Raw genomic sequence first — 57,671 nt, forward strand, 5'->3', positions numbered from 1 at the left:
ATGCTACACAAGGTGCTGGTGTGTACGGTCGGACGAGGGGTACTGTGTATGTGACTCCGCCGATTGGTGATGCTGGTGGTGAAAACGAAACCTTCCAAGACATTTATGTGCGTGTACGTGTGGATGACGCATACACACCCATGAAAATGACAGAACTCTCCAATTATCTGAAGGTCTCGACAGGGGATGGTTTCTCAACATATTCTGGTGGGTGGAAGCCTGGTGACATTAGGACTAAGTACCCTTCTGGTACTCCTGTGCCGCCACAAGCGTATGTGTATCCACCTGACTTTGATCTCGAGGGTGTGAAAGCAAAAGCACAACCAGGAACTAATGGACTAAGTGAATCTTTTGATTGGAATAGTAAAACAATCACTGAAGAAGACGCGAGGGTACTAGTTCGTTTATTCTATGAAGCTTCTGGATTGTGGCGGGAGTCGCATAAGCCTGAGGTGATTGGATCCAACACCGATCCGGCTAACGGCACCGTGTACGTGGACTACAAGATCCCTGGATTATATAAACCTGTGATCATGAAAAACGCCTGGGGAGAGCCTGTTGCATCATTGGAAATCTCTGAAAACTTTACCCCTGATGAGAATGGTAATGCTAGCGCTAATGATATAGCTGATGCACTTAGCAAATCCGCTTTATACGGCATCCAGTTTTTTGGTTTCGGTGTGTTTGCTCCGTATTCTGGTGCTGCGAAGTACAACACTATTCTGACGTATTCTACTGATCCAGAAAGCTATAAATCTGGTAAAGGTCATACTGGCGAGAGTGCGCATTATGGTTCCTGTGGTGAAGGTGAAGCTACTGCGTTTGCTGCGCAGGAGGGTGTTGCTGCTGGTGATCCGTTACCAGCAAAAACTGTGCCTGGTGTGGACTTACTGAAAACAGTAAGGACTCTTTCTTCTTCCGGGCTACTTCCTGGAGACTTGTCTCGGTTTATTCGTGGTACTGTGGTGGATGCGAATGAGGCTCCTGGTATTGCTGCTGCTGAGGGCAAAGAATTATCGTTTAGGTTTATGATCCGTAACTCGGGTAATACGGTGCTGAAAAACCTGAAACTTGCTGATGATAAGATCCCAGCTGATCAAATCACTTGTGGTAAAAACAGTCTTGATACTGTTGTGCTACAGCCTGCTGAAACAGTGGCATGTACTGCAACATTGCCTGCTCTGAAAGCGGGTGAGCAGCATACAAACATTGCGACAGTAACAGCAACACCAGTGGATAAGGATGGTAATCCTGTTGATGGTGGGGATGTGACAGGGCAGGATCCTGCGAATGCGCATGGTGCAGTCCCTGGTGTTGAACTTGTGAAGAAGATTAACGCTGTGGATGCTAACACCACACAGGATGCTGTTGTGGTTGATGCGGACTCAGATATGAGTGTCATGTTTGAGGTGACTAATACTGGTGATATGCCGTTGAAGGATATTGTGGTCAGTGATGATGTGATTACTGATCCAAGTAACATTACGTGTCCTGGTCGACCAGAGAAACTGAATCCTGGTGCGAAACTGATTTGTTATGCAACCCTGCCTGCACCTCAGGCTGGTGAGATGCATACGAATACGGGTACGGTGACTGCTACACCTGTGGATAAGGATGGTAATCCTGTGGGTGATACACCGTTAACGGATTCTGACCCAGCGAATGCTCGGGTACCGAAACCACGTGTTCCTGGTGTTCGGGTGGTGAAGTTGATTAATGGTGATGATGCGAATCGTGAGCCTGGTGTTGCTGTGAAACCTGGTGAGTCGTTGAACATTTCGTTTGAGGTGTCGAACACGGGTGAAACACCACTCAAAGACGTGACAGTGTCTGACGATCAGATTAAGAATGCTCAGGATATTGTGTGTGAGAATAAACCAGATGTTCTTGCACCGGGTGAGTCGTTTACGTGTACGGCCACGTTGCCGGCACCAAGCTCTGGTGTCACACATAAGGATACTGCGACAGTAACTGGTGTTCCGGTGGATGAGGAGGGTCATCCTGTGGGTGATACTCCTGTCACTGATGATGATTCGGCGTTTGCGTGGTTGGATGAGCCAGCGAAAGTAGCCAAAATCCCATCGATTAAAGTGATTAAGAAGATTGATGGTGATGATGCGAATGTGGCACCGGGTGTGAGGGTAGCCCCTGGTGCGGATATGAAGGTGTCGTTTGAGGTGACTAATGATGGTTCGGCAGCACTAGAGAACATTAATCTCACGGATAATGTGATCCCTGCGAAAGATATCACCTGTGCGAACAAACCGGAAACCCTCAATCCTGGCGAGTCGTTTACGTGTTCTGCGACATTGAAGGCTCCTGTGTCTGGTGATCATGTGAATATCGCAACAGTAGAGGGTACCCCGGTGTATGGTGATGGTGAGTTTGGTCCAACGAGCCCTGTGTTGGATGTTGATCCTGCGCGTGCGTGGGTGGATGAACCAGTAAAAGTAGCCAAGGTTCCTTCTGTGAAGGTGATGAAGAGTATTAATGGTGATGATGCGAATGCGTATCCTGGTGTGGGTGTAGCCCCTGGTAGTGATATGAGCATCTCGTTTGTGGTGACGAATGATGGTGATGTGGCACTGGAAAGCATTGATCTCACGGATAATGTGATCCCAGCAGACCACATCACCTGTGCGAATAAACCAGAGTCACTTAAGCCTGGTCAGTCGTTTACGTGTTCTGCTACGTTGAAGGCTCCTGTGTCTGGTAAGCATGTGAATATCGCGGCAGTAGAGGGCACACCTGTTTATGGTGAGGGTGAGTCTGGTCCCACAAGCCCTGTGTCGGATGTTGATCCTGCGCGTGCGTGGGTGGATGAGCCAGCTTCGGTGGTGAAGACTCCTGCTATTAGTGTGATCAAAAAGATTAATGGTGATGATGCGAATGTGTATCCTGGTGTGAAAGTTGGGCCAGGTAGTGACATGGACATTGTGTTTGAGGTGACCAATACTGGTTCGGCAACACTGGAAAAGATTGATCTCACGGATAATGTGATCCCAGCGAAAGACATCACCTGTGAGAATAAACCAGAGTCACTCAAGCCTGGCCAGTCGTTTACGTGTTCTGCGACATTGAAGGCTCCTGCTACGGGTGAGCATGTGAATATCGCAACCGCCCAGGCAACACCTGTGTATGGTGATGGTGAGTCTGGTCCCACAAGCCCTGTGTCTGATGATGATCCTGCGCGTGCGTGGGTGGATGAACCACAAAAAGAAGTGAAGAAGCCTTCTATTACTGTGGTGAAGAAGATTAATGACGAGGATGCGAACACGAAGCCTGGTGTGAAGGTTCAACCAGGTGAGGATATGGACATCGTGTTTGAGGTGACCAATACTGGTACCGCAACACTAGGCAATGTCACTGTGTCGGATAATGTGATTCCAGCAGACCACATCACCTGTGCGGATAAACCTGAAACACTCAAGCCTGGTGAGTCGTTCACCTGCCATGCGACATTGGCGGCACCAGCGTCTGGTGATCATGTGAATATCGCAACGGTTGAAGGCACACCAGTGTATGGTGAGGGTGAGACTGGCCCTGATTCTCCTGTGCGGGATTCTGATGAGGCGAATGCGTGGGTGGATGAACCACAGAAAGAAGTCAAGAAGCCTTCCATTACAGTGGTGAAGAAGATTAACGACGATGATGCGAATTCTAAGCCTGGTGTGAAGGTGTCACCTGGTGAGGATATGGACATTGTGTTTGAGGTGACCAATACTGGTACCGCAACACTCGGTGACATTACTGTGTCGGATAATGTGATTCCAGCGAAAGACATTGTGTGTGAGGATAAACCTGAAACACTCAACCCTGGCCAGTCGTTCACCTGCCATGCGACACTCAAGGCACCAAGTACGGGTGATCACGTGAATATCGCAACGGTTGAAGGCACACCGGTGTACGCCGATGGTGAGACTGGTTCTGATGGGCCGGTTAAGGATGTTGATGAGGCGAATGCGTGGGTGGATGTTCCTGATGCACCTGTGATGAATCCGTCTATTACAGTTGTGAAGAAGATTAACGACGAGGATGCCAATGCGAAGCCTGGTGTGAAGGTTCAACCTGGTGAGGATATGAGCATCGTGTTTGAGGTATCGAATGATGGTGATGTGGCGTTAGAGGACGTTGCATTGTCGGATAATGTGGTTGATGCGAAAGATATTATGTGTGAGGATAAGCCTGACACGTTGAATCCTGGTGAGAGTTTCACGTGTTCTGCGACACTCAAGGCACCATTGTCTGGTGATCATGTGAATATCGCAACGGTTGAAGGCACACCAGTCTACGGTGAGGGTGAGTCTGGTCCGACTGATCCTGTTATGGATTCTGATGTTGCTCGTGCGTGGGTGGATGAGCCTGAGAAGGTGGTGAAGGTTCCTTCCATTACAGTGGTGAAGAAGATTAATGGTGATGATGCCAATAGTAAGCCTGGTGTGAAAGTACAACCAGGTGAAGACATGAACATCGTGTTTGAGGTGACTAATACTGGTTCGGCAGTACTGGAAGACATTGATCTTGCGGATAATGTGATTCCATCGGATCAGATCACGTGTGAGGATAAACCAGAGTCACTCAAGCCTGGTGAGTCGTTCACCTGCCATGCGACACTCAAGGCACCATCGTCTGGTGATCATGTGAATATCGCAACCGCCCAGGCAACTCCTGTGTATGGTGATGGTGAGACTGGTTCTGATCAGCCTGTGTTGGATGTTGATGTGGCTCGTGCTGTGGTGGTGGAGCCTGACCAACCAGAACAACCAGAGCAGCCTGAGGAAGGCAAGCCTTCTAAACCTGCTAAGCCTGCTAAGCCTTCCAAGCCTGAGGCGGACAAGCCTGCTGGGTCGTGTGGTGAGTCTGTGGGTGTTAAGCCTGCGTGTGGCACACCAAGCGAACCTGAGTCCAGCAAACCTGGGTCTGAGCCTGGCCAGTCTGGTGGTGTGATTGCTGGTGAGGTTGTGAAGCATTGCCAGAAACCAACCAACCCTGGTGATAGTCCTGCCCAGTCTGGCACCAATCCTGCCGAGTCTGGCGAGCCTGTGAAGGCTGAGCCTGGTGCGGATAAGACCGCTAAGACGGTGAAGGCTGGTGCTAAGACTAATACTGGTGGCAAGACTCAGAAGTCTGGTGTGCGGGTAACTACGGGTGGTCATCTAGCAGCGTAGTTGGAGCCTGCTTCTTAGACGGGATGGTGTGTCCTGCACGCGTATAGCACGTATAGTGTGGGCGCAGATGTGGGGTGGTGTGACAAAGCACCACCCCACTTTTCACATTCAACAGGGGGAATGCGCTTCATTGTTTTGTGCAAAAAGGGCTGCGCGAGCAGAAGGAGCACTCTTTCGGCTGGACATTTTCATGGGGGGGGGGGGCTATTCTTTAGGTGCTTTATGTTTTCTTAAGGTTTTCTAAGGAGTAGGTCGTGGGGAATACGCATGGATTATCACGTCGTGTAGGCGCGGTCGTGATGGGTGTCGGTTTGCTTTTTGGTGGTGTGGTGTCGCCAGTTTTAGCTGCCGACGACACGGACACGAGTGCTGGTTCTGATGAGTTGCGTTTGCCTGATCCAGAGTTTACTGGTGAGGTTACGGAACTGAAGACGAACACCGAAGTATTAGAAAAAGCTGGGTACGTGGATATGACAGATGAGACAAACCAGCTTTTTGTGTGCCAGAATCGTACTTTTGATAGCACAAACGACACGTGGGCTGGTCTTGGTACCCAACGTGATCCAGCAACTAGTGCATTGACTGATATGACCTATCGTCAGGATGGTGTTGCTGGTGATAAGCGTGCTGGGTTCTATGGCACGGTGCATAACCGGTTATGGTTTAAGGAAGCACATCTTTTTCCTTCATACTATGCTTTTGAGCCTTTCTTCCAGGATTTGTATGTGCAGATTAAAACCACAGGTGAGAAGGACTTGGAGTTTCTTGATGGTGCTACTCCGGTGAATGAGCATGGGCTTGTAGCAAAGATTATGGAGGATCCAACACAGTATATTCGCCTGCAATCAGCTGAACCTTTAGAATCCTTTGGTCCTAGTGAAGCTAGGAATATACAGTGGTCTGATGTGCTCATTCCTCAGGCGATTCGTCGTATTGTCATGGATAAAGCTATAGCGCAGGGTGTGCCACGAGAATACTTCATGCAGGGGTCTGGATCGTCTGATCAGTTTTCTGCTGAGCAGATAGCTCAATATGATGAGATTATTGGTGCGTTGGTGTCTGGTTCTGGCGTGGACACCGCGTTTAGTGAATGGCTAAAAACACATTTGAGCGTGGAGAAAGTTTCTCCTGGTGAGATTGTCCTGAAGTTAGCCGACTTTGGTGAGGATATGGGTAGGCAAATGCCTATCACTCGAGGAGTGGAGTGGTCTGAGCAGGATAAAGAAGAGTATGGTGGTGATTTTCCATACGGAGCTGCATTTCCTGGTTCTGGAACCATAGATACAAATAGCGGAGGATCCGCGGTTGGAGCGCATATGGACTCGGTGGTTTCGTTTCAGGCTGAATCGCGTTTCGATTTTGGCTCTACTCCTGCTCGTCATAAGAAGGACATTATGGAAGTAACTGGTGCTGTTGATTATCAGCAACCTGGTTCTCCTACTCCTCCTATCGTGGTTTTGGACACCTATGTGTCTGCGTTTGCCCCTAATGAGAGTGGTACATATGAGGCGCAGGTGAATTACTACACGGATAAGGCTGATCTTGAGGCGGGCAAGACTGCTGAGGGCGAGACTGTGGGCAATTATGGTGCCTCCTGTGGCGGTGAATTTGTTGTGGAGGCTGAGGAGGTTGCTGATGTAAAACCGTCATCTACATCTGCTACATCTTCGTCTTCTGCGGTACCAACCTCTTCGTCTGCGGTGGAGCCGTCTGCGTCTTCGGTTGCGCCAACCACGTCTGAACCTGTGCCTTCTTCTGCGGTGTCGTCGTCCTCAGCGGCTCCTGCCACATCTATATCTGAACCATCTACATCAGAATCTGAGCCTTCCTCTTCTGCTAAGCCATCGTCTACCACATCGTCTGCGGAGCCAACACCAACCACTGTTGTGAAGGAACCTGAACCATCCTCTGCTGCTACATCTTCGTCTTTGGTGGTAACGCCTGTTCCTGTACCTACTGAGTCTGGTTCTGATGCGCCTGCTCAACCTGAACCGGTCAAGCCTGGTGTCATTGTCGCTGAGGTGTCAAAGCATTGTGATAACTCTAGTAAGAAAACCAGTGCTGAGAAGGCTACTGCGCATACTTCCGACGTAAGGGGAGTCAAGAAATCGGGTGCTCGTGTTACTACTGGTGGCATATTGCGCAATATGAGCTAGGTGTGATTCGTTGTTTGGCTGGTTTTCTAACTGTGGTGTTTGAGGAAATGTTATTTCCGAAACACCACTTTTATTTATGGGGTGAGATATGAGCCATTTTCAGGGGTAGGTGCTTGATTGTTTTTCTCTTTCGACTGGCGTTTTGATGGGGGGGGGGGGTCTATTCTTTAGGTGTTTTATGTTTTCTTAAGGTTTTCTAAGGAGTAGGTCGTGGGGAGAAAACGTAGCATACCGCGCAGTATAGGTGCGGTATTGATGAGCATAGGAATGCTCGCGGCAGGTGTAGTGTCACCTACATTGGCTGATGAGGGGGATACAGGAGCTGGGTCTGGCGAGTTGCGTTTGCCTAATCCTGAGTTCACGGGAAAGATTACGGAACTAACTGACTACGATTCATTAGAAAAAGCAGGATACACATATACTAATACTAATCAGCTTTTTGTGTGCCAGAACCGTACTTTTGATAGTAAAAACGACACGTGGGCTGGTCTTGGAGCACAACGTGACCCTGCAACCAGCGCACTAACGGATATGACCTATCATCAGGATGGTGTTTCTGGTGATAAGCGTGAAGGATTCTATGGCACCATTCATAATCGCTTATGGTTTGCTGAAACAAGTACCGGTGGGTCTGGTTATCTATTTGAGCCTTTCTTCCAGGATCTTTATGTGCAGATTAAAACTACTGGGGAGAAAGACCTAGAGTTTCTTGATGGTACTACTCCTGTGAATGAGCACGCTCTTGTGGCGAAGATCATGGAGGATCCCACAAAGTATATTCGCTTGCAGTCTGCGGAACTATTAAGTAGTTCTGGTTCAGGAGAACAACTTCATTGGTCTGATATTGCAGTTCCTGAGGCGATTCGTCGCATTATTATGGACAAAGCGATTGCGCAGGGTGTGCCACGAGAATACTTCATGCAGGAGTATGGATCGTCTGATCAGTTTTCTGCTGAACAGATAGCTCAATATGATGAGATCATCGGTACATTGGTGTCTGGTTCTGGTGTAGAAACCGCATTCAGTGAATGGTTAAAAACTCATTTGAGTGTGGAGAAAGTTTCTGCTGGTGAGATCGTCCTGAAGTTAGCCGACTTTGGTGAGGATATGGGCAAGCAGATGGCTATCACACAAGGTAGAGAGTGGACTGAGGAAGAAAAAGAGCAGTATGGTGTCGATTTCCCATATGGCGCCGCTATCACGGGATCACTGTCATATACTGATCCTGAAACAGGTGAAACAATAAACTCTGGTGGATATGACGTTCATGCTGATTCTATGCCTGTGTGGAATGGTTACTCTCGGTTTGATTTCGGTGCGACACCGTCGCGAAATAAGAAAAGCATTCTTATTTATGAAGATATGATCAGGGATGAATCCAAAGGCGAACCCGTCGGTCCTGTTGTCGCATTAGATACATATGTGTCTGCTTTTGCCCCTAACGAGAGTGGCTCATATGAAGCTCGCGTGAATTATTACACTGATAGAGCAGACCTTGAGTCAGGGAAAACTGCTGAGGGTGAAACCGTGGGTAACTATGGTGCCTCTTGTGGTGGCGTCGTTGAGCTATCTGCATCTGCTAAGCCTGCCGTTAAGGTTGTGAAGAAGATCAATGGCGAGGATGCGAATGAACTGCCTGGTGTGAAGGTTGCGCCTGGTCAGGATATGAACATTACGTTTGAGGTGTCGAACACGGGTGAAACACCACTCAAAGACGTGACTGTATCTGACGATAAGATCAAGAATGCTAGCGATATTAAGTGTGAGAATAAGCCTGAGACTTTGGAACCAGGTAAGAGTTTCACGTGTTCTGCGACGTTGAAGGCTCCGGAGTCTGGCACGCACACTGATACCGCGACAGTAACTGGTACTCCTGTGGATGAGGAGGGTAATCCTGTAGGTGATACGCCTGTTACGCATGAGGATCCTGCGAATGCCACTGTAGAAAAACCACTTGTTCCTGCTGTTAAGGTTGTGAAGAAGATTAACGGTGAGGATGCGAATAGTGAGCCTGGTGTAGTGGTTGCGCCTGGTCAGGATATGAACATTACGTTTGAGGTGTCGAACACGGGTGAAACACCACTCAAAGATGTGACTGTATCTGACGATAAGATCAAGAATGCTAGCGATATTAAGTGTGAGAACAAACCAGAGGTTCTTGCACCGGGTGAGTCGTTTACGTGTTCTGCTACGTTAAAGGCTCCTGCGACAGCGGGTGAGAAGCATAAGGATATTGCGACTGTTTCTGCTACTCCTGTGGATAAGGATGGTAATCCTGTGGGTGATACGCCTGTTACGCATGAGGATCCTGCGAATGCCACTGTGGTAGAGCCTGCGAAGGTGGTGAAGCATCCGTCTGTTAGGGTGGTGAAGAAGATTAACGGCGAGGATGCGAATGTGAAGCCGGGTGTGAAGGTTCAACCGGGTTCGGATATGAACATCACGTTCGAGGTCACTAATGATGGTGATGTTGCTGTTGGTTCTGTGAGTGTGTCGGATAATAAGATTCCAGCTGATCAGATTACCTGCGACGATAAACCAGAAACCCTCAACCCTGGTGAAAGTTTCACGTGCCAAGCGTCGTTGAAAGCTCCTGCCTCTGGTGAGCACACGAATATCGCTTCTGTCGAGGCAACCCCAATCTACGGCGAGGGTGAGACTGGTTCAGATTCTCCTGTGAAGGATTCTGATCCTGCTCACGCTAGCGTCGACGAGCCAACCAAGGTGGTGAAGCATCCGTCTGTGTCGGTGGTGAAGAAGATTAATGGTGAGGATGCGAATGTGAAGCCGGGTGTGTTGGTTCAACCTGGTGCGGATATGAACATCACCTTTGAGGTCACCAATGACGGTACTGCAACACTAGAAAATGTTGAGGTTACTGATAATGTGATTCCGGCTGACAAGATTACGTGTGCGAATAAACCAGACACCCTTGCACCGGGTGAGTCGTTTACCTGCCAGGCAACCGTGAAGGCTCCTGTTTCTGGTAAGCATGTGAATATCGCTTCTGTTCAGGCAACCCCAGTCTATGGTGAGGGTGAGACTGGTTCTGATGAGCCTGCGCGTGATTCTGATCCTGCTCACGCTAGCGTCGACGAGCCAACCAAAGTGGTGAAGGTTCCGTCTGTTCGGGTGGTGAAGAAGATTAATGGTGAGGATGCGAATGCTAATCCTGGTGTGAAGGTTCAACCGGGTGAGGATATGAAGGTCACGTTTGAGGTGACTAATGATGGTGATGTGGCTCTTGCTGGTGCTGTGGTGTCGGATAATGTGATTCCAGCTGATCAGATCACCTGCGACGATAAGCCGGAAACCCTTGCTCCTGGTAAGAGTTTCACGTGTTCTGCGTCGTTGAAGGCTCCTGAGTTTGGTAAGCATACGAATATCGCGACTGTCGAGGCAACCCCTGTTTATGCGGATGGTGAGTCTGGTCCTGAGGGTCCGGTTACTGATGTTGATTCTGCTAAGGCGTGGGTGGATGAGCCGCAGAATACTCAGCGTGTGCCTTCTGTTCGGGTTGTGAAGAAGATTAATGGCCAGGATGCGAATGTGGCACCTGGTGTGAAGGTTGCTCCAGGTAGCGATATGAACATCACGTTTGAGGTGACCAATGATGGTACTGCAACACTTGGTGATGTTACTGTCACGGATAATGTGATTCCTGCTGACCAGATCACCTGCGACGATAAGCCGGATACTCTTGCTCCTGGCCAGTCGTTTACCTGCGAGGCAACCGTGCAGGCTCCTGCTTCGGGTGATCATGTGAATATCGCGACGGTGGAGGCAACCCCTGTTTATGCGGATGGTGAGTCTGGTTCTGATACTCCTGTGAAGGATACGGATGCTGCGCGTGCGTGGGTGGATGAACCGGTCAAGGAGGTCAAGAAGCCTTCCATTAAGGTTGTGAAGAAGATTAACGGCGAGGATGCGAATGTGAAGCCTGGTGCTGAGGTTGCTCCAGGTAGCGATATGAACATCACGTTTGAGGTGTCGAATACAGGTACTGCAACTTTAGAAAAGGTTGAGGTTACTGATAACGTGATCCCTGCTGACCAGATCACCTGTGAGAACAAGCCTGAGACTCTTGCTCCTGGTGAGTCGTTTACCTGCGAGGCAACTGTGAAGGCTCCTGCTGCTGGTAAGCATGTGAATGTGGCTAGTGTTGAGGCAACCCCAGTGTATGCGGATGGTGAGACTGGTTCAGATTCTCCTGTGAAGGATTCTGATGAGGCGAATGCGTGGGTGAAGGAGCCTCAGAAGGATGTGAAGCATCCGTCTGTGTCGGTGGTGAAGAAGATTAATGGCCAGGATGCTGGTGATGGTTTGGGCGTTGAGCTTGCTCCTGGTTCGGATATGGATATCACGTTTGAGGTCACGAACACTGGTACTGCAACACTAGACAATGTCACGCTGACAGATAATGTGATCCCTGCTGACCAGATTACCTGCGACGATAAGCCTGAGGCTCTTGCACCGGGTGAGTCGTTTACCTGTAGCGCAACACTGCCTGCTCCTGCTGCTGGTAAGCATGTGAATATCGCAACGGTTGAGGCAACTCCTGTGTACGCGGAGGGTGAGTCTGGTCCAACAGATCCTGTGGGTGATTCTGATACTGCGAAGGCGTGGGTGAAGCCGAAGAGTGTTCGTGAGGTGTTCCCTGCGGTGGAAGTAGTGAAGAAGATTAATGGTCAGGAGGCGAGTGCGGATCCTGGTGTGAAGGTTGCTCCTGGTAGTCAGATGGATATTACGTTTGAGGTGTCGAATATCGGTACCGCAACATTAGAAAACATTACGGTGTCGGATAATGTGATTCCTGCTGATCAGATCACCTGCGACGATAAGCCTGAGGCTCTTGCTCCTGGTGAGTCGTTTACCTGTAGCGCAACCTTGCCTGCTCCTGTGTCTGGTAAGCATGTGAATGTGGCGACTGTAGAGGCAACCCCAGTCTACGGTGATGGCGAGTCTGGTTCTGATGGTCCTGTGGGTGATTCTGATGTGGCGAAGGCGTCGGTTGATCCTAAGCCGCAGGGTCGTGAGGTGTTCCCGTCGGTGAAGGTTGCGAAGAAGATTAATGGGCAGGATGCTGATACAAAGCCTGGTGTGAAGGTTCAACCGGGTGAGGATATGGATATTACGTTTGAGGTGACTAATGATGGTACCGCGACACTCGGTGACATCGCGCTGTCGGATAATGTGATTCCTGCTGATCAGATTACCTGCGACGATAAGCCGAACACGCTCAAGCCGGGTGAGTCGTTTATCTGCCATGCAACGCTCAAGGCACCGATGTCTGGTGGTCATGTGAATGTGGCGACTGTGGAGGCAACCCCTGTTTATGGTGATGGTGAGTTTGGTTCTGATGGTCCTGTGGGTGATTCTGATGTGGCGAAGGCGTCGGTGGATGATCCTGCCTCTGATAAGCCTGGTGAGGATACGCCTGGTGAGGATGTGAAGCCTGATAAGCCTGGCAAGCCGCATGATCCTGCCTCTGATGATTCCGGTAAGCCTGGTGATTCCGATTCCGGTAAGCCTGGCGAGCCTGGTTCTGATGCTGCAAAGCCTGGTGATGTGATTGCTGGTGAGGTGACCAAGCATTGCGATGGTCAGGGCGGGCAGGATGATTCTGCTGCTAAGGGTGCACAGCCTGCTGATTCTGGTGTGAATGGTCAAGGTACAGGCGCTGCCAAGGGTGCAGCTGATGCTAAGGGTGCGAAGCCTGGTGATTCCGCTAAAGCCACGACCGCTAAGACCGCTAAGACGGATAAGGCTGGTGCTAAGACCAATACTGGTGGCAAGACTCAGAAGTCTGGTGCGCGAGTGACTACGGGTGGTCATTTACGTGCTGCCTAGGTAGTCCGAGTCGTGCATGGTGAGTGTGCCTATATAGTCAGCTATTAGTGCGCTGGTGGGGTGGTGTGTTACAACACCACCCCTTTTGCATGGATTTATTTCTATAGCTGTTGACAAAAAATTTTCAACAGCTATAGAATCCGTGAGCGACGAAGCGAAAAGAAATCCTTAAAACAATCCAAAACCACGCCAAAAAAGACACAACAAGAAATACGAATCATCGAAGGCGCAAACCACACAAGAATCTGGGTCGGAGAAAAATACACAACCCTCGCACGTCACACAGAAATCCCGAATAACGATGCAAAAAGCATTTACAAGCAGCTAGGAATCAACTAACCATGAACACTTTTCACGTCACCGCAACGCTCAATGAAAACTGGTGGAGTCTCCGTGTAAAAGAAGAACCTGGCATCATCACACAAGCACGACGCCTCGACGAAATCCCGGATGTAATCAAAGATGCACTCACACTCTTTCCTGAACTCACCGACGACCCACAGAATGCGGTAATACATGTCGATTATCTAATGAGGATTTAGCTTTTGCTGCAGAGGCACGCAAGCTCAATGAAAAAGCTCACGAACTTTCTGTGCAAGCATCTGCCGCTATGCACAGTGCGGCTCAGGATTTATCAAAGCAGGGTTTTACCTTGCGGGATATTGGCGCCTTGCTTGGGGTGTCTCATCAGCGCGCACAGAAACTCATTAAAAATGCATAGCTGTTAGTTCCGTGTGAGTTGTTTATACCTAATCTGTGTTCCTATAAGCGCTTGCGATAATTATGCCTTGACCTATAATTGTTGCTGCATCAATTAAATGCGTGAAGAGATAACTTGAGAAAGGCAGAGCAATGTCATTGACCGTGAGTGAAGCCATTGCAAAACGTCGGGCGACGCGCAAATATACTGACCAGGTAATCACAGATGAAGTTCTCGATAAGGTGGTTCACCTTACGCTAGAGGCACCTACTGCATTTAACGCACAACGTGCGGATTTGGTGGTTATTCGTGATCAAAAGGTAAAGGACGGCATTTTTGCTGCCTCTGGTCAGAAGCAATTGCGCGATGCTCCTGTGGTTTTGGTGACTGTCGCTCATACCGATGTGCCTAATGACCTTGTTGAACTGCTAGGCGAAGAACGAGCAGCCTATGTCAATTCTTATTATGAAAAGCTCGACGCAGCTGCTTTGCGGGAAACTGCCATGAAAGACGCAATGATTCTTGCTTCTTTTGCGCTTATTGCTGCCAGCTCTGAAGGATTGGCTACCTCACCTACTACTGGTTGGGATGAGGCAAAGGTGCTTGACGCGCTTGGTTTGGGTGGGCGTACTGATCGTGGCGTTGGCATGGTCATTGCGATGGGCTATCCTGCTGAAACGCCGGAACACCCTGGTCGTGCCGCTAATCGACGCATTGACGATTCTTACTAAGAATCCTTTACTTTTGCGTTGCGCATTCGTCCTGCGATGCCGAGTGGATCGTTGATGAGGCGGTCGAGCGCTACTGCTCGTGCCGCTGCGCGAGCATTATCTAAATGCGTGGGGATAACGCGCAATTCCACCTCTTTTTTATAAGAGTGCTTAATGCTATGCCCAACTTTGCGGGCATCGGTTTGTTGTGCAAAAGCGGAACCAGCTAACACGATGGTGTCTGGTTTTGTTTCTTTAGCCAGTGCGACGGCTATCGCCCCAAGAGCGACGCGAGAATCTGTTTTTGCAACGTCAAGGCGATACACCCCGTCGGTGGTAAGGATTGCTGCACCATTAGAATCATCGACATAGAACAAGAGCACTTTGTCTTTCTTTTCTGGCGACTGTAATTGTTGCTCTGCGCCAGCAATGGCGGTGATAACGCTGGTGATTGTAATAGGAATAGCAAATTGATTATGCAGGTAATTGCTGATATCTACTCGATCCCACCCCAAATTAGGTGCAGTTACTAACCCATCAGCATTGACTGTTCCAGATGTGGCAATGCCCAGATTAGCCAGTGGTAAGCCAATGCCTTCAATAATCCCATGAATATGGGGCGTTAAGTGTGTAATAAACTCTTTGGGATGAATCTGCGCAACAGTAATATCGACAAACTTTTCGCGCAGCACCTGACCACGGATATTATAGGCGCCAATATATGTGGAATGCGTACCCACAGCTATACCGATTTGTACCCAAGGCGAAGTATTCAATTGGATGGGAATGGTGGGTCGCCCTGGGCCTGCAATTGTCGATAGGTCATGACGTTCTTTGATCAGTTGTGCGTCGATAAGCGCCTTGATGGCACGAGTGACAGTCGGTTGGGACTTTTGTGAAAGTTTAACGATTGTTTGTCTGGTGACGGGCTGCTGCAGGCGGGTGATATGCATACAGACCGCTGCGGGGGTTTGCGGTCGCGCGAAAGCGGGCGTACTTGCGACGGTAAACTTGTTACGCATAAAAACAGAATAAGTCAAATAGACTGGATAGTCTAAATTGTGGTCAATTTTTGCCCCAAAAAGGAAGGAAGAAACCCTAAGTTATAGACAGATTTGTCTTAGGTGGGCGTCGGTAAGCATGAAAAGATAAGCGCTGACCGTGGGGTGGTTATTAAGCCCCAAAGTGGCTAAACTAGCCAACTATGACTTCTCGACGACAGTCCCCCAGAACCCCATCCCTGCTCGACGCTTCTTGCGATTCCTACATTCACGATCTTGCGCAATTATCGCCAACTCAAGCAACTGCCTGGGGAATCGAAGGGTACGAAGACAAACTTCAAGATTTTTCCCCGCAATACTGGGAAAATATCGCTGACCGCACTCGCGAGATGATCGCAGACGTCGATGCCCTCGACGACTGCACCGACGAAAGCGACGACGAAGACGACTTTGACGACGTAGATATTGTCACCGCACAGGTACTACATGATCGCCTTTGCCTCGAACTATCCTTGCACCACAACGGGGAATACCTCCAGCTGCTCAATAATATCGCCTCCCCAGTGCAAGAAATCCGCGATACTTTCATGCTCATGCCGCAGGACACACCAGAACAACAAGAGGCAATAGCAGCACGACTTAGCCACGTTGATAAAGCATTGGCGGGATACCGCGAGTCTTTGGCTTTGGCGGCCTCCCAAGGAAAAGTCGCCCCACAACGCCAAGTAGATGCAGTCATGCGCCAATGCAAAGAACTAGCCGATTCTGATTCCATGCTGGAAAACCTTGGTTTGGCTGCTGATCATAGCGCAGTGTTGGCAGCCAAAGAGGCATTTGGCACTATGGCTGAGTGGCTTGCAGAGAATCTTGCTCCCCAAGCTCCTAGCGACGATGCAGTAGGTCGAGAGCGCTACCAGCGATTTAGCCACCAATTTGTCGGCGAAATTGTCGATCTCGACGAGGCCTACACCTGGGGATTGGCGCAATTAGAGGAAATAATTGCGCAACAGCAAAAAATTGCTACTCAACTCTATGGCGCAGGTACCAGCGTGCGCGAAGCAATGAAAAAGCTCAATAATGAGCCGCGCTATACCATTCACGGTACGGACAAGCTCCAAGAGTGGATGCAAAAAACTGCCGACGACACCATTGCGGCATTAGACGGCGTACATTTTGATATTGCACAACCAATCCGCACAATTCAGGCACGCATTGACCCCGCAGGCACCGGTGGTATTTTCTATACTCCACCGAGCAATGATTTTTCACGCCCAGGTCAAATGTGGTGGTCGGTTCCTGCTGGTCAAGAGGTTTTTCACACGTGGCAGGAATTAACCACTGTGTACCACGAGTCGGTTCCTGGACATCATTTACAATGTGGTGCAGCGATTGTCGAACGCGATAACCTCAACTTATGGCGACGCATTGGTTGCTGGAACTCAGGTCATGGCGAAGGTTGGGCGTTATATGCCGAAGCGCTCATGGAAGAATTGGGCTACCACGATGACCCAGGCACTCGCATGGGCTTATTAGATGCTCAACGATTGCGAGCAGCGCGCGTGGTGCTTGACATTGGGATTCATTTAGGCAAGAAAAACCCTGAGGGTACTGATGTGTGGGATGCCACTTATGCCAAGCATTTCTTGCGCGAAAACTCTGCTATGGATGACGCAAATCTTGCCTTTGAGCTGGATAGATACCTAGGCTGGCCGGGTCAGGCACCATCCTATGCGCTAGGGCAGCGCCTGTGGCAGCAGCTGCGCGACGACGCTCTGGCCCAAGGTCAAGACCTCAAAGGTTTCCACTCGCGCGCTTTGGCATTGGGCTCAATTCCGATGTCTATTTTGCGAGCTCAGCTCTTGGACTAAGCGGATTAAGCCGCAAAACTAAGCAGAATGAGAGCCAGTAGGGGCAGAGTTCCTTGTTTGATTGCTGCTGAACGCTTATCAGGTGCAGTAGCAAAAAGTAACAGAGCAGCAGCAAACATGGAACCGGTGCCAGCACCAATGAGGGCTATTGCTGCTGGTCGCGTTATGGTCCACAAAACTAAGCCGACGATTGTGACAATAGCAAGCATGAGGTTATAAAACCCTTGATTGAATGCCATTTCTTTGGTTGCATGTGCTTGTTGTTCGCTCATGCCAAATACTGCTCGTCCTTTACCTAACCACGCAAAAGACTCTAAATAGAAAATAAAGATATGGAGGATTGCTGCAAGGGCAGCAGTGATGAATAGTGCGATAGTCATGGTATTCTCTCCTTGTATTTTTTAATTGCGTACAATATGATTGCATATATGGCTCAAGAAATGCAACTAGATAAGCACATCTGTTTCCAGCTCTACACAGGCTCTCGCCTCATGCAAAGAATGTATCGCCCATACTTGGAAGAATGGGGCATTACCTATGTGCAATACCTGGTGCTGGTGTGCCTTTGGGAACAAGATGGGCAAAGCATAGGGGAGCTTTCCACACCATTAGACCTTGACTCTGGTACCTTGTCACCGCTGCTCAAACGCATGGAAACAGCAGGGCTGGTAACCAGAGAACATAATCCTAAGGATTATCGCAAAGTGCATTTCTTTTTAACGTCGAAAAGCACAGCAATGGAAGCCGAAGCAAAACAGATGTATGCACAAGTAGCAGCGTCATTAGGATTGGATGATGCTGATCTACACGCCCTACACGCCATCATGGCGAAAATTAATCCGAGCGCCGACGCAATATAAGCCGTATCAGCGTAGGCAAATAACCAGCCAGTAACAGCACACATATAACACGAATAATCTGGAAGGCAATCACCACAGAACCTGCATTGCCTTCACTGGATAATGCCAGCACAGTCTCTAGTGCACCAGGACTAGTAGCCAGATACGCCTCAAAATAACTCACATCAAGCCAGCTAGTTAATGGTAGAGCAGTGGCAGCGCAACCACAGATAAGAACCGCAATAAAAATCAAGGTTGCCGGGAGTTGTGCGGCAAAAAGTTTGAGTGCTGCTACAGATAATCCACCACCGCACATCCAACCAATTGCCATGAAGGCAACATATTGCACCAGGTATGGTGGGGTAAAGTCAATGGATAATGCCTTGCCGATAATGACAGTACATACCATAGGTCCAAGAACAGTCGGCGCTGGTAGGTGCAATAGTCGCCCGAAACGATCCCCGAAAAAGGCGATTAGCGCCATGATGAGCAACACCCACCACGCTTGGAGTGGAGGGTGCACTGCATGAGAGCTGGCACCTTGGGGGGACAATACATGGGTGATAAGCGGCAAGGAAATAGAGATAATCAGCAATCGCAAGTATTGGCTCAAAGCCACATAGCGATAATCTGCCCCTAACTCTTTAGCCAGCATGGGCATCATGGACGCACCTCCGGCGAGCATGGACAAAATAGCAGTTTCAGAGCTAATTGCGCGCTGCGCCCTAGAGAGCAATAATCCGCCAATCACCCCAATACCAAGGGTGATAGCGGTGGTAAACAGTGCAGGCAAAATATAGGGGGTCAGCTCAACTAATGGGGTGCCAACTAGGGGAACACCAGCCAAAATACCAATGAATCCTCGCACAAACACAAAAAACTGCTTATTCATGGTCAATTCTTGACCAGTGGATAACGCAAGTGCTCCAGAGGCAAGAATGCCCGCCAAAATCCAACCCGCAGGAATATGGAGTCGCTGAAATAACAGCCCGAACACTATCGACGCAGCAACGACAATCAGCCATCTCAACCATATGCGCTTATCTTTTGCTGCCATAGCCACTTCCTCCACTCATCGCGTATCTATCTCGTGTGCAATTTTATTAAAAACAAAGTACAGCGAAAACCAAACAAGCTCTCGACGATACCCAAGCAGGTCTATGATAACTCTCATGGATATTGCGCAATGGATTGTTCTTATCATTGGGGCAACTGCTGCTGGATGGGTGGATGCAGTGATTGGTGGGGGAGGATTAGTCCTCATTCCGCTTATCCTCAGCGTGGTACCTGGATTTTCTTATGCCACCGCAGCAGCAACGAATAAAATGGCTGCGGTAAGTGGAACCGCCTCAGCCACATGGGCATTGGCGCGCAAAGTACCATTGGATAAGCGGTTTGCGTGCCAACTCGTACCTCTTGCATTGTTGTGTTCTGCTGGTGGTGCGTTAGTGGCAGCACAGATCAATAAGGACATCATGCGTCCCGTAGTGATTGTGTTATTGCTTTTCTCGGGAACCTTTGTGGCACTGCGCCCGCAATTTGGGCAGCAGCGGCAGGATAATCAGGAAAAACACTCGACGCTGCGTCGAGTAGCTATTTTGGGTGTGGTAGCACTTATTGCTATGTACGACGGTGTCTTTGGGCCAGGTACCGGAATGTTTTTGATTATGAGCTTTAGTGCCATCATTGCCAAAGACTTCATGCAATCAGCAGTCCTGGCCAAAATTGTCAATACGAGTACCAACCTGGGTGCACTTGCGGTATTTATTGCAGGTGGGTATGTGATGTGGAAACTAGGGGTGGTATTGGCGTTGGCGAATATCGCCGGAGCACAATTGGGGGCACGGACGGTGCTTGGTGGGGGTACAAAACTTTTACGACGTGCGCTGCTGGTGTTGGTCGTAGTGATGAGTGCGTATCTTGCCTGGCAGCAATACGTGGCAATGCGCTAGAACTATCCTCTACGCGCAATGAGATTGCATAGTGCGGACAAGATAAGTGCTGCTCCGACGAAAGCTAAGAGTGCAGGGGAGAAAATTTCTGCGTCCTCTTGTTGACTCATGCCATACCAAAGGCCACCGAGGCTAAGAATCGTGCCGACGAACAGGGAGACAAATTGTCCTCGACTATGCAGCAACGATAATGGGAGAGTAAAGAGAGCAGCAAGAACAGAGACTACTGCTATCGGAATACCAAGCGCGCCTACGCTTCCTAGCGAAAAAACTAAGCCAACGACGATGAGGATACCGCCGAGGAGAGCCAGGGACAGTTCCGGCCAAGGTACTCGCATTTTTCGATCACTCATCTTTTTCTCCTCATAATTGCAGGTCTATAAACAGGTCATAAAAGAGCCTATATGACTATATAAAAAGCCACTGCACGCATGAGGGCATACAGTGGCTTAATGGTTCTGCGCGGTTATCGCAGGATTTTACTTCTTAGAGTTCTTCTCAACGTCGTCGGTGAACTCTACGCGCTCCTTGCGAACTTCCTCAGAGTAACGTGCAGTGTCCTGAACCTGAGTCTTTTCAAGAGAGATCTTCTCTACAGGAACAGTTTCTTTCTGAACAGTAACACGCTCTTCGTGAAGGATAACAGAAGCCTCGTCCTCACCGATCTTGCCGTTGTAGTTAGCAGCATCCTCAGCAGAGATTGGCTCGCGCTTAACCTGAACCTCTTCACGAGTAACAGGAACTTCACCAGTCTCAGTCTCAGTAACAACGTACTTGCGGATACGAGCCTCACCGGACTGTACGCGATCCTTGTTCACAGTAAGCTGCTCTTCAGAACGAACAATACTGTCATCACCGGTGGTTGCAGCGGTACGCTCAGTAGCTGCAGCAGTCTCGGTGTTTGCAGTCTGACCAGCGAAAGTTGCCTGCTCAGTGGTGTGAGTAGTGGTGGTGTTCTCAGCAGAGTAAGACTCAACATCTTCGATAGACTCTAGACCGTAGTGAGCGTAGAGTTCTTTCTGCTCTTGTGGGTTAAGGCCCTTCTCGGAGTCAAGAGATGGAGCATCCTTGATGCGATCCTTGCTGAAAGCTAGGTGAAGCTCGTCGCCATTAAGACGGTGACCACGTAGTGGAACAAGGCTGCTGCTCAAACCGAATAGACCGTGGTTAACCTCAACGAAAGTTGGCTGACCGGTCTTGTCGTCAACGAAAATTTCCTTTACGCCACCGAGCTTGTCGCCAGCTTTGTCGTAAGCGGTTGCGTCGAATAGTGCTTTAACGCTCTTCTTAGTCATGATAAGTTGATTCCTTCCTGAATCTTTTTGTTCTAACTTTGTTCTGTCTCATTCTCTACAGTCATTGCCACTTGCATAGTGTGCACGTTGCATAGTGTGCACGACCTTTATGAGACGATAATTCAACCTTGCGCACTCACTCGGAACCTGTAACTTGTTCTGCTCAAGTGCACTACAACCGAGTGTATGGGCAGCTCACGGGCATTGCTAACTGTAGAATGACAGAAATAGGTTAATTATATAAGTTCGTAACCATGTGGTTTTGCTACCAAAAATATGCCCATTTTAGGTGTCTCATCAGTAGCTTGTCTGGATACGCGCATGGCGGAAATTTCGCAGAAATATGTGCGATATAACGGTTATGTAACTATATGATTGACCTAGTTTTTGGGAGTCTTTTTAGGCTCTCGACGGTCATTTTTGGCCACATGACTAACCCAAAAAAGAAACCACATAAGAAACAGGAGTGAGCAAATGTCAAAGAAGGTAGCAGTTGTCACAGGTGGATCCTCAGGAATTGGTGAGGCCGCAGCCCGAGCCTTAGCCAAAGACGGTTGGTTGGTCATTGTCGCAGCAAGAAGGCTAGAAAGACTAGAGAAAATAGCCAAAGAAATACAGGGTGTGGCACTAGAACTCGATGTAACCGACCAGAACAGCGTCGACAAGTTTGCCGCAAAAGTAAAAGAGTACGGGCACTGCCAACTCCTAGTGAATAATGCAGGCGGCGCCAAAGGTCTTGACCCAATTGCACAAGGCAATCTCGAAGAATGGACCTGGATGTACGAAACCAATGTACTTGGCACAGTTCGAGTCACAAAAGCCCTCCTTGACCTGCTAGAAGCCGATAACGGGCAGATCATCAACATTAGCTCTGTCGCCGGTTTTAATGCTTACGCAGGTGGCGCCGGCTACAACGCGGCAAAATTCGGGGTAAGCGCGGTCAACAAAGTCATGCGCATTGAATTTGCCGACAAAAACCTACGCGTGTGCGAAATTGATCCCGGACGAGTAAAAACCGATTTCTCGCTAGTACGTTTCCGCGGCGACGCGCACAAAGCAGCACAAGTCTATGCCGACAAGCTCAACCTCACCGCAGCAGATATCGCCGAAGCAATCAGATGGGTGGCAAGCCTACCAGAACACATGAACATAGATCGCATGGTCATTACCCCACAAGATCAAGTGATTTAGTTAGAATAAATGCCCATGAGCTTAGCTTCTCTTGGTGCATTATTCATGATCTGGATCGCCGCCATCGCGTTACCCGGTCCAGATCTGCTCCAAATAATACGAGTAGGTACCAAAGATCGCCTCTCCGGTATTTATTGCGCAGCAGGAATCATGATCGGCAATACCGTGTGGATCATTGCCTCACTACTGGGAATGGCTGCCCTCATCGAAACCCAACCCATTATCCTGCACCTTATCCAACTTTTCGGTGGCGCATATATCGCCTGGATGGGTTTTGGCTCAATCAAAGCCGGATGGGCAGCACGCAATAAAACACACAGTGCCGATCAAGAGCTAATCGACGCAGCCGACAGTGCCAACTCAGCTGCCAACCCAGCTCAAAGTGCGTCGCTTAGCATGGCGCAAGCACTACGACTAGGCATTGTGACCAATCTATCCAACCCCAAAGCAATTGTGTTCTTTGCCAGCATCTTCGCACAATTCATCCAGCCAGGCATGAACATTGGTTGGACAATTGGCATCGCGCTCTTTCTCATTGTGGTCGGTTGCATATGGTTTATCGGCTTTGCCATAGCCGTTCGCGCCTTCGCACGACGTATCATTGCCAGCGGTAGTTTCATTGACATTGCCGCTGGCATCATCTTCCTCCTCATCGGACTCTACATGGTGTACGAGGGAACAAGCGCAATCATGAAACTCATTGCTTAGCAATAACTAAGAGAATGAGAGGCATATGTATCCACAGAAAAGGTTGCCCAAGCAGCACAAACCGCAAGGGCGGCGTCGAGTAGCCAAAATTGCAGAACTGAGCCTGGTAGCACTAGGAATATGCGCAGGAATAAACCCAGCAGGAGCCATTCCTGCCGACTCACCTCAACCAGTCATTCCTGCCTCTGCCGGCCCACAAGAATGCGTGCCATATCTTGGTGACCTCCTCAAAGGAAATGGACAATTCCCACTAGGAATTGTGCCACCAGACTACGGCACCCAAGGCTACGAACAACTCCCCCTCGCCAATAACCCAGCCCTACCAGCGCGCATTGACCTCCGCGATAACACCCAAGGCTTCAACGACCAACTAGAAGTAGCATTGCGCAACGGCGAACTATTCGTGCGCTACCGCGACCAACAACAGTGGCGCCAACTGCCCACACCAGAGTGCTTGCGCGGAAAAATTGTCAGCATATCGCTTAACGACGACGCACTCGTGGCACTCGACGCAGATGGTTGGATCTACACCCTTTCTAATTTACAATCCAGCCCACAACGCTGGGGCTGGATCAGAGCCTGGGGTGGGCCAGTATGGCTTGGCAAAGGACTCCAATCACCAACCACCAAGCCTGGACGCTGGTCCTTTAGTCTCATCGGCACGCACACAGACCGAGTGTATGACACCCCAGACGGCAAACAACAACCAGTATCTTTGGCTAAAGTAACCCAGCTAGTAGCACTCAGCGACGACGGCTCCCGTATCTACTCCCTCGACCCCTGGCTAGCACGGGATTATTCCTATGAAGTCGGCACCCCATTGAACTCGAGATTCCAAGCAGAAGCCATTTCTGCCTCCGGATCCATGATGTTTATCACCAACAAATACGGCGATATGTATACCAGACTCTCCGACTTCGACATCAACGGCTCCGATCCAGCACAATTCCGCTATGGTTGGGGTCAAGACAACCGACCCGCAGCACAAGATGCACTACAACATCGACTCGACGAACAAAGTGCACCAATCGGCCTGCCCGCCGACGACTGGCATCACCAACCCAAAATCCCCGGTAAAATCACCAATCGCATCTCCATTCACTCCACAGCACCAGGCTCCAACAACAGAGAACTACGCGTGGAAGGCATGGATGCACAAGGCCACACCGGTTTTTGGCACAAAGATCTTCGCGCCCAGCAGTGGGAGTTCACCCAAACAAATATGCCGCTGGTAGGTGCGCAATTAGAGAATTCGCCACAGGATCGGAGCTTAGAAACCCTAGCAGCTGCGTCGCCATTTAATTATCAGGGAGAATTAGCTCCTGGCGTGAACATGAAAGTTACCGAGTTTGCCTATGCCTCACCACAACGTGATGTTGCAGTGACTATTCAAGGTAAGACATATCGTTTCACGCTCCATACCGTCGACGGCAGACTAGGCACTGCACTGTCTATGCGTATGCTGCCAATGGAATCAGAGTTTGGCTCTCGCCCAAGTGGTTTAGTTGAGGCGATTCCACGCGACTACATGGCAGCACTCGAAGTACCAGAGGAGACTCGCCAACAAGCAGCACAGGATCCAGCCTTAGCGACATTCCTGAACAGCTATCTCAAAGGCGAGCAATTCCACCAAATATATTTGCGGGTGACTCCCTCACGAATGCAAGTATGGAACTCGCCAGTAAAAGATATGGCAGTGCCAGTATTAAGCGATGTAGCCAACCTCGACTCGCTATAAAATTGCGTATAACACATAGGCAGCAATTACACTAAAGATATGCGCACACCTCAGGACGTTTATATCCGTGATGAAACGATAAAACTTGGTCAATTCATTAAGTTAGCCAATCTCGTCGACACGGGTGGTGCAGCAAAAGAAGCGATTGCTGCCGGTGAGGTAACTGTCAATGGGCACACAGATACCAGGCGCGGAAAAACATTGCGTGATGGCGATGTGATTTGCGTTGGGTCATTGTGTGCTCGGGTTGTGGCACAAAACGAAGACCTCGAAGATTATTTCGATGAAGCCACAGCCGACGACGACTTTGACCCTGAACAGTGGAGGAATCTCTAATGCCTGCCTTCCAAGCTGAAGTGGGAATGCCTTATTGGCTCGATCTCACCAGCAGTGATAGTGCACAGTCTGTGCAGTTCTACAGTGAATTATTTGGTTGGGAAATCTCAGAATATTCCCCTGGCTATCATGTGGCACGGATCCAAGGATTGCCGGTGGCAGGAATTGTGCAGCGCGACAAAAACAGTGCACAACCAGACACATGGATTACTTATTTCCTCAGCGGCGATATTGATACACAGTGCCAGCAGATTGCACAATTGGGCGGTCGAGTCCTGGCACCAGCTGCCGAGGTGCGGCTCGGGCGTATGGCCATTGTGGTTGATAATGCCGGTGCTGCCTTTGGGCTTATCGAACCAGGCGGCGAAGATTCTTTCATTGCCGCAGGCGAACCTGGCACACCAGTATGGCATGAACTCAGTTGCGTGAACGACTACGCTCAAGCAACCCAATTCTATGCCGACCTCTTTGAGTGGCTCATGTCTGAACAACGCAATGAATACGGCAGCTACACCACAGCGCTTGTCGACGGCGCAGCCTTCGCCGGTATTCTCGACGCACACCAACTCTTTGCTGCTCATGTGCCCAATTTCTGGCAATCATACTTGGGCGTAGCAGATGTCGATGCTGCTGTGGTTCGTGTCCCAGAACTCGGTGGCGACATTATCCGCGAACCTTGGGATAGTGCTTTTGGTCGAATGGCCATTATTGCCGACGCCACGGGAGCCACACTGACTATATGCGAGGTTGCCGAACCAGTGGCAGAGGGCAGAGAATCAGACCCTCTTCAAGACATAGACCTCAGCAACTACCCAGAGTTTGGTTAAAAAACTCAGCAACATCGCGTACTCGTTGGCGTGCTACCTCAGGCGTAGAAATACGATGATGTGACACATAGGTTTTTACTACAACATTCTCAGCCTGTTGCACCAGTGGATAGCTACCAGCAATCTCATCGTAAGTGGCAAGCTGGAAGAGAGTACGCGGCCATGTGCTTGTCTTGGTGCACTCATGCGTGCCGCGCAACTGTTTAGGCAACATATCCAAGTCAAGGTGTGGGAAAGTTAGCGCCTGGGCGTCGAAAAGCTCGGCGCATAGGCTTGCTAACGCCCCACCTGAGGAATAACCCCACACCCCTAACCGTATGTGAGGATACTGTGCCCTGACCCAAGAGACAGCAGTATGCACATGGGCAATCACCTGATCGACATTATGCTCAGGCAACAGCGGATAATCCAGGTCAAGGCACGGGATACCAGATAATTCCGCTACTGCAGCAACCTCAGGGCGCCATGCATTTTCTAAGGCAACCCCAGATCCTTTCCACCAACCACCAGGATGTAGCGTAATAATCCAGCGTTGGGTATTAGTCGATTCAGCCGACGGCATAAAAAGTTGTGCATTAAGCTCAGGTATGGCCTTGAGCTGCACCTTGTCGGCAAAAGCCACACCGGGCATGGCGTGATCTAAGGCAGAACCAAGCATGAGCATACTTGCGTGAGTGAGCCGGTCAGGTAAGCGCGCATCATAAGAATCAGCCAGTGCTGGGTCGGAAGGTTGAGCAGGCGGACTTACCCAAGGGGGATTCTTCTCCGGCTGCTCATAATGCGCATGAATATAAGAACTCAGTTGCTCTAATTGCTGCTCTTGGCTTAATTGGCGATCTATCCCACCAACCTGAAACTCGTGGTTGTGTTGCTGGGCAGACGTGTTTTCCTCACTCACTATGGCTCCTACCAGGGGTTTGGGTTTACCAAATGCTTACGCGCTTATCCTCATCAATCCACATGGGGGAATCGGGTTGGACGTCGAATGCTTCATAGAGTTCGGCGATATTACCGGCAATAACATTGCAACGGAACTCGGCAGGAGAATGCGGATCAATAAGCAAATAGTTACTTGCCACCTCTGGGCGGGTCTTAGAACGCCATACCCTTGCCCACGACAAGAATAGCCGCTGCAATCCATTAAAGGTTTGACCCGATAACTCTGGTTCGGCTCCCTCAACCTCAAAGGGTAATTGTGGTGAAGAAGCGAAGTCGAGCCCTTGGTCGGCAAGGTAATTGCGATACGCAATGACTGCCACACCTAAACCACCGAGGTCACCGATATTCTCACCCAAGGTGAACTCGCCATTGACACCAGCGGATTCGGCACCAGTGCTTGCAATGGCGTGTGGGACAAGACCCGTGAACTGCTCTACTAACTGAGAGGTTAACGCGCTAAAGGCCTCTCGATCTTCTGGAGTCCACCAGGAGTGGAGATTACCTTGCCCATCATACTGTGAGCCTTGATCATCAAAACCATGCCCAATTTCATGTCCGATGACAGCACCAATTGCGCCAAAGTTTTCCGCAGCATCAGCGTCAGGAGAATAAAATGGTGGACGCAAAATAGCTGCTGGGAATGTGATGTCATTGACCGTTGGATTGTAAAACGCATTGACTGTTTGTGGTGTGGAATGCCACCGATCCCGGTCAATAGGAGCACCAATGGTACTGAGCTGATACTCATGCTCAAAAGCAGCACCAGCACGTACATTGGCTACCAGATCCTTACCCAGTGGGGAGAAGTCGAGTGCGGAATAATCCCGCCAGCTATCTGTATAACCAATTTTCGCCCGGAACTGCGCAAGTTTTTCTAAAGCACGCTCGCGAGTAGCTGGGCTCATCCACTGCAAGGCACTAATGCGCTCATGATAAGCCTTAATGAGATAATCAACTAATTCCAACATATCTGTTTTGGAGGAAGGCGGGAAATGGCGTTGCACAAAATGCTGCCCAATTTCTTCCCCGACAAGTCCTTCAGCTGTTGCCACTGCGCGTTTCCATCGAGCCCGCTGTTCGGTAGCGCCAGAGAGAACAGTGCCATAAAACTCAAAATCCTTTGCTGAGATTTCCTCGCTTAAGTACGCGGCGCGAGAGAGCAAAATATGCCACAGTGTCCAGAGTCGGAAATCTTCCAGGCTATGCGCACTTTCTTCAGAAAAGAGACTGATGAGATGATCTAAATAATCTGGCATTCGTACATTAAGTCGATGCTCAGGTAGTCCCATAGCCCGCAAATACGTTTGGATAAGATCAGGTAAGTCGGCAAACTCAGTGGGATTATTGGTCTTGATCGCGTCACGACTTGCCACCACATCCCAATGCCCAGCAGCAATACTCTTTTCCACTGAAACAATACGTGCTGCTGCTTCTGTAGGCGAAACTCCTAAAATATCTGGTGCTAAGAAACCAAGCATGGCGACCACATGCTTTTCATAGGCAGCAAGAATCTCTGCTTGTGCTTGTTCTCGGTAGTAGGCTTCATTAGGCAATCCCAGTCCCGACTGGAATACATAAGCAACAGCGTCTTCGCTGGCAGAGTCCTTAGCCACCCAAAAGTTCAACAGACCACTGACTCCGGTTGCGTCCAGCTTGCCCAAGGAACTCAGAAAAGCAGCTGCCGACTCAGTGGAAATACTGCGGATATCTTCGTCGATAGCACCTGTACCGGCACTATTTACCCCATCAGTATCCATGAAGGATTGGTAGAGCACCCCAGCAAGTGAGTCTTTTTCCTCCTGCACAATGGCGTGTACATCTTCTTCTGCTTGGTCACGCAGGGCAAGAAAGACACCATCGGCGCCACGATCGGCGGGAATCTCGTGGTTATCTATCCAAGGACCATTGACAAGACGGTAGAGATCATGAAGTTTCATGTGCCCTACTTTAATAAAAAATACGCGCCAAGGACGCAGATCTGCGCATTTTTGCTTTTCGACGCCCAGCCAATACAAAAGCGAGCCGGAAACAATGGTGTTCTGCGGCTCGCTCTATAGCACTGGATGAGGCTAGTTATTCTCAGTATTAGTGCTCATGGTGCTTGGTTTCCATAGCCCTGAGCGGGTGATAACCTGGGTGTCAATTTTTGCTAATTGTGGAGCTTGACCTAGGGAATTAGGACGTTGCTTGAGCACTTCAATAGAACCCCAGTCGCGCAGCCAATCATCTTTAGCGTAGCTTGGCATGAGATAGCTATAGTTCACTGCTTCTGCAGTACCCATGATGCCACCGCCATAATAGTCCTGGAAGTAAGTAACATCACTTTCTACATCATAATCAGGCAAAATGCGGTACTCAGGGATTTCTGCCACACCGGCATAGTGCCCGAAAGGACGCTGGCATGGGAATTGGAATGCAGTAGACCAGTCAATGAGTGTTGGCGCAGTGCCAACAACATTGTTGAGCGTATCGAGTGTAGGAACTCGCGGTGGGGTAAAGGCTAACCATTGTTTTGGATCCAAGCTGGAATCAATGGCGTGGAGACGAATCACATTGGCGTCGGCAGGCAAATCCGCTAACGGCAAGCGTAGATTACGCCAAATAGAAGTGTGTGCCAGTGGGTCTAACATGGTTGTTTCGCCAAGTTCAGTAACAGAACCATCAGGATTGCTCTTACCGTATTGCACAACCAATGATTGCCCATTTTGTAGCACACCATTGATATCAGTTGATTGGATACGGCCAGCCACACTGACCACTACCAAAGGTGCTTGTTCTTTCGCTTGCGGCAGCGAGTACCAATTGGTAAATGCTTCTGAATATGTTTGAGAATCTAGTGAGAAAGAACCAGTGACTGGCACTCTGCTTGGATCTAAGTCAAAGGGCAAAATAGCGAAGGAACCATTGACACCACTGCCGTCGAGTGGAGTCTCTTCACTGGTTTCAGTTTCCTCAGTGTTTTCTGATGCTAGAACTGGCTTAGCGAGACTTTCTACAGTAGCAGTTGGGGAATCCTCCTCTACCTGGGTAGGGATATTATTTGGCCCAAAGCCACGGTTTTCCTCGTTCTCTAGCGACGCACCTAGTTCACTACCATCTAGCACTGGAAGGAAAGAATCGTTGCTATTAGTCTCTACCAGGATATTATCTGCCATTGCACAAGTTTGACCTTTGAGGGTACGCAGATTACCTAACCCAACGGAATACGCTGGGTATTGTGCTGCAAAGCCCTTTGCAAAACTAGCGCAGGAGAACAATACAGAAATAATGCACGCGACAGCGATGGGTGCCGAGGCTATGCCAGCAAACCTAGCTGCCTTAAAGCGATTGCGTGCTTCTTCTTTGGCTACTGCCGCAGCACCACCTTCTTCTTGAACAATGGTGGTGTGTAGATCTTTACTATATGATTGCAACGCGCCGATGAAAATGACAATCACTGAGATGACTAGCATAACGGTACCGGCCTCAATGTGATTGACCTGGATGGTCTTGTCGAACCACGGGATACCGTAGCTGGAAACATACCACCAGCCATTAGTAGCAGATAGTGCAAATGCGAAAACGAGCAGGATAATACCAGTGATTAAGGTGCGAGTGCGTTTTGCTTGCAACGCAAATTGAGACAATGCCACTGCTGCTAATCCACCAATTACACCACCAAAACCGGCGAAAATACCAAAGTGGTGTGTCCACTTGGTTGGGGTGAAAATGAGGAAGAAGAAAGTAAAGAGCAGCACGAGAATAAGACGAATAACCGATCCGTGGTTAGTGCCCGGTATTTTGCGGTTGCGCAGCACTGAAACAATAACTAGGACGAGCGACACCATCAAGAACAAGAACGCGAAACGACGAGCAAAAGAACCGTCAACAGTTGTTTGCATCAATGTGGTGTAGCGGAAGTATTCTTGGTACCAGCTCAGGGATGGACCTTTTTCGCTTCGCACTCGTATAGATTCCAAAACAGACATCAAGGTTTGATCGGAAAATACTGCCACTAGCACTGAGAATCCTGCAGCGAAAAATGGGGCGAGCAGCGCTAGCCATGCGCCACCACGTGCAACTTTTGTTTCAGTTCTGGTAAGGCTGCTGGTGCGTCGGTAGATAATTCCCAAAACCCCAGACAAGCAGGCAAGCAAAGCCGCTACCGCCATAAGGCCAGTAGGGCCACACGCGAGTGTGAAAGCAGCGGTAGCAGTACCAAGTGCAGCTGGTAATAAGCGATCGGTGGCAATTGCTCGCTCAAAGAGTACCCATGTGGATAGGGCGCCAAAGGCAATAATTGGTTCTGGACGCAGACCGTTGTCATAAGCCATATAGAACGCGAGGAACATGAAAGCCGCAGTCCACTGTGCGACGCGGCGTCCGCTAATTTTTTCACCCAATGTTGGCAAAATCATGCGGGAGATAAGGAACCACATTCCCAGAGCAGCTATGAAGGCGGGTAGGCGCAACCAAGTCGATGCCGTATTGAACTGTGACATCAAGGCAATGAGGTCATAGTAAGGAGCGCCGAAAGGTGATTCTGGGGCACCAAACCAACGATAATAATTTGCCATATACCCGGAGCTATGCGACGCCTTTGCCATCGTAATGATGAACCCATCGTCGGAAGTATTAGCGCCAAAGAAGTACCAGAAGGTCAAAAGGGCACCAACGATAGCGTCAAGGAATGTGGGACGCCAACTTTTGGCGGTCAAGGAATGAATGCGACCACGCCCATCATGGCGATCAATTCGGAATAAGGTAATCAACGAAATGATGGTGAGAACAACGCCCAATGCCATTGCGCTGAATTTGAGCAAGGAAGGGCTGGAGGTAAAACGAGAGTTGATCTCTACATTGACAGAGAGCCCATTGGCAATTAAGGCTTGAGCAGCATCGGGGCGCGTGTCATCTAGCTCAGTATAAATACCAGTGATTTGTGGGCGGCTGTCTTCTTCAATAGTCGCTGCGTATTCTTTGCCTTTTTCGTCGAAAGCGCCTGGGATGGCGACAGTCGTTTCTTTTTCGCCGGAATGAATGACGAGTTTGGCGTCGGCAGGCAATTGTTGTACTTGCTGTGCAGAAAGGTTAATGATGACCTTTTCTCGCACAATAACATCAATTCCGCCTTCTGCAGAACGTATGAAAAGACCACGCGACGTTGCTTTTTTGCTATCCAGAGGCAGTGTGCCTAGAACTAGCTGCTGATTCTCACGAAGATCTCCAATCGCGGAGATTGGCACCGTGACATCCATTTTTTCTGGTGCATAACTCTCCAGCGGCGCATTGATACTGCTTAATGAGGAGTTCTGCGGCCAGGATAGTGAAGACTGAACCTGGTTCACTGGTAAAAATGGGGTGAGGATGAAAAGCAGCATCCCCAATAAGCCAGTGACAAGGCTAGTGAGCACTAATTGCTTAGGTACAAACTGTGTTTTTTTTTACCGGATAAAGACACAAAAAATAAGTGTAGCTTATCTCTTACGTTTCTTCTAACCCAATGTCCACTTAGTGCACTCTAGTCACCACAACGAATGGCCCAATTTCTGTGATACTAAACTCAGATGAATCGAAGCTAGCAGGATTGAACTTAATGCCGCGAAGTCGAACATTGGGATTATTCGGGTAAATATCTTCAGCCAAGTTGTAGGTCCACCCCTCGGAATCATCCTTATGACCACGGAAAATGAACACATCAGGAGCCCGCCAAGGGGAACGACCAAGTGCATCAAGGAATGCTTGTGGCTCTTTGAGCTCATCCCAGGTTTGCTCAGCCCATTGCTCAATCAGTTTGTTGCGCTGATCGAACTCACCAAGCGGATTAGCATAATGGCTCGTAAAAGCCTGGAACCCATAGTAGGGGTAGTAAGACAAGAAATCGTTTTCACTTGTGAGGACGATGGCATTTTCTGGGGTATAACCATGTGAGCGAATCTCTTGGTCAAGTTCGGCAAAATACTGCCCCGAATCAGCTGGGTATCTATCTGCGCGCTCACCATTACCATCAGTTTCGGTATAGGCAAGATCAATAGCATGAGCATTGCGATTAGGGATTTCTTGAGCATATTTAATGCCAGCACACATCAGAATAACTGTTAACGCAATAGTAATAGTGCGCGATACCCGTGGCGAGAAACGCTCCGGGTAGAGACGATGTATCCCCACTAAACGCAGGTCAGCTAACCCAAGCACCCCTGCTACTGCCAGAATAAGCGTAACGACGATATCCAAACGGAATCCCAGCAATGTCGAACCCGCCAGAGTGGTAGACATGGACGCAAGAATCCACCCATAGAAAATAATAAGACTCAACCCTAGGGCGCGGACACTGGGTTCGCGGAAGTTAACGATCAGGTACAACACACCAATGAAACATAAAATTCCGACGACGCTCGCCGCAAGCATGGGCAATGGTATTTGTGTTCCCTCAATGGGCAGGTAATGCGTTGCTGTAGCACCTGAGGTGTGCTCACCTTTTAGCAAGGCGAGAAGATAAGGAGCCCATACAGATGCTGCGATGAGCATGGAGCCACAACCAATAATGATCACGCTGAGAATTGGTTTCCAACTACGCTCAAAGAAAGCAGCGAGAATACCAGAGAGAAACACAATGCTGAGTGCGATTGTGGCAGTAAACAAGGTGTATGAGGAGGCAGAGATGCCGAGATAAACACTCAAGCCCACAATGGCAAAACTACTGCCCATTAACGCCCGGTACGTGATAATGGCTGCTGCAGGCGCGCCCAGGGCAATGATTGCAGCGTAGGGTTCTTGAGCGCTCATTACCAAAGCAATGGCAGTGCTTACTAGGGCAATGGCAGTGGCTACGGCTAGGCTGCCGCTAATGCGTTGCCATACGGGAACAAGCATACAGCTTGCACCGGCTAAGGAGACTAATGCCCAAGGCTGAAATGCTTCCCAGCCGGATAGGTGCATGATATTGGCAAAGCGACCGCCAAGCCAGAACCATCCAGCAGGGTAGAAAGCAGGCAGATCTGCATAGTTCATGTCAGATAAGTGCCATGTTTGGGTGAGTCGGGTGAGATATTGAGTGCGAAAACCTTGGTCTACTGCAACGCCGTCGAGGTAGAGCTTGGTGGCAGAGAGGGGAATTGCTAGGGCACCAATAACGAGCCCAGCGGGGCTGAGGTAAGAAACAGCATAGGTTAGTGCTCGTCGCCATGCGGGGATAGCACGTTCTGTTCGTTGATCATTAACCAGTGCACTCAATAAAATTCCGGTAATGACCACGACAATAACAATGCTAAATGTGGCAAGTGATCGAGAGACAAGGGAGCCGCCAAAGGCAGGCAATGAAGTGGACTTGAGGATAAGCCAAGCGATTAAAGTAAGGAAACCGCCAGCTAGGACGGCAGCTGCCATAGCGCCCAGGGTTGCTTTGCGACTAAGGGGATTGGGAGTAAAACCAACATCCATGTGGAATCGTGAAATGGACGGGGAATCTGCTGCGCTTGTAGTTGTTGTCATACTGTGCTCCCTATGCACCCTGTGCTCCCTAGTCTGTTGAGTGTTTTAGTGGCGCACTCGGTATGAGTACGCCACTGTATTCATCGGACTGTATCAAATTGTGATACATGGTGTGTATATCGCAAGGATTAGAAAGGTAATTTTCTAAAAATTGCTTGCGGAATAAAGTTAAATGCTAGCGAGACATAGCGGAATAGTGGATGCACAAAGATGGTGTCTTTCTTTGCAATAACTGCTTCAACTGTTGCTTTAGCGACATCCTCACGGTTTACTGTCAATGGTGCTTCACCTGCGTCAGCAGACATCTTGGTGCGCACTTGACCAGGGCGTACGACGAGAACTCGAGCACCATATTCTTTTAGTGCTTCACCGAGGTTGAGGTAGAAACCGTCCATGCCAGCTTTTGCAGCACCATAGACAAAGTTTGAGCGTCGAACGCGCTGACCTGCTACGGAGGAAAGGGCAACGATAGTGCCGTGACCTTGTTGCTTAAACTTTTGGGCAAGGAGCACACCGACTGATACTGGTGCTGTGTAGTTGGTTTGTGCGCTGCGTACTGCTAGGTCATGTTCTTGCCAGAGACGTTCTTGATCCCCAAGAGTGCCAAAGGCAACAATGGCGATATCGACGTCACCATGAGCGAAAGCATCGTCGATTACCTGAGGGTGTTTATCAAAGTCAGTTGCGTCAAAGTCAAGGACGCTGACGTCGGTCGCGCCTGCTTGTTTTATTTGATCTATGGCTGCTTCGAGACGTGGCGAGCGCGAACGTGCTGCCAATGTGACGTGTGCACTGCTGTGCGTGAGGAATTCAGTAACTATGGCGAGTCCAATTTCTGAAGTGCCACCGAGTAAAAGGATATTTTGTACTTGACCTACAGCGTTGAGCATGGAAAAACTTTCTGAATAATCTGAGTGACGTGGGCGAATAGATGATACAGCGGATTAGTGTAGTTCCAGGCGACGAGACATATCAGAAGCAAATACACCTGTTGGATCAATGGCGTTGCGTGTTTCTAACCAGCCTTGAATGCCTGGGTACATCTTGTGGAAGTTTTCTGCTGAGGTGCGAGATTCCTTAGCAAGATAGAGTCTGCCACCAAATTCAATGACGCGCTGATCAAGGTCGTCGAGGAACTTACCTAGACCAGGTTTGATGGGGAAGTCCACGCATACATTCCAACCCTTCATTGGATAAGACAGCGGTGCTTTGTTACCTTCGCCGAAGAGCTTAAAGACATTCAGCGCGGAATAATGACCAGAACGCTGCATATCGCGAATAATGTCCTTGAATGGCTCTACTGCCTCAGTAGGTACCACGAATTGATATTGCAAGAATCCTTTAGAACCATAACCGCGGTTCCATTCTCCAATGAGATCAAGTGGCTGATAGAACTGAGTAAGATTTTTCACCTTATTACGAGAAGGGGCTCCCATGAGGAAGTAGGCTTCACCGATTGCCGAAAGGGTGAGCTTATTCATGGTAAAAGAAGGGAAAATATCGGGAACTGTCATCAGCTGTGGTGCATTGAACTTAAGTGGTTCTTTGGCTAGCCGTGGTGCTAATTCTTCTAATTGTGCCAAGGTGGCAAGTGAACCCCGAGAAATTGTGGAGCGACCAAGTTTTGGTTCTGGTGAGATCACATCGAACCAGGCTGAGGAGTAGGTGTAATTAACCTCTGAGCCATCGGAGTGGAATGCGACTGTTTCGTCAAGGTTATCTGTGCGGTCGGTGTCTGCGATGAAATATGCTGTTTCGGTTTTGGTCATGCGGATTTGTGCGCGCACAATAATGCCGGTGAGCCCCATACCGCCGACGGTTGCCCAGAATAGGCTGCCATCAGGATCATCATCTGATCCTTCAGGGGTCAGATGTAGAATACGACCGTCAGCAACGAGCAATTCCATAGATACAACGTGATCGCCAAAAGAACCTGCTGAGTGGTGGTTTTTACCATGAATATCTGGACCAATGGCACCACCAATGGTCACTTGGCGTGTACCAGGCAGCACTGGCACCCACAAACCATAGGGTAGGGCAGCTTTCATGAGTTGGTCGAGGGTAACACCACCATCAACATCAACAATTGCTGTTTCTGGGTCGATGGAGTGGATTTTGTTCAGTGGCTGCATATCGACAACCAACCCGCCAGAGTTTTGTGCTGGATCGCCGTAGGAACGACCCATACCGCGGGCGATAATGCCACGCTTGAGGTGATCTGGTTTATCTGAGTTATCTTGGGCAACAACAGTGACAGCCTTGATGATTTCCGCTAGATCTGGTGTGGATAGCACCTGGGAAGTGGCTGGTGCAGTACGACCCCACCCAGTGAGTTTCTTGGCAGTTGTATGTAATTCCATAAGGTTCGTAGTACCTGTCTCTATCGTTTTTTCTTGCTTTAACTCTCAACTCTACCTGTCTTTTGGATAAAGTTCGGGTTGCATAGCTGAAGAAAAACTTATAAGTCGAGCATTTCGCGTATTTCTTGTGGCAATTCTTCTTGGGAAGTGATTTGCGGTCCAGTATAAGAATCTAAAATTTCATAGACCCTGAGTCTGGACACACTGTCGAGTAGCGGAAGTTCCTGGGCGATAAGCCTGGTCATAAATTGGTTCATCGGGGTATGAGTATGTTCTGCTGCAATATGACCAGGTTCTTGTTTCTGCCGCTGGAATAAAGAGAACTTTTTGCGCATAAGAAAATTTTAGCTTTCGACGTCCACCCTTGGGTGAAAAACAGGATAGCGAATAAGAATTTACTGCCTTTAGCTGGGAAAATGCTTTTATCCCGGACTTTATCCTCGCTATAGCGCTACTCTGGTGTTATGACATCTTATCCTGATGTTGCCCAGATTATTGATCTGACTACTTTTCGCCGAGCACGAACAACACCTGCTCAGGCACATACGGCGATAATCTGTGCTACTTTGTCTACTGCCCAGGCGGATATGTACCGCTCTGTGGGAGTAAATGACGCTATGAGCTTAGAACAGCTGCATAATGTCATTAACATTTGTTTCGGGATTGAGCAAAAAAACACTCCGTGGAAATTTTGCGATCAGGATGATCGAGTTCTCAGCAGAGAGAAAAGCGTGCATGATGTGTTGGGGCAACAGCAATCACGCATAGATTATTACTGGGGATTATGGCGCATTGGCATAGAATACGTCGATAGTTTTGCGCGTGATCGAGGTACACCACAAGCGCTATGTATCGGTGGTAGTGGGGCGCTTGAGGTAACTAATGGTGATTTTGATCCCTCAGTGATTAACGCCAAACTTACCGGTGACGACGTAATCAACCGCATATTATCTATGATTCACCCAGAAGCAGCGCAGGTGATTAAGCGCAGTGGAATGTATGATTTTGTGCCGCTGCTACAGGCTATTGATCTTCATTCACCTGCGCCACAACAACAGATCGTGCGTAAAGACTTGCCGCTGGAGTGTGATCCGCAAGCTCGCGACGCTTATTGGGCAACTTTGCTTGGGCTATTGTGCTTGAGCGACGAAAAACTCATTGATGCTGTCGTCGAAAGCCTTATGGAGGCATTGGGGTGGGGTTATGCCAGTGCCGCGGAGATTCGTGTGCTATGCCAGGAGTCATTGTCGTATCTAGATGAGTTGGGTGCCTATGGCACTGATGCTGTGAGCCTGGTAGATCGTATTGATATTTATCGCGAATTGTTGCGTCGACCATCGGTATCGCTGTGGTAGGTTTGAGGGCGTGTCTGAAACTGCTCCTGCTCGTAATTCCTTAAGCGTCCAAATGATTCGGTTTCTCGTCGTAGGTATTTTTTCTGCGGTCATTGATTTTGGTTTGACGATTATCCTGAGGAATGTTGGTCTTAGCCGACCACTAGCAAAGACCTGCGGGTGGGTAGCTGGAACCATAACCGCCTATTTCATCAATACGAAATGGACTTTTAACGCGCAAACCTCAAAAAAGTCCGGTGCTGCTGTGGCCTTGCTTTATCTGACCACATTCCTTGTGCAGCTTGGACTATTTCAGCTGCTGGAAGCACCACTCTATGCCCTAGGGCTGACAAAGTTCTGGGTAGATGCCATCGCGTTTGTTATTGCTCAAGGTGTTGCGACAGCAGTAAATTTTGTGGTGCAACGCCTGGTGGTCTTTAAGGAGCCTGCCGCGCAAGAAGACAGCGGTGCTTAAGGGCGCTCGAAACGTTCTTTTCTGCCCAGATGATGTAAACGCAACCACTGCTTAAAACCAGCGATATCGCGTCGTTGCACCAGGAAAAACCACGCAAAACGCGCATATTCTTGCGGGAGCAGTTTGCGCATACCTGGTTGGTTCATCAAATAGCCACGATTGCGGTAGGTGAAAAAGCGCTTGAATTCATTATCGGGATATTGCGTGTGCATTCGACCACCAAGAATGGGATGGAACTCCGCGCTGCCATTGGGGTGGAGATATGCTGTGCGTAGACAGGTGCCAAAAGCAAGCCCGCTGCGAGCGAGTCGACGATGGTACTCCACCTCATCACCACGAATGAACAGCCGATAGTCGGGTACTCCAATGAGCTCCATAGCTTGTGCACTAATGAGCGCACCATTGAACAGGGAGGCAATTCCTGGTAAAAACTCACCTTCTAGATCGCTTACCTTGCGGTGCCAGGTCAGGCCTTGGCGAAGCGGAAACGCCAGCGTATCTGGTTCGTTAATATCGCATACCACTGGTGATACTTCTGCGAGTTTATGCTTGTGGGCGACGTCGAAAAGCGTTTTGAGCACATGAATATCTGCTGGTCTACCGTCATCATCGGCGCACCAAATTGCCTGGGCGCCGCGAGCTAGCGCAGTCAAAAACCCCAAAGCAAACCCACCGGCACCACCAAGATTGGTGGCTGAGGGAACATATACTGCCCGTGATCCAGCAACCTCATTAAGCAGCTTTTCGACGCTGGGGTCATTGCCATTATCGACCACAATAATCCACTGTACGCTGTGCGTTTGCTGTGCAATAATCTCCAAGGAATGACGGAGCAATTCCACACGATTATGCGTAACGATAACTGCTGCAGTGCTATTGCTGGGGTGAAGTTGAACCTGCGCCACGAACCTCATTCTCCTTTTTATTTTTTGCTAATAATGTGCGGATACTATCAGCTGCCTCTTTTCCTTCATAGGCCTCGACGATCTCATCAACCGCACCTGCTTGGCGAATCTGCCCATGATCCACCCAAATTGCACTATCGCATAGCTGCGCCAAAAACTCATTAGAGTGAGAGGCAAAAACCAAAATACCAGAGCGCTGTACTAGCTCTTGTAACCGGGTACGTGCCTTTGCCATAAAGGCAGCATCCACTGCGCCAATACCTTCATCAAGCAGCAAAATCTCTGGTTCAATCGAGGTGACAACGCCTAAAGCAAGGCGAATACGCATACCAGTGGAATAGGTACGCAGTGGCATGGAGAGATACTCGCCAAGTTCGGAAAACTCAGCAATCTCATCCATTTTTTGTTTCATTTGCTTTCGGGTTTGCCCCAAGAAAAGACCACGAATGATGATGTTTTCATAACCAGATATTTCCGGATCCATACCAATGCCAAGATCGAACACCGGAGCAACACGCCCTTTGACCAACGCCGACCCTCGTGTCGGTTCATAAATACCAGACAATAACCGCAATAAGGTGGATTTACCAGCACCATTGTGGCCAACTAAGCCAACACGATCCCCTTCACGCAAGTGCAGGTTGATATCTTTGAGTGCTTCCACCACGACAGTGTTATCAGTGTTGCGACCAATGGCGCCACCGGCTGCGCCCAGAAAAGCCTTCTTCATGGAACGAGATTTAGCGTCGAAGATAGGAAAATCAACGCAGGCGTTATATGTGTCAATGGAAACCATATTTTCTCCCTAAGTGTCGCTAGTTTACTGCTAGACCCAATAACTCACTCGGAAACGCCATTGACGCATAGCGAGCAAAGCTAAACACACACCAACAACTGTCAGCGCCATAACAACCCACCAATGATAAACAGGAAGGTCAGCGCCAATAAGTGGTGCTCGTACTATCTCCAAATAGTGATAAAGCGGATTAAGCTGTGCCAAAAGCGCACGCTTAGAACCAGGACCGACTTGTTGAGTTAATGTCTCAGTAGTCCACACAATAGGAGTGACATAGAACAAAAGCTGAGTAGCTGACTCCAATAGTGGAGACACATCACGATAACGAGTAGCAATAATGCCAAAAAACAAAGCAACCCACACGCCATTGATAACCAAAAGCCCTACCGCTGGAACAGCCAAGAACACCTGCCACCCTAAAGGACGTGGGAAAAGCAACATCAGAATAACCCAAATAACCAGGTTATGTGCTAAAAATAGTGCTTGACGCCACACGAGACGATATACATGCACTGATAAAGCGGAAGGCAATTGCTTAATCAACCCCTCATTGGCGATAAAAACTTCAGAACCTTCCCGAATACACCCAGAAATGAAGTTCCACATAATTAACCCAACGGTAACGTGTGGCAAAAAATCAGACAGCGGAATCTTAAAAAGCACAGAATAAAGTAAACCGAGCGCTAACGCCATAGTGCCTGTGGCAATAGTTATCCATAGTGGACCGAGCACTGAGCGTCGATAGCGTTGCTTAATATCCTGCCAACCTAGCAGCAGCCACAATTCATGCTGCCGAAAACCGCGCGTGAGATCGCGCCACGCTGAGGCAAACGTCTTGGACATAGACGGTTGCGGTTGCGTATCTGGAGAATGAGTCATCCGAGCAATGTTGCTCACCGGATGCGCGCTTGCCCCAGGTGTGGGTTTTTCTTCTGCAACAGAATGATCATGTTCTTGCACAAATAGTTAGCCTAGCTGGCTTGGTGCAATTATTGGCGCTGACAGGCATACTAATAAAGTATCTATTGGAGTTGTTGAGGGAGTAGTCCATGTCTTTCGATATTGCCCACGCGCGAGGTCTTTACACCTCTTTGAGCGATGGGTGGATCTATCTCAACGCAGACTCGCAACCACAAGTGCCAGAAACAGTGGCAGCCGCAGTGTCGAGAAGTTTCCGCAATGCCCGGCTCATGCAAACCACCGCTTTCGACGAGCAGCTAAGCGGCACCCATGCCCAGGCACCAGCTCTGAAATTCTATGGCAATGAACACATTAATGCTGCTCGTAGAGCACTAGCTGACCTGACCGGCACCCAAGCACAGTGTGTCATTCTTGGCGCACAACTGCCCATGCTCTATATGCACCTTTCCCAGGCAATTCGACCTCTGATGCGTCGTGGGGCACACCTGATTAGTTCCCGAGCAGATCGCAACTGTATTGACCCCACCATCGCAGGCATTGGCGAAGTGCGCTATAGCGAACCTGATGTGGGTACAGCAGAAGTGCCAGCATGGCAGTATAAAGATCTGGTGAGTGGCTCTACCCGGTTGGTAAGCCTGAGCGCTGCGCATCCACACGTGGGTGTGCTCAATCCTGTTGCAGAAATATCCCAGATAGTGCATGAGCAATCCCGCTCCTGGGTACTATGCGATGTCACAGCTCTGGTTGGGGCTAAGCCGGTGAGCTTTCAAGAGCTTGGAGTAGATATCATTGCGCTAGATTGTGCCGCTCTTGGTGGTCCAGAAATCGCAGCGCTCATCTTCCGTGACGCTAGTATGTTCCCCCGCATTGACACCACAGCATTAGAGTTTCCCATCTCAGCAGGGTTGGCTGGGGGAGTTGCTGCAATCGTAGATCACATTGCTGATTTAGCAGGTGAGCAACGTGGTAGCAGACGCAATCGACTACAGAGTGCAGTGCAAGAAACTGGCGCCTATTTAGCCAGCCTGAGCAGATACCTTGTTGATTCCCTCAGCGTGCTACCCAAAGTGCATCTATTTGGCATAACTGGAGAACTAGCCCGTAACGCCAAGACAGAACGTATCCCCAGAATCAGTTTTTGTATGGCAGGAGTTCCAGCGCACACCATATACAAGCGTTTGCTCAGCCACGGAATCATCACCACAATGACTGGCAATGATCCGCTACTCAATATCATGGGTGCGGCAGAGACACAGGGCGTAATCAGCATAGGTCTTTCTGCCTTTAACACCACGAATGATATTGACCAGCTGCTCAGAGCCCTTGCCTCCTTGGCATGATAAAAGTGAACCTGCTTTGTCCCCATTGTCATTGCCGATTGCAGACTAGTACAGTCTAGTGCACAGTCAACACTATCTTTCCTGTCACTGCCCCTGATTGCAGTAGCTCATGCGCGTGCTGGGCGTCGGCAAGCTCGATAGTGCTATGCACCTGGTGCTTAATGGTGCCATCTGCAAGCAGCGGCCAGACATTCTCAATGGTAGAAGCAACAATGCGAGCTTTATCGTCGAGATCGCGCGAACGTAGCGCAGTTGCCGATAATGTGCCGCGCTTGGCAAGTAAGCGACCAATGTTGAGCTCGCCTTTTACGCCACCTTGCATACCGATCGTCACCTGATGACCACCAGGGGCGAGCGCTCGCACATTAGCGTCGAGATATTTCGCCCCCATAATGTCCAAAATGCGATCGCATTTGTTCTTCAACAGTTCCGCGAAATCCTGCTCGCGATAGTTGATGAGAATATCCGCGCCTAGCTGTTGACACACTGCCAATTTTTCGGCAGAGCCGGCAGTAACAGCAACAGTGGCGCCAATATGCTTAGCTAGTTGGATGGCGAAAGTGCCAATTCCGCCAGCGCCACCATGAATGAGAATGGTGTGTTGTGGTTCTAATCCAGTGAGCATCCCAATGTTTGACCACACTGTTGTGGCTACCTCTACCACAGAGGCTGCTTCTACATAGGAGTAGCCTTCAGGTATGGGCATGAGCTGGCCAACGGGAACATTCACATATTCTGCATAGCCGCCGCCGGCCAACAAACACGCGACCTGCTGACCAACCGGAACAGTGGTGTCGCCTGAATCGACGACCTCACCAGCACATTCCAATCCCAAAATTTCCGACTCGCCTGGTGGCGGCGGATAATGCCCCGCAGCTTGTAGCAAATCAGCGCGATTGACTCCAGCTGCATGAACTTTCACCAACACTTCACCAGGTTTGAGTATTGGCTTATCGACGTTGTCCAGGATCAGTTTTTTATCCGAATTGATAGTAATTGCCCTCATAGAACACTAGGTTAGATTATTTTGGGGTCTTTAGGGTACAATATCTTTTCGTTGCGCATTTCTTGTCGCATAAGTTTTTATGCGCTTAAGTTATGTGTGGACGTGGAGGTATGACAGAGCGGCCGAATGTACTGGTCTTGAAAACCAGCGTTGGGAAACCAACCCAGGGTTCAAATCCCTGTGCCTCCGCAAAACTCCCCCTAGTTCTTGCAGCTAGGGGGAGATTTTTGTTTCTCTTTCTGTAATTTCCGCGATTTCTATACCCCTAATTTCTTGAGGATGTATGCGACATTTTCGGGAGAATTGAGGCGTTCCCCATTTTCATCAGGTTTACTATTTTTTAATTCATTGTAGATATCTTGTTCTGTGGGCGTTTTCCCCATGGCGGCGAATTTCCAGTCAAGGAATTGAACCACAAAATCTAATTGGGATACTCGAGTATCAAGAAAACCTTTCATCATTTTCTCCTTCTTTTTCTATCTGTTAAATACACAATCAAATATAGACAGCTTGGTCTACTTTGTCTAATTGAAAATAGACAGAGATTTCTGCTTGGCGGGAATAGTGGCGCAGGAATGGTTGGCTCTGCAATAGCAGAGCGTGCCGTCGAACGCGGTCACAGTGTTATTGGCTTTTCTCGAAAAGCTCAGCCAGCGCACCCTATTCATGCGGTTGATTATCGCGTCGGTGACATCGCTGATACACAAATGGTGGCACACGTGGCAACAGATGTTGATGTTCTCGTGATCGCTATTCCGATTAACCGAGAAACTGGCGAATCAGAAAGTATTATTGCAGCGTACCGCGCTCTCATCGCGGCTCGACCACAGGCGCGTGTCATAGTCGTCGGTGGTGCTGGCGGATTAGAGCTTCCCGACGGCACGCTTTTGGTAGATTCACCAGATTTTCCTGGCGACTATGTGAACACTGGTACGTTTGCCAAGGCAGTCCTCGATGAGATTGATGATCCGCAGTATCGTCGTCAGCGCTTTACTGTCGCGGATAAAGTGGATGGATAGACTGGATAAAGCCGAGAAGTCAGCGTGATACTTTATTCTTGTTCACGCAATTGCACTGATTGCTGCTCTAACTGGGTATTTAATTTCTGATAACTATTCAGGGCATTACTTGCCCGAGGCGGTGTGCGAATAAGTTTCTCGGAGCTTATTCCTGCTTGCAGCTCGCGGATTCTGGCTACCTCGGCATCGAGTTTGATGCCGAGCAAGAGCATGGTATTGGCAATGAGCAAACCAAAGAGTGCAGAAAGCACACCGCCAAGAGCACCAAATAAGCCGATATGTGCGAAGTGGCTGAGATAGAACTCAAGCACATAAATCACAAGGGCAATACCAGCAACAGCAAAAATAGAGCCGGAAGTTACCCATCGAAAGCGTCCATGCTGCACATTAGGCGTGACGTGATAGAGCAGTGCGATAAAAAGCATGGTGAGTAGCAGAATTGCTGGCCAGCGCACATAACGCCAGACAGGGAGAAAATGATTGGCCATAAAGAGAAAAACATTTTCCCAACCTAATGGCTCGGCGAGGCGTTCTAGTAGTGGCAGGAGGAGATCTTCTCGCATGAAGTAAGCGCCTGCAATGATGACCATGCCTAAAACCAAGGTCAGGGTGAGAGCCCACATAGTCGCCCAGGTACGGATAATGCTGCGTCCTTCTAAACGTCCATACATACTATTGGCGCTTCGAGAGAAAGCACGGACATAGGCAGAGGAAGAAAATAGCGCAAAAAGCACACTTATGACCAGCATAATGACTGACTGCTCAGTAGAACCGATGAGCACGAGTGCGATATGCCGTGCATTATCTGCATAATTATGCGGGATATTTTTACTGATAAATTCGTCGGTAAGCTGCAGTATTTGAGATCGATTGTGGTCAAGGAAAAGCGTCGTTATGGCATAAAAGGCGAGCAGAGTGGGCATTGCGGTGAGTAGGGTGAAAAAACTCAGCGTCGCGCCTTTGTCGATAAGCGAGTGGTAGAAGAACTCAAAGTATAGTCGCCGAATAATCAGTGGCCATGCGCGCGGGTGTATCCAACGCTGTTCCTTGAATACTTCTTGGCGATATTCATCTTTTGAGAGAGTGGTGGCTACCTTGCCACCAGCAGCAGCAACGCGTGGTTGCTGGGAGCTTGTCGACGCTGCTGCTACGGACTCTTCTCTTTTGCTCATCGTTTACAAAATACCTGAAAATGCCATGAGCACAGGTTTTTAGCTCGGCATTTTTACATATTCAGGCAACTCGGCTGGTTGAGCGATTGGTTGTTTCGCTGGTTGCATATCCAAACCAAGATCTTTGGCAAAGATGAGCCGTGTTGTTTCATAAATGCGGTCACTATTTTCGTTGAGCTCAAAGACTCGTGCTCCGCGTAAAGTGTGTTGGAGAATGGTGCCGTCGTGCAAACCATAAGGGGCAAAGCCGGTGCCTGGGCAGTAGCCAAGTTCTACGCCAAAATAATCGCCATAGTAACTATTGATATGGTCGTGACCACAGTAAATACCAAGGACATCGCCACGTTCACGGACTGCGCCGTAAATGCCAGAGTTAAACGAGCCATAACAGACGTCTTCGTTTTTGACACCAGAAATTTTGTGACGCTTGGTCGCATCTTTGTGCTTAGAGTCTGAGTGATTTGCAGGACCGCCGAACCACATATCACGGTGCTCATAGGTAGGGATGTGGAAATACATCAGGCTCGGGATTTTCTTGCCGAAACGTTTTTCAGTAGCCAGGGATAACTCGCGATACCACTTGATCTGTTCTGGACGAATATAGTCGTAATGCGGTAGTTCATCATTATCTTGAACGGAATCATTTTCTGGCAGGTAGTTACCAGAATCGAGCAACCAAATCGCAAAGGCAGCATGGTCCTTGTTCTTAGCGGAGCCGATCAAGAGTTGAGCGTCGGAATGCCCAAATGGACGATCAGTGGCCTCAGGATTGAGATTGTGGCGATAGCTACGCACGAATTGTGACATATGCTTTTCATATACGCCTGTGTTTGCTTCTTTAACCGAGTCTTCATCGTGGTTGCCGTAGGTGATTGCCCAAGGGATATTGCGCTGCTCCATAGGCAGTACCACGTTGTTTATTGCTTGGTACACCTGCTTTGGATTGGTGGGACCATCGGTGATGACATCACCGTTGATGAGCGCAAAGTCTGGCTTTTCTTGATCCAAGACTTTGGACATGAACTCGATAGTGCGTTTATCGGTCATGTGATCGTCTTGGGTGTCATTGAACTGGACAATCTTAAACCGTCCGTCGCTATTGAAGTGCAATGGCAGGGCAGTATTGGTGTTGCTTTCTTGAGCCTGAGCAGCGTAGTTACTGCTGCGTGAGGATAATACAGCGCCTGCGGCGAAAATGCTGCCGCCTTGTAGCAATCGACGACGAGAAATCTGCGGTTGAGAATGCGAATTATTCATTTAACCTAAGGTAGCAATGTAATTTAACGAAAAATTAACACCGATGTGAAGAAAATATGAACGCACTTTTTTGTGGTTTTTATAATCTAAAACCATGACCTCCCCAGAAAATGTTTTGCTGTATTTGTCGCCAGAGCATGACGCACAGGTGCGTGAAATTTTTGGTCAGTTAGCGGCTATGGGTTTCCCGGAGCAGAAACAAACTCCGCACATTAGTATCACTTTTGCGCCAAAATTGAAGCCGCAGGTAGTGCAGCGAGCAGCAGAATTATTACCAGAGGTTATTCCCGCCACTTTAGAACGACGCGGTGTTGTGGTTTTTGGTCGTAAAAGAAAACAGACAGTCGCGTGGCTATTGGAAGGCTCGACGCGCCTAGAAGAAGTCGCTCGAGAAATTAGTGCACTCAACCCTGACGGTCGGGGAGCGCGATGGATTCCACATCTCACAATGGGGTTGAGGTTACCGCGTGAGATTGTCCCAGCATATGTCGAGGCTTTGGGGCAGGTGACTTCGTCACATTTTTATCAGATTCATGCTCAGCGCGCTGGCTACTGGCAACCAGCTCAGCAGCAGCTACATACCCTGGCAGATAATTCTTAATATCTGAATGCGATGACATTGTCATCGGCATCACGAGGGGGTTTTCCATTTATTTTCCAAGATGCAATTCTGTCTAGGAGATCTGCATTATCGCGGACTGGTGTGGAAGAGTCATCTTTAGCTTCGACGGCAATAAAGCTGACGTCGTCGGCGGCATAAGAATAGCGACACCACGGGACACCGTCTTTTATGCGGAATTCAAGCGGGCCGGATAGGGCGCCATCTGTGGTCATAACGACGATTTTTTCAATAATCATGAGCTAAGAATATCCGAGCCACGTTTCGTCTCGCGGACTTGGTGAGGATTTTTCTTCAGAACTGCATTCCGATATTGCAGTACGCTCAACAGTCTTTGATACTGAGAAACGTAACCCCTCGTTCAGTATTTTCTTTGGATTGGAGAAAAGATCATGCGCTTTGTTAAGAAAACAGTTATGGCTTGTACTGCATTTGCTATTGCGACGACAGGCCTTGTTGCTCAACCTGCTTCGGCTGCCCCTATTTCCCAAGAGACTCTTGATAGTCTTGTAAAGAGCCTGGCTGTGCCAGGTGGCGTACTTAACCCTGTGGAGCGTCAGCGCCTTGTGGCTGATACGAACGCGTTTCGTGTCCAAAATGGTAAGCGACCACTAGCGGTGAGCCCAGATTTGTCTATCGGCGCACAATTATGGGCAGAATACATGGCAAAAACTGGTCAGTTCATGCACTACCCATTTGGTAATGGTCGTTTCGGAGAGAACATCTGGATGGCCAAGGGTGTTTCTTATACCGAAGCAGTACCAGGTTGGATTAACTCTCCTGGTCACCGCCAGAATATGCTCACTGATTCCTACACAAAGATTGGCATTGGTGTTGCATATGCTCCAGATGGAACTGTGTATGCGGTACAGCGTTTTAAGCGCTAAAGCGTGTTTGTAGTTGTGGCGGTATTGCCGATTCCCACTAATTGAAAATAATTGCACACTGTTTGCAACTTTTCGCACGGTGTGCAATTATGTGGTTATGGCTCAATTTCTCTATCGCATAGGTCGCAGCGCCTATAAAAATAAGTGGCGTTTTCTCGCAGCATGGCTACTTATCCTCATAGGAGTGGGAGTAGCCGCTAGTACACTCAGTAAACCAACAGCACAATCCTTTGATATTCCTGGGCTAGAGTCAGTAGAAACTCAAAAAGCGCTCAAGGAAAAGTTCCCTGTCGAAGATGGAGCGGATCAACTTACTGCCCCAGTAGGAACCTTGGTCATTCAAGCCCCTGAAGGGCAAACCTTGGCTCAAGGAGAAGCTGCCCAGAACGTCGATAAGCTCGTCGGAGCGCTTAAAGAATTAGATTTTCTTGTCAATAAAGACGCTCTTGTTTCGCCAGTTCTAGCAGGTGAAGGGCTTAAAGCTCAGCTTACTCAGGCAAAAGCAGCACAAGGAATCCCTCAAGAACAAATTGATGCCGATGTTGCGGCGTTGAGTCCCTTGAGCAAAGATGGTCGCACAGGCACGATCAGTGTGACTTTTGATGCTAAAACAGCTTCTGATGTTTCAGAAGAAGATAAAACTGCATTTGAGCAGGCGGTCAAAGACAATGCCGGAAATCTTAAGTATGGCTGGTCCGGTAATAGCTTCAGAAGTCAAAGCATTGGCGGAGCCGCTGAGCTTATTGGTATCATCGTCGCCGCTGTTGTTCTCACAATCACTTTTGGTAGCTTCATAGCAGCTGGTCTGCCACTGATTACTGCTGTGATCGGAGTGGGAACAGGCTTGGGTATTGTTTTTGCCGCTACTGCTTTTACAGACACAATCAATTCCACAACACCAACCCTGGCATCCATGATTGGTCTTGCAGTGGGAATTGACTATGCGCTATTCATTGTTTCTCGCTTCCGAAATGAACTCATTAACCACGTCCAAGGCTCTAACCTGGAACCTAAAGAGCTGGCAGAAAAACTTAAGACCTTACCTCTGAGCACTCGTGCGCATTTAGCTGGACTAGCTGTGGGTAAAGCCGGATCAGCAGTTGTTTTCGCTGGTCTTACCGTGCTGATTGCACTGGCTGCTTTAGCTATCATCAATATCCCATTCCTCACCGCTATGGCACTTGCTGCAGCAGGAACAGTGGCTATTGCTGTTTTGGTTGCTATTACTCTTCTACCTGCCATATTGGGGCTTGTGGGTACAAAGGTATTTGCTGGACGTGTGCCAGGTATTAAAGCACCGGACCCTGAACAGGAAAAACCAACTATGGGTTCACGCTGGGTTGGTGTTATCCGCAAACACCCTGTGATATGGATGTTGAGTTCTGTTATTGTCTTGGCTTTGCTGGCAATTCCTGCCACGAATCTACGTCTTGCCATGCCAAGTGATGGATCTTCGGCTCAAGGTACACCTAATCGTACTGCCTATGAGATGGTTGATGAGGCCTTTGGGCCTGGACGTAATGCTCCCATGATTGCTTTGGTTGATTACGCTGATGTCAAAGATCAAGACAAAGCTGAAGTATTGAATAAAGCTGTAGCGGTCTTGCAGAGCGTCGAAGGTGTAGAAAATGCCCAGCTTATGAAGACTAATGGTAAGCCGGAAGACCCTGCACAATCCCTTGGCGATGCTGCACAGGTGTTTATTACTCCGACTTATGGCGCAACTGATGAACACGCAGCCGATGTTCTAGCTGATCTGCGTTCTCAAGAGGCTCAATTCCATGAGAAAACAGGCGCACAGTACTCCATCACAGGTACCACCCCCATCTATGAGGATATTTCCCAGCGTCTCTCTGATGTTTTGATTCCTTATATCGCTATTGTTTTGGCTCTCGCTGTTGTGTTGCTCATGGTGGTATTCCGTTCTTTCTGGGTGCCGTTGATTGCAGCACTAGGTTTTGCTCTCTCTGTTGCCGCCACTTTTGGTGTGACTGTGGCGTTGTGGCAGGAAGGCTTTGCTGGCATCATTAGTGATCCGCAGCCGTTGATTTCTTTCCTACCCATTATGTTGATCGGTATTGTTTTCGGTCTTGCTATGGATTACCAGGTCTTTTTGGTTACTCGTATGCGTGAAGGCTGGGCACATGGTCAAGCTGCATCAGATGCAACGACGTACGGCTTTAAGCATGGCGCCCGTGTGGTTACAGCTGCGGCGTTGATTATGATGTCCGTATTTTCTGCCTTCATTTTGATGGACGAACCATTCATTAAGGTGATGGGTTTTGCTTTGGCAGCGGCTGTATTCTTCGACGCATTCATTATCCGCATGACTTTCATTCCAGCCACCATGTTCCTCCTGGGAGAACGTGCGTGGAAAATCCCAGCATGGTTTGACAAAATCTTGCCGCATGTGGACGTTGAAGGAGAAAGCTTAACGACGTCTCCAACTTCTGACACAACTGTGTCAAAAACCCTTGCAGCTGAAACATCTGGCACAGCACAACCTGCTTCTACAATGAGCGTGGAGGAAAAGTAATGGTTACGTTGGGACGTCGTGATCAAAAAAAGATAGAAACTAAAAGAAGAATCGCTGAAGTTGCTGTGCAACTCCTCCGGGAAGTCGGAGAAGAGAAAACCACTATCTCAGCAATTGTTGACCGTGCTGACGTCTCCCAACGCACTTTCTACAATTATTTTTCTAATAGAGAAGAAGCTATTTTCTATTTCGTCGAAAGGCTCCCCCATGCCATTGCGAAGATGATTCAGGCCTCTCCTCAAAACAAAAAAACTGTTGAACTGTTAGAGATGCTGGCTATAGAGATCATTAATGAGCCACAAGAGAGTTCAGTAAGCATCCATACGCTCGTGGTTGTATTACAGCATCTTGAACACTATAGCGTTGCTGACTATATCCAGTGCCGAGGAGAAGATACAGGTGAGGAACTATCAGAACATGAGAAAGTTCCAGAAAACACCCTAGATTTCTTTCTTCCCGTTATTGATGCTTTGCAGGAATACAGTGGAAATAAGCTCACGAGATTTGAGGCATTCATTTTAGGGCAGACTTTCGTGATGGTGATGAAGTCAGTGATTGAAGCTCATGACAGCCTTCTGTTTGATGATCTTGGTTCTGTACAAGAGATGGTGCACGAGGGTTTTAAGATTCTTTCACGTGGTCTAGGAACCTTGGCGTAGGGCTTCTTCCGGGCGAGTAGGTTTGGGTAGGTTTGAGGCGTTTAATCCCCTAAACCTGTAAAAGACCTCGGCTTTTGCCGAGGTCTTTTACATTCTCTTATTAGAGATTGAGTATGAAAAAGTTTCTTTAGAGTAGTCGACGGTTTTCTATAGCGGAAGCGATTAGACGAACGACATAGTATATGAGTGCTGTCAGTAGTGCTGCCACAGTACCGAGTCCGAATACGTAGTTCATTGCGATACTGCCAAACAGTACGACATTCACTGCGAATGGAACCATGAGTATGAAGGCAATGATTGCCCATGTGTTAGTGCGTTTCTGAAGTTCTTGCATTGCAATACTCCTTAGGGGATGGTTGGTGAGATGGAGATTTTTAAGATACAATCCCCATTCTAAAAAAAACAGCAGATTTTGCAACACATATGGTTTTTATTTATCTATTCTTTATCTTTCTTTACCTACCTATTGGCAGATATTGCAGACTGATATAAAATCTACAGCACAAAAGTAGAAAGTATTTGGCGGTATCTACTTTCATGTAAATGCTCTTACAAGCTGGTGCAGTATTGTTCATCGTCCTTGTTATTTGCGATAAGGAGTAAAGGAGTAGTTGCATGTTGAGGAATGGCATTATTTTTATCCTTGCCCTACTGCTTGGGATACTTGGCTCCTTCATGGCGTGGGCGATCACATGGAGCCTAGAAAACCGTAGTGAAGAAGTGTATGGTTTTACGCAGGATTCGGCTTTGCTTGTCGTCACAGAGCCAGGGAATGCTACTCATCCAGGGGCTGCTACTCATACTGATGCTAATATAGTCCAGCGTTTAACTGAGGTTCTTGCGGAGCATGATTCAGCGCTGATCATGGATAGTGATGGTGCTGATATTGCTGGTCTTGGTGTGATTGATCCGCATGGGGTGTTGGGTTGGCTGCCTGAGGATCATAAGCTGGCGATTCCGGGTGAGCAGAAGCAGATTTACCTCTATACGGATAATTATTGCAAAGCGGAATATGACAAGCATGGTAGTTGCGCTTTAGTGCCGTCGGGTAGCAGCATTGAGGGAGCTATTCCAAAGCCTGTGGCTAACAGTATGTATGAACAGTATCTGTATGTACCAGCTGCTCATGACCCGATACTGAAAGGGAAGTTTCTGCTAACCCATGCCGAAGAATCTCTTGTTACCCAGGTAGGCACTATTTTGCTTAACGACGGTTACGCAGTGGCTTTGGTGCCTGCTCGATCCATAAGGGAGTCTCTGAAAGATGATTCCACGGTGTTGGCTTCGCTTTTACTTTTTGCGGCGGGCATTTTCTTTCTGGCGTTGTATTGGAAAACGCGTATGGAACTTGTGCGTAAAGAGTTGGTGGTTCGGATTAGCACTGGGGCAAAGAAATGGCAGCTTATTCGGCAATTTACTAGGAGACAATTGTATGCAATTGTTCCGGGGTACCTGGTGGGAGCATATCTATTTCCGGTGTTGATTACTGGTATTAGTGATTCCGACGTGCCAGCAGGGATGTTTCAGGTAATTATGGGTACCTGTGCTCTCGGTATTCTATGTGCAGTAGTTGTTTATGTGGGAGTTTTTTCACTATTTCTGCATGATAAGCGAGGTGTCATCAGATGATTCATGAGCTCATTGGTGGTATTCGGCTTGCTTTTTACCACTGGAAACAAAGTATATCTCTCGGGTTGATCTGTTCTGTTGTCGCAGTTGTTTTGTCACTTATTCTCAGTGAAGTTCTTACTCAGGTAGAGGCATTGCATAACGGCAATAATCTGCGTAAGGCTGAGGCTGTTGTATTCAGTTCGGTATATCCGAGCAATGAAGCTTTCTTTAGGAGTGATAAGGAAACACTGTCCATCCTTTCTCATGAGATAGATTCTGGTAATGGATATGCTTCAGTAATAGGTAATGTATATGGCGATGAGGTTGATGAATTTGTAGATATTTTTCACGGGATACATACCATCATTGTCATTGGGCAAGAACCATTCAGATTATTTCCCTCGCTAGGTCAATCCTGTCAAGCACCGTGTATTCTGCGCGGTGCCCAGGCATTACAGGCTGGTTCTGTTGTTGATTTTCATGGCATGGATATTCCAGTTAAAGGTGTATTGCCACAGAGCGTTACGTGGTTTGATCCTTATATGGGGGAGATAAATCTGGATCATCAGCAAATTCTTTTACTGCGCACGGAAGACATTGATGTTTTGACTGAGTATGAGCAAGAAGAATTGATGACTAGAGCTGTGTTTCTTTCACCACCTGAAGAAACAGTGAAGAAATACATATCCTCTGCGCGGGAACATTCACAGCACTATCTCATTCCAGGAACAATATCGGCATCTCAAAAATCAAACGTGGATGAGCTTATGCTTAGATCCGCACTGTATGTTCTTGCTTTGATTGCTTTTAGTGGTCTTGCGTTCTGTGCGTTTTGGGCATCCTTGCGCGATATTATCACAGCGGAGATACGGTCTTTTGTTATTCGTCGTATGTGTGGAGCCCAAGGAGGGCGGATTATGGTGCGGCTTTTGACTTTTATCGCTGCCGCCGCTGTGGTGGTTCCACTGCTAGCTTGCGGGGCTTTGTGGTGTCTCGGACCGCCGATGGATAAGGGTGCCAAAGTAATGGTTGCGGCAATTGTTCTGGTTTATAGTCTTGTGGCGCTATCGGTATGGCGCATCGTGCGTAGAACGGAGTATGTCAGATGAGTGAGCTTCTAGTTCTTGACAGAATTTCCCACACATATAAAACAAAAACTGAGTCTGTGCAGGCGATTCGTGATGTTTCGTTATCGGTTGCTAGTGGTGAGAAAGTTGCGTTGATGGGTCCTTCAGGTTCAGGTAAATCGACGTTGCTTATGATTGCTGGGCTTATGGCAGTACCCAGCAGCGGTGAGGTGGTGATTGGTGGTGCTCCGGCGCCTGTGTCTGAAAAGGACAGGGCAAAGCTGCGTAATGAGTTTTTTGGGTTTGCTCACCAAGAATATGCGGTGGTTGAGTATTTGAGTGCCTGGGAGAATGTTGCTATTCCGTTGGAGTATGCTACGCCTAAAGTGTCTCGTCGTCAGCGACGGGAGCGTGCAGTAGCGGAGCTTGGTCGGTATGGTCTGGAGCATTGTGCTAAGCGACGGGTGTCGGAGTTATCTGGTGGGCAGCGCCAGCGTGTTGGGTTGGCACGGGCGACGGTGACGCGACCAACGTTATTGATTGCTGATGAGCCTACTGCTGCGTTGGATGTGGGTACGCGTGATTCTATTTTGGATTTGTTTGAGACTGTGATGGCAGATGCTGGTGGGGCGCTTATTGCTACGCATGATCCTGTGGTGGCTGAGCGTTGTGACCGTGTGATACAGCTAGGGTGAATACAGTCGGTGTGCGGTGGGTACGCCAAGTTGTCGGCTGAAACTTGCCTAGATTACCGATAGGTTGGTGCGTTTCATTCTGTGCACGTGTGGTATTGCTGGGCAAATATATGAGTGGTACCATTTTTGGTACAACTTAGAGGAGGTTACTATGGCTATCACTGCAACTGAAGCGCGCAAGAATTTGTTTCCACTTATTCAACAAGTGAATGATGATCGAAACCCCGTGGAGATTACTTCTCGGAATGGGGATGCTGTTCTCATTTCACGTGCCGATTATGAATCCCTAGAGGAAACGGCATATCTTCTCCGTGTTCCTGCAAATGCTCAGCATTTGCTTGAGTCTCTTGCGCAGGCTCGTGCTGGTCAGTACGAGGAACATGATCTGATCCGATGAGACTTGTTTTTACTCCTAATGGGTGGGCTGATTATACGTTCTGGCTGAAGGCTGATAGGCAAATACTGAAGCGGATTAATCGGTTGATTGACGATGTGCTTCGTGACCCTACCTCGGGTATCGGCAAGCCTGAACCGCTTCGCCATATGCTTGCGGGTGCATGGTCACGACGGATTACGGATGAACATCGGTTGGTTTATCTCGTTGATGCCGACGATGTTGTTATACTCCAAGCGCGTTTCCACTACAACTAACAAAACTTGTCCAAATTGTCGGCTAAACTTTGTCCAAAGTGTCGGTTGAAATCTCGCCAAATTGTCGGCTAAACTTTGTCCAAAGTGTCGGTTGAAATCTCGCCAAATTGTCGGCTAAACTTTGTCCAAAGTGTCGGTTGAAATCCCGCCAAATTGTCGGATAAGTCTGTGAAGTGGGGAAATGATGAGTCATTATGTGCCCAGAATTGCGGATGAGTGGCTAGATTCTGCACTCAATCGTAGTGGCGGTGTTCTTATCGAAGGGCCTAAAGGCTGCGGTAAAAGTGAAACTGCCCGCCAGAAAGCACACTCTTTCGTGCAGGTAGATATTGATCCCCAAGTACCTCAGCAGTTGGAATTACTACCTCACGCTCTTCTTCAAGGAGCCACTCCGCGTGTGTTTGATGAATGGCAAACATACCCAGATATATGGAATGTGGTGCGGCATGAGATTGATCGTCGTCAGCAAAAAGGTCAGTTCATCCTCACGGGTTCCACAGCTCCGTCTGAGCAGGAGTCACGTCACTCAGGGGCGGGGCGTTTTGCACGTGTCCGGATGAGCACCTTTAGTTTTTATGAGTCAGGTCATTCTACCGGGGAAATTTCGATGCGCGCATTGGTAGACGATGCGGACTATGACCCAGTAGTGACACAGCACTTGGCTTTTCCTGAGCTCATTGAACGGCTCTGTCGGGGTGGTTTCCCAGGAAACCTCGGGTTAGCTTTGGTGGATGCTATGGCTAATAATCGTGATTATCTAGAAACTGTGGCGCATGTGGATGTGCTGAATCTTGATGCAGTACGACGTGACCCCATGCGTGTGATGGCAACATTGCGTTCCTTAGCCAGAGGTGTTGGCACAGAGATGACCACGTCCGCAATGGGCAGTGATGTGGGTGTTACACGGGAAACTGTAGGCAATTATCTCAGTGCATTGGGCAGGATCTTTATTGCTACGGAGCAGCCTGCATGGTCTACTCACCTGCGTTCACGTGCTCGTTTACGTCAAACTCCAAAGCGTCATTTGGCTGATCCGGCTTTGGCTGTGGCTGCTTTGGACGCCAGCCCCGATGCGTTGATGAAAGACTTGGAGTTTGCTGGGCAATTATTTGAGTCTCAGGTGGTGCATGATTTGCAGGTGTTGACTGGTGAGTATATTTCTCATGGGCGGGATAAAGACGGTTTAGAGGTGGATGCTATTTTTACGTCGCAGGGTAGGGCGTGTTTTGTTGAGGTGAAGTTAGGTTCTTCTGGGAGAGTTGTGGATACTGCGGCAGAGAATCTACGTAAGTTTGCGTCTCGTTTTGAGCATGAGAAACCACCGTTGCTACTGGTCATCACGGGTACCGGTATGAGCTATCGACGATCAGATGGTGTCAATGTTGTTTGTTTATCGCACTTGGGCGTGTGAGGTGCTAACAGCTTCTATGTCACAGACAAACCACAACCAGCTACAGCATGCTATGACAAACCACAGCCAGTTATAACACGGCGCAATACAATCCGACTTACGAAGGGTGCATCATTTTTGATATACCAGAGTCGTGAATAAAGATTCTTCATCATTTTCTTCATCGTCATCCATACCATTGAGCGGTTTTATCGGTCTAGCT

Annotated in this window: 50 protein-coding genes and 1 tRNA gene (2 of these 51 cut by a window edge); 30 read left to right on the forward strand and 21 right to left on the reverse strand. The window is 48.8% G+C overall.

All coding sequences use genetic code 11. From position 1 onward, the window contains the following. The 6 genes from FQV43_RS00270 to FQV43_RS00295 all read left to right on the forward strand — a co-directional run. On the forward strand, positions 1-5,168 hold the 3' portion of the coding sequence (locus FQV43_RS00270; protein WP_146338054.1) for a hypothetical protein. The gene continues 748 nt to the left of window position 1, outside the view; only the last 5,168 of its 5,916 coding nucleotides appear in the window; the start codon falls outside the window, past its left edge; the stop codon is at positions 5,166-5,168. 254 nt (positions 5,169-5,422) lie between these two features. Then, the gene (locus FQV43_RS00275) at positions 5,423-7,324 is read left to right on the forward strand and encodes a hypothetical protein (protein ID WP_146338056.1); all 1,902 of its coding nucleotides are present in this window, start codon (positions 5,423-5,425) and stop codon (positions 7,322-7,324) included. Between the two features lie 210 nt (positions 7,325-7,534). Next, the gene (locus FQV43_RS00280) at positions 7,535-13,174 is read left to right on the forward strand and encodes a hypothetical protein (protein ID WP_146338058.1); all 5,640 of its coding nucleotides are present in this window, start codon (positions 7,535-7,537) and stop codon (positions 13,172-13,174) included. Between the two features lie 341 nt (positions 13,175-13,515). Beyond that, positions 13,516-13,716 (forward strand): hypothetical protein, encoded by a 201-nt coding sequence (locus FQV43_RS10165; RefSeq protein ID WP_246846927.1) that lies wholly within the window; start codon positions 13,516-13,518, stop codon positions 13,714-13,716. A gap of 50 nt (positions 13,717-13,766) precedes the next feature. Beyond that, the gene (locus tag FQV43_RS10230; protein ID WP_256371489.1) at positions 13,767-13,895 is read left to right on the forward strand and encodes a hypothetical protein; all 129 of its coding nucleotides are present in this window, start codon (positions 13,767-13,769) and stop codon (positions 13,893-13,895) included. 131 nt (positions 13,896-14,026) lie between these two features. Further along, complete coding sequence (locus FQV43_RS00295; RefSeq protein ID WP_146338060.1) at positions 14,027-14,605, forward strand: nitroreductase family protein; 579 nt, start codon at positions 14,027-14,029, stop codon at positions 14,603-14,605. Here the strand turns inward: FQV43_RS00295 and FQV43_RS00300 are convergent. Next, positions 14,602-15,606, reverse strand: a complete 1,005-nt coding sequence (locus FQV43_RS00300) for an ROK family protein (protein ID WP_146338062.1) — start codon at positions 15,604-15,606, stop codon at positions 14,602-14,604. The genes FQV43_RS00295 and FQV43_RS00300 overlap by 4 nt on opposite strands. A gap of 182 nt (positions 15,607-15,788) precedes the next feature. On the opposite strand from FQV43_RS00300, the gene FQV43_RS00305 reads away from it, so the two are divergent. After that, on the forward strand, positions 15,789-17,453 hold the full coding sequence (locus tag FQV43_RS00305) for a DUF885 domain-containing protein (protein WP_146338064.1): 1,665 nt from the start codon (positions 15,789-15,791) through the stop codon (positions 17,451-17,453). A 5-nt stretch (positions 17,454-17,458) separates the two neighbouring features. Here the strand turns inward: FQV43_RS00305 and FQV43_RS00310 are convergent, their stop codons facing one another. Further along, positions 17,459-17,833 (reverse strand): DUF1304 domain-containing protein, encoded by a 375-nt coding sequence (locus FQV43_RS00310; RefSeq protein ID WP_146338067.1) that lies wholly within the window; start codon positions 17,831-17,833, stop codon positions 17,459-17,461. A gap of 48 nt (positions 17,834-17,881) precedes the next feature. Between FQV43_RS00310 and FQV43_RS00315 the strand changes: the two genes are divergently transcribed. Next, positions 17,882-18,313, forward strand: a complete 432-nt coding sequence (locus FQV43_RS00315) for a MarR family winged helix-turn-helix transcriptional regulator (RefSeq protein WP_144273600.1) — start codon at positions 17,882-17,884, stop codon at positions 18,311-18,313. Here FQV43_RS00315 and FQV43_RS00320 read toward each other — a convergent pair. Then, positions 18,288-19,349, reverse strand: a complete 1,062-nt coding sequence (locus FQV43_RS00320; protein ID WP_144273601.1) for an AbrB family transcriptional regulator — start codon at positions 19,347-19,349, stop codon at positions 18,288-18,290. The two genes, FQV43_RS00315 and FQV43_RS00320, sit on opposite strands and share 26 nt — an antisense overlap. Positions 19,350-19,452: 103 nt before the next feature. Here FQV43_RS00320 and FQV43_RS00325 point away from each other — a divergent pair, with 103 nt between their 5' ends. Further along, the gene (locus FQV43_RS00325; protein WP_371710901.1) at positions 19,453-20,244 is read left to right on the forward strand and encodes a TSUP family transporter; all 792 of its coding nucleotides are present in this window, start codon (positions 19,453-19,455) and stop codon (positions 20,242-20,244) included. A 2-nt stretch (positions 20,245-20,246) separates the two neighbouring features. Here FQV43_RS00325 and FQV43_RS00330 read toward each other — a convergent pair whose 3' ends face one another. Next, positions 20,247-20,597 carry a DUF2583 domain-containing protein gene (locus FQV43_RS00330; protein ID WP_144273602.1) on the reverse strand — a complete coding sequence of 117 codons (351 nt, stop codon included), beginning with the start codon at positions 20,595-20,597 and terminating at the stop codon, positions 20,247-20,249. Between the two features lie 126 nt (positions 20,598-20,723). After that, positions 20,724-21,539 carry a PRC and DUF2382 domain-containing protein gene (locus FQV43_RS00335; RefSeq protein ID WP_146338071.1) on the reverse strand — a complete coding sequence of 272 codons (816 nt, stop codon included), beginning with the start codon at positions 21,537-21,539 and terminating at the stop codon, positions 20,724-20,726. A 474-nt stretch (positions 21,540-22,013) separates the two neighbouring features. Here FQV43_RS00335 and FQV43_RS00340 point away from each other — a divergent pair, with 474 nt between their 5' ends. From FQV43_RS00340 to FQV43_RS00360, 5 genes are read left to right on the forward strand one after another with little or no spacing between them, the layout of a single operon-like run. Then, positions 22,014-22,730, forward strand: coding sequence for an SDR family oxidoreductase (locus FQV43_RS00340; RefSeq protein ID WP_144273604.1), 717 nt, complete (start codon positions 22,014-22,016; stop codon positions 22,728-22,730). 15 nt (positions 22,731-22,745) lie between these two features. Continuing rightward, positions 22,746-23,438, forward strand: a complete 693-nt coding sequence (locus FQV43_RS00345; protein WP_146338073.1) for a LysE family translocator — start codon at positions 22,746-22,748, stop codon at positions 23,436-23,438. Between the two features lie 25 nt (positions 23,439-23,463). Then, positions 23,464-25,176: a hypothetical protein gene (locus tag FQV43_RS00350; RefSeq protein WP_210415247.1), complete on the forward strand. Its 1,713-nt coding sequence runs from the start codon at positions 23,464-23,466 to the stop codon at positions 25,174-25,176. Positions 25,177-25,215: 39 nt separating this feature from the next. Beyond that, a complete protein-coding gene (locus FQV43_RS00355) occupies positions 25,216-25,512 on the forward strand; it encodes an RNA-binding S4 domain-containing protein (protein WP_146338075.1) in 297 nt (98 codons plus the stop codon). Then, a complete protein-coding gene (locus tag FQV43_RS00360; RefSeq protein WP_146338077.1) occupies positions 25,512-26,339 on the forward strand; it encodes a VOC family protein in 828 nt (275 codons plus the stop codon). The genes FQV43_RS00355 and FQV43_RS00360 overlap by 1 nt, the downstream gene beginning before the upstream one ends. Here the strand turns inward: FQV43_RS00360 and FQV43_RS00365 are convergent. The 7 genes from FQV43_RS00365 to FQV43_RS00395 form a co-directional block, all read right to left on the reverse strand. Next, positions 26,314-27,240 carry an alpha/beta hydrolase gene (locus FQV43_RS00365; RefSeq protein WP_210415256.1) on the reverse strand — a complete coding sequence of 309 codons (927 nt, stop codon included), beginning with the start codon at positions 27,238-27,240 and terminating at the stop codon, positions 26,314-26,316. The two genes, FQV43_RS00360 and FQV43_RS00365, sit on opposite strands and share 26 nt — an antisense overlap. A gap of 22 nt (positions 27,241-27,262) precedes the next feature. Continuing rightward, positions 27,263-29,215, reverse strand: a complete 1,953-nt coding sequence (locus FQV43_RS00370; RefSeq protein ID WP_146338081.1) for a M13 family metallopeptidase — start codon at positions 29,213-29,215, stop codon at positions 27,263-27,265. 132 nt (positions 29,216-29,347) lie between these two features. Next, positions 29,348-32,638 carry an arabinosyltransferase domain-containing protein gene (locus tag FQV43_RS00375; protein ID WP_146340310.1) on the reverse strand — a complete coding sequence of 1,097 codons (3,291 nt, stop codon included), beginning with the start codon at positions 32,636-32,638 and terminating at the stop codon, positions 29,348-29,350. 130 nt (positions 32,639-32,768) lie between these two features. Next, positions 32,769-34,748, reverse strand: a complete 1,980-nt coding sequence (locus FQV43_RS00380; protein ID WP_146338083.1) for a galactan 5-O-arabinofuranosyltransferase — start codon at positions 34,746-34,748, stop codon at positions 32,769-32,771. 128 nt (positions 34,749-34,876) lie between these two features. Continuing rightward, positions 34,877-35,638, reverse strand: coding sequence for a decaprenylphospho-beta-D-erythro-pentofuranosid-2-ulose 2-reductase (locus FQV43_RS00385; RefSeq protein WP_144273611.1), 762 nt, complete (start codon positions 35,636-35,638; stop codon positions 34,877-34,879). A 54-nt stretch (positions 35,639-35,692) separates the two neighbouring features. Next, positions 35,693-37,108 (reverse strand): FAD-binding oxidoreductase, encoded by a 1,416-nt coding sequence (locus FQV43_RS00390; protein ID WP_144273612.1) that lies wholly within the window; start codon positions 37,106-37,108, stop codon positions 35,693-35,695. Positions 37,109-37,206: 98 nt separating this feature from the next. Further along, the gene (locus FQV43_RS00395; protein WP_144273613.1) at positions 37,207-37,443 is read right to left on the reverse strand and encodes a hypothetical protein; all 237 of its coding nucleotides are present in this window, start codon (positions 37,441-37,443) and stop codon (positions 37,207-37,209) included. Between the two features lie 129 nt (positions 37,444-37,572). On the opposite strand from FQV43_RS00395, the gene FQV43_RS00400 reads away from it, so the two are divergent. Together FQV43_RS00400 and FQV43_RS00405 are read left to right on the forward strand one after the other, a co-directional pair. Continuing rightward, positions 37,573-38,463 (forward strand): plasmid pRiA4b ORF-3 family protein, encoded by an 891-nt coding sequence (locus FQV43_RS00400; protein ID WP_144273614.1) that lies wholly within the window; start codon positions 37,573-37,575, stop codon positions 38,461-38,463. Between the two features lie 10 nt (positions 38,464-38,473). Then, complete coding sequence (locus FQV43_RS00405; RefSeq protein WP_246846929.1) at positions 38,474-38,917, forward strand: GtrA family protein; 444 nt, start codon at positions 38,474-38,476, stop codon at positions 38,915-38,917. On the opposite strand, the gene FQV43_RS00410 is transcribed toward FQV43_RS00405, so the two are convergent. The 3 genes from FQV43_RS00410 to FQV43_RS00420 are packed head-to-tail and all read right to left on the reverse strand — an operon-like array spanning position 38,914 to position 41,497. Continuing rightward, on the reverse strand, positions 38,914-39,831 hold the full coding sequence (locus FQV43_RS00410) for a glycosyltransferase (RefSeq protein ID WP_168194997.1): 918 nt from the start codon (positions 39,829-39,831) through the stop codon (positions 38,914-38,916). The genes FQV43_RS00405 and FQV43_RS00410 overlap by 4 nt on opposite strands. Then, the gene (locus FQV43_RS00415; protein WP_144273616.1) at positions 39,791-40,618 is read right to left on the reverse strand and encodes an ABC transporter ATP-binding protein; all 828 of its coding nucleotides are present in this window, start codon (positions 40,616-40,618) and stop codon (positions 39,791-39,793) included. The genes FQV43_RS00410 and FQV43_RS00415 overlap by 41 nt, the downstream gene beginning before the upstream one ends. A 30-nt stretch (positions 40,619-40,648) precedes the next feature. Then, positions 40,649-41,497, reverse strand: a complete 849-nt coding sequence (locus FQV43_RS00420; protein WP_146340312.1) for an ABC transporter permease — start codon at positions 41,495-41,497, stop codon at positions 40,649-40,651. Between the two features lie 170 nt (positions 41,498-41,667). On the opposite strand from FQV43_RS00420, the gene FQV43_RS00425 reads away from it, so the two are divergent. Next, positions 41,668-42,879: an aminotransferase class V-fold PLP-dependent enzyme gene (locus FQV43_RS00425; RefSeq protein ID WP_146338085.1), complete on the forward strand. Its 1,212-nt coding sequence runs from the start codon at positions 41,668-41,670 to the stop codon at positions 42,877-42,879. Between the two features lie 55 nt (positions 42,880-42,934). On the opposite strand, the gene FQV43_RS00430 is transcribed toward FQV43_RS00425, so the two are convergent. After that, positions 42,935-43,885 carry an NAD(P)H-quinone oxidoreductase gene (locus tag FQV43_RS00430; RefSeq protein ID WP_144273618.1) on the reverse strand — a complete coding sequence of 317 codons (951 nt, stop codon included), beginning with the start codon at positions 43,883-43,885 and terminating at the stop codon, positions 42,935-42,937. 104 nt (positions 43,886-43,989) lie between these two features. On the opposite strand from FQV43_RS00430, the gene FQV43_RS00435 reads away from it, so the two are divergent. Then, positions 43,990-44,074 (forward strand) — tRNA-Ser (locus tag FQV43_RS00435). Positions 44,075-44,142: 68 nt separating this feature from the next. Here FQV43_RS00435 and FQV43_RS00440 read toward each other — a convergent pair. Beyond that, entirely contained in the window at positions 44,143-44,346 is a 204-nt protein-coding gene (locus FQV43_RS00440) for a hypothetical protein (RefSeq protein ID WP_146338088.1), read from the reverse strand. 114 nt (positions 44,347-44,460) lie between these two features. On the opposite strand from FQV43_RS00440, the gene FQV43_RS00445 reads away from it, so the two are divergent. Continuing rightward, the gene (locus FQV43_RS00445) at positions 44,461-44,904 is read left to right on the forward strand and encodes an NAD(P)-dependent oxidoreductase (RefSeq protein ID WP_146338090.1); all 444 of its coding nucleotides are present in this window, start codon (positions 44,461-44,463) and stop codon (positions 44,902-44,904) included. A gap of 32 nt (positions 44,905-44,936) precedes the next feature. Here the strand turns inward: FQV43_RS00445 and FQV43_RS00450 are convergent, their stop codons facing one another. Further along, on the reverse strand, positions 44,937-46,076 hold the full coding sequence (locus FQV43_RS00450; protein WP_146338092.1) for a YihY/virulence factor BrkB family protein: 1,140 nt from the start codon (positions 46,074-46,076) through the stop codon (positions 44,937-44,939). Between the two features lie 39 nt (positions 46,077-46,115). Beyond that, entirely contained in the window at positions 46,116-47,333 is a 1,218-nt protein-coding gene (locus FQV43_RS00455; RefSeq protein ID WP_146338094.1) for a metallophosphoesterase family protein, read from the reverse strand. Positions 47,334-47,427: 94 nt separating this feature from the next. On the opposite strand from FQV43_RS00455, the gene FQV43_RS00460 reads away from it, so the two are divergent. Further along, positions 47,428-47,934, forward strand: coding sequence for a 2'-5' RNA ligase family protein (locus FQV43_RS00460; RefSeq protein WP_144273622.1), 507 nt, complete (start codon positions 47,428-47,430; stop codon positions 47,932-47,934). Here FQV43_RS00460 and FQV43_RS00465 read toward each other — a convergent pair. Next, positions 47,931-48,191 carry a hypothetical protein gene (locus FQV43_RS00465; RefSeq protein WP_146338096.1) on the reverse strand — a complete coding sequence of 87 codons (261 nt, stop codon included), beginning with the start codon at positions 48,189-48,191 and terminating at the stop codon, positions 47,931-47,933. The two genes, FQV43_RS00460 and FQV43_RS00465, sit on opposite strands and share 4 nt — an antisense overlap. 153 nt (positions 48,192-48,344) lie before the next feature. Between FQV43_RS00465 and FQV43_RS00470 the strand changes: the two genes are divergently transcribed. From FQV43_RS00470 to FQV43_RS00480, 3 genes are all read left to right on the forward strand, one after another. After that, positions 48,345-48,839 carry a CAP domain-containing protein gene (locus tag FQV43_RS00470; protein ID WP_144273624.1) on the forward strand — a complete coding sequence of 165 codons (495 nt, stop codon included), beginning with the start codon at positions 48,345-48,347 and terminating at the stop codon, positions 48,837-48,839. Positions 48,840-48,936: 97 nt separating this feature from the next. Continuing rightward, positions 48,937-51,375 (forward strand): MMPL family transporter, encoded by a 2,439-nt coding sequence (locus tag FQV43_RS00475; RefSeq protein ID WP_146338098.1) that lies wholly within the window; start codon positions 48,937-48,939, stop codon positions 51,373-51,375. Between the two features lie 8 nt (positions 51,376-51,383). Continuing rightward, complete coding sequence (locus FQV43_RS00480) at positions 51,384-52,034, forward strand: TetR/AcrR family transcriptional regulator (protein ID WP_168194998.1); 651 nt, start codon at positions 51,384-51,386, stop codon at positions 52,032-52,034. A 127-nt stretch (positions 52,035-52,161) separates the two neighbouring features. On the opposite strand, the gene FQV43_RS00485 is transcribed toward FQV43_RS00480, so the two are convergent. Next, positions 52,162-52,368: a hypothetical protein gene (locus FQV43_RS00485; RefSeq protein ID WP_146338102.1), complete on the reverse strand. Its 207-nt coding sequence runs from the start codon at positions 52,366-52,368 to the stop codon at positions 52,162-52,164. A 281-nt stretch (positions 52,369-52,649) separates the two neighbouring features. On the opposite strand from FQV43_RS00485, the gene FQV43_RS00490 reads away from it, so the two are divergent. The 7 genes from FQV43_RS00490 to FQV43_RS00520 all read left to right on the forward strand — a co-directional run. Continuing rightward, the gene (locus tag FQV43_RS00490; protein WP_146338105.1) at positions 52,650-53,663 is read left to right on the forward strand and encodes an ABC transporter permease; all 1,014 of its coding nucleotides are present in this window, start codon (positions 52,650-52,652) and stop codon (positions 53,661-53,663) included. Beyond that, the gene (locus tag FQV43_RS00495) at positions 53,660-54,754 is read left to right on the forward strand and encodes a hypothetical protein (RefSeq protein ID WP_146338107.1); all 1,095 of its coding nucleotides are present in this window, start codon (positions 53,660-53,662) and stop codon (positions 54,752-54,754) included. Before FQV43_RS00490 ends, FQV43_RS00495 begins: the two co-directional genes overlap by 4 nt. Then, positions 54,751-55,407, forward strand: a complete 657-nt coding sequence (locus tag FQV43_RS00500) for an ABC transporter ATP-binding protein (RefSeq protein WP_146338109.1) — start codon at positions 54,751-54,753, stop codon at positions 55,405-55,407. Before FQV43_RS00495 ends, FQV43_RS00500 begins: the two co-directional genes overlap by 4 nt. 151 nt (positions 55,408-55,558) lie before the next feature. Further along, on the forward strand, positions 55,559-55,804 hold the full coding sequence (locus FQV43_RS00505) for a type II toxin-antitoxin system Phd/YefM family antitoxin (protein WP_144273631.1): 246 nt from the start codon (positions 55,559-55,561) through the stop codon (positions 55,802-55,804). Continuing rightward, positions 55,801-56,058: a Txe/YoeB family addiction module toxin gene (locus FQV43_RS00510; RefSeq protein ID WP_146338111.1), complete on the forward strand. Its 258-nt coding sequence runs from the start codon at positions 55,801-55,803 to the stop codon at positions 56,056-56,058. The genes FQV43_RS00505 and FQV43_RS00510 overlap by 4 nt, the downstream gene beginning before the upstream one ends. Positions 56,059-56,239: 181 nt before the next feature. Further along, on the forward strand, positions 56,240-57,469 hold the full coding sequence (locus tag FQV43_RS00515) for an ATP-binding protein (RefSeq protein ID WP_146338113.1): 1,230 nt from the start codon (positions 56,240-56,242) through the stop codon (positions 57,467-57,469). A gap of 133 nt (positions 57,470-57,602) precedes the next feature. Further along, on the forward strand, positions 57,603-57,671 hold the 5' portion of the coding sequence (locus FQV43_RS00520; RefSeq protein ID WP_146338115.1) for a multidrug effflux MFS transporter. 1,182 nt of this gene lie beyond the right edge of the window; the window shows 69 of its 1,251 coding nt (coding positions 1-69); it begins with the start codon at positions 57,603-57,605; its stop codon lies beyond the right edge, outside the window.

The sequence above is a fragment of the Corynebacterium sp. sy039 genome, assembly GCF_007904105.1.
Classification (GTDB): Bacteria; Actinomycetota; Actinomycetes; order Mycobacteriales; family Mycobacteriaceae; genus Corynebacterium.

Bases quoted from the DNA above. Each gene is read 5' to 3' on its own strand.
- FQV43_RS00395 (WP_144273613.1), bottom strand. From the start codon at position 37,443: ATGCGCAAAAAGTTCTCTTTATTCCAGCGGCAGAAACAAGAACCTGGT.
- FQV43_RS00300 (WP_146338062.1), bottom strand. From the start codon at position 15,606: ATGCGTAACAAGTTTACCGTCGCAAGTACGCCCGCTTTCGCGCGACCG.
- FQV43_RS00315 (WP_144273600.1), top strand. From the start codon at position 17,882: ATGGCTCAAGAAATGCAACTAGATAAGCACATCTGTTTCCAGCTCTAC.
- FQV43_RS00465 (WP_146338096.1), bottom strand. From the start codon at position 48,191: ATGATTATTGAAAAAATCGTCGTTATGACCACAGATGGCGCCCTATCC.
- FQV43_RS00470 (WP_144273624.1), top strand. From the start codon at position 48,345: ATGCGCTTTGTTAAGAAAACAGTTATGGCTTGTACTGCATTTGCTATT.
- FQV43_RS00360 (WP_146338077.1), top strand. From the start codon at position 25,512: ATGCCTGCCTTCCAAGCTGAAGTGGGAATGCCTTATTGGCTCGATCTC.
- FQV43_RS00325 (WP_371710901.1), top strand. From the start codon at position 19,453: ATGATAACTCTCATGGATATTGCGCAATGGATTGTTCTTATCATTGGG.
- FQV43_RS00495 (WP_146338107.1), top strand. From the start codon at position 53,660: ATGATTCATGAGCTCATTGGTGGTATTCGGCTTGCTTTTTACCACTGG.
- FQV43_RS00385 (WP_144273611.1), bottom strand. From the start codon at position 35,638: ATGCTCAACGCTGTAGGTCAAGTACAAAATATCCTTTTACTCGGTGGC.
- FQV43_RS00420 (WP_146340312.1), bottom strand. From the start codon at position 41,497: ATGACTCATTCTCCAGATACGCAACCGCAACCGTCTATGTCCAAGACG.
- FQV43_RS00355 (WP_146338075.1), top strand. From the start codon at position 25,216: ATGCGCACACCTCAGGACGTTTATATCCGTGATGAAACGATAAAACTT.
- FQV43_RS00375 (WP_146340310.1), bottom strand. From the start codon at position 32,638: ATGCTGCTTTTCATCCTCACCCCATTTTTACCAGTGAACCAGGTTCAG.
- FQV43_RS00510 (WP_146338111.1), top strand. From the start codon at position 55,801: ATGAGACTTGTTTTTACTCCTAATGGGTGGGCTGATTATACGTTCTGG.
- FQV43_RS00410 (WP_168194997.1), bottom strand. From the start codon at position 39,831: ATGAGGTTCGTGGCGCAGGTTCAACTTCACCCCAGCAATAGCACTGCA.
- FQV43_RS00305 (WP_146338064.1), top strand. From the start codon at position 15,789: ATGACTTCTCGACGACAGTCCCCCAGAACCCCATCCCTGCTCGACGCT.
- FQV43_RS00415 (WP_144273616.1), bottom strand. From the start codon at position 40,618: ATGGTTTCCATTGACACATATAACGCCTGCGTTGATTTTCCTATCTTC.
- FQV43_RS00400 (WP_144273614.1), top strand. From the start codon at position 37,573: ATGACATCTTATCCTGATGTTGCCCAGATTATTGATCTGACTACTTTT.
- FQV43_RS00445 (WP_146338090.1), top strand. From the start codon at position 44,461: ATGGTTGGCTCTGCAATAGCAGAGCGTGCCGTCGAACGCGGTCACAGT.
- FQV43_RS00425 (WP_146338085.1), top strand. From the start codon at position 41,668: ATGTCTTTCGATATTGCCCACGCGCGAGGTCTTTACACCTCTTTGAGC.
- FQV43_RS00350 (WP_210415247.1), top strand. From the start codon at position 23,464: ATGTATCCACAGAAAAGGTTGCCCAAGCAGCACAAACCGCAAGGGCGG.
- FQV43_RS00475 (WP_146338098.1), top strand. From the start codon at position 48,937: ATGGCTCAATTTCTCTATCGCATAGGTCGCAGCGCCTATAAAAATAAG.
- FQV43_RS00450 (WP_146338092.1), bottom strand. From the start codon at position 46,076: ATGAGCAAAAGAGAAGAGTCCGTAGCAGCAGCGTCGACAAGCTCCCAG.
- FQV43_RS00440 (WP_146338088.1), bottom strand. From the start codon at position 44,346: ATGATGAAAGGTTTTCTTGATACTCGAGTATCCCAATTAGATTTTGTG.
- FQV43_RS10165 (WP_246846927.1), top strand. From the start codon at position 13,516: ATGAACACTTTTCACGTCACCGCAACGCTCAATGAAAACTGGTGGAGT.
- FQV43_RS00370 (WP_146338081.1), bottom strand. From the start codon at position 29,215: ATGAAACTTCATGATCTCTACCGTCTTGTCAATGGTCCTTGGATAGAT.
- FQV43_RS00460 (WP_144273622.1), top strand. From the start codon at position 47,428: ATGACCTCCCCAGAAAATGTTTTGCTGTATTTGTCGCCAGAGCATGAC.
- FQV43_RS00430 (WP_144273618.1), bottom strand. From the start codon at position 43,885: ATGAGGGCAATTACTATCAATTCGGATAAAAAACTGATCCTGGACAAC.
- FQV43_RS00490 (WP_146338105.1), top strand. From the start codon at position 52,650: ATGTTGAGGAATGGCATTATTTTTATCCTTGCCCTACTGCTTGGGATA.
- FQV43_RS00345 (WP_146338073.1), top strand. From the start codon at position 22,746: ATGAGCTTAGCTTCTCTTGGTGCATTATTCATGATCTGGATCGCCGCC.
- FQV43_RS00320 (WP_144273601.1), bottom strand. From the start codon at position 19,349: ATGGCAGCAAAAGATAAGCGCATATGGTTGAGATGGCTGATTGTCGTT.
- FQV43_RS00380 (WP_146338083.1), bottom strand. From the start codon at position 34,748: ATGACAACAACTACAAGCGCAGCAGATTCCCCGTCCATTTCACGATTC.
- FQV43_RS00455 (WP_146338094.1), bottom strand. From the start codon at position 47,333: ATGAATAATTCGCATTCTCAACCGCAGATTTCTCGTCGTCGATTGCTA.
- FQV43_RS00515 (WP_146338113.1), top strand. From the start codon at position 56,240: ATGATGAGTCATTATGTGCCCAGAATTGCGGATGAGTGGCTAGATTCT.
- FQV43_RS00330 (WP_144273602.1), bottom strand. From the start codon at position 20,597: ATGAGTGATCGAAAAATGCGAGTACCTTGGCCGGAACTGTCCCTGGCT.
- FQV43_RS00505 (WP_144273631.1), top strand. From the start codon at position 55,559: ATGGCTATCACTGCAACTGAAGCGCGCAAGAATTTGTTTCCACTTATT.
- FQV43_RS00500 (WP_146338109.1), top strand. From the start codon at position 54,751: ATGAGTGAGCTTCTAGTTCTTGACAGAATTTCCCACACATATAAAACA.
- FQV43_RS00295 (WP_146338060.1), top strand. From the start codon at position 14,027: ATGTCATTGACCGTGAGTGAAGCCATTGCAAAACGTCGGGCGACGCGC.
- FQV43_RS00340 (WP_144273604.1), top strand. From the start codon at position 22,014: ATGTCAAAGAAGGTAGCAGTTGTCACAGGTGGATCCTCAGGAATTGGT.
- FQV43_RS00485 (WP_146338102.1), bottom strand. From the start codon at position 52,368: ATGCAAGAACTTCAGAAACGCACTAACACATGGGCAATCATTGCCTTC.
- FQV43_RS00390 (WP_144273612.1), bottom strand. From the start codon at position 37,108: ATGGAATTACATACAACTGCCAAGAAACTCACTGGGTGGGGTCGTACT.
- FQV43_RS00310 (WP_146338067.1), bottom strand. From the start codon at position 17,833: ATGACTATCGCACTATTCATCACTGCTGCCCTTGCAGCAATCCTCCAT.
- FQV43_RS00335 (WP_146338071.1), bottom strand. From the start codon at position 21,539: ATGACTAAGAAGAGCGTTAAAGCACTATTCGACGCAACCGCTTACGAC.